Source organism: Mucilaginibacter gossypii (assembly GCF_900100945.1).
GTDB lineage: Bacteria > Bacteroidota > Bacteroidia > Sphingobacteriales > Sphingobacteriaceae > Mucilaginibacter > Mucilaginibacter gossypii.
The window spans coordinates 56,737-101,575 of record NZ_FNCG01000007.1; the positions used below are offsets into that span (position 1 = coordinate 56,737).

At 45.8% G+C, this 44,839-nt stretch carries 35 protein-coding genes and 1 pseudogene (1 of these 36 cut by a window edge); 11 read left to right on the forward strand and 25 right to left on the reverse strand.

Annotated features, from left to right (window positions below):
* The 11 genes from BLS28_RS14745 to BLS28_RS14795 all read right to left on the reverse strand — a co-directional run.
* Window positions 1-800, reverse strand: partial view of a zinc-dependent alcohol dehydrogenase gene (locus BLS28_RS14745; RefSeq protein WP_091168526.1) — the 5' portion only. Its footprint begins 358 nt before the window's first position; only the first 800 of its 1,158 coding nucleotides appear in the window; the start codon lies at window positions 798-800; its stop codon lies beyond the left edge, outside the window.
* Between the two features lie 119 nt (window positions 801-919).
* Complete coding sequence (locus BLS28_RS14750) at window positions 920-1,414, reverse strand: ankyrin repeat domain-containing protein (RefSeq protein WP_091168529.1); 495 nt, start codon at window positions 1,412-1,414, stop codon at window positions 920-922.
* A 1-nt stretch (window position 1,415) separates the two neighbouring features.
* On the reverse strand, window positions 1,416-3,629 hold the full coding sequence (gene katE / locus BLS28_RS14755; protein ID WP_091168531.1) for a catalase HPII: 2,214 nt from the start codon (window positions 3,627-3,629) through the stop codon (window positions 1,416-1,418).
* A 10-nt stretch (window positions 3,630-3,639) separates the two neighbouring features.
* On the reverse strand, window positions 3,640-4,188 hold the full coding sequence (locus BLS28_RS14760; protein WP_091168534.1) for a YciE/YciF ferroxidase family protein: 549 nt from the start codon (window positions 4,186-4,188) through the stop codon (window positions 3,640-3,642).
* Window positions 4,189-4,419: 231 nt separating this feature from the next.
* Window positions 4,420-4,821: a DUF5655 domain-containing protein gene (locus BLS28_RS14765; RefSeq protein WP_091168537.1), complete on the reverse strand. Its 402-nt coding sequence runs from the start codon at window positions 4,819-4,821 to the stop codon at window positions 4,420-4,422.
* 4 nt (window positions 4,822-4,825) lie between these two features.
* Window positions 4,826-5,329: a 2'-5' RNA ligase family protein gene (locus tag BLS28_RS14770; protein WP_091168540.1), complete on the reverse strand. Its 504-nt coding sequence runs from the start codon at window positions 5,327-5,329 to the stop codon at window positions 4,826-4,828.
* Window positions 5,305-5,448: a DUF2256 domain-containing protein gene (locus BLS28_RS14775; protein ID WP_091168542.1), complete on the reverse strand. Its 144-nt coding sequence runs from the start codon at window positions 5,446-5,448 to the stop codon at window positions 5,305-5,307. The genes BLS28_RS14770 and BLS28_RS14775 overlap by 25 nt, the downstream gene beginning before the upstream one ends.
* Window positions 5,435-5,932 carry a DUF4385 domain-containing protein gene (locus BLS28_RS14780; protein WP_091168545.1) on the reverse strand — a complete coding sequence of 166 codons (498 nt, stop codon included), beginning with the start codon at window positions 5,930-5,932 and terminating at the stop codon, window positions 5,435-5,437. The genes BLS28_RS14775 and BLS28_RS14780 overlap by 14 nt, the downstream gene beginning before the upstream one ends.
* A 575-nt stretch (window positions 5,933-6,507) precedes the next feature.
* Window positions 6,508-7,113: a DUF1579 family protein gene (locus tag BLS28_RS14785; protein ID WP_091168549.1), complete on the reverse strand. Its 606-nt coding sequence runs from the start codon at window positions 7,111-7,113 to the stop codon at window positions 6,508-6,510.
* A 32-nt stretch (window positions 7,114-7,145) separates the two neighbouring features.
* Entirely contained in the window at window positions 7,146-8,096 is a 951-nt protein-coding gene (locus tag BLS28_RS14790) for a cytochrome-c peroxidase (protein WP_091168552.1), read from the reverse strand.
* Window positions 8,097-8,101: 5 nt separating this feature from the next.
* Window positions 8,102-8,497 carry a hypothetical protein gene (locus tag BLS28_RS14795; protein WP_091168556.1) on the reverse strand — a complete coding sequence of 132 codons (396 nt, stop codon included), beginning with the start codon at window positions 8,495-8,497 and terminating at the stop codon, window positions 8,102-8,104.
* Window positions 8,498-8,774: 277 nt separating this feature from the next.
* Between BLS28_RS14795 and BLS28_RS30540 the strand changes: the two genes are divergently transcribed.
* Window positions 8,775-9,194: a hypothetical protein gene (locus tag BLS28_RS30540; protein WP_143020771.1), complete on the forward strand. Its 420-nt coding sequence runs from the start codon at window positions 8,775-8,777 to the stop codon at window positions 9,192-9,194.
* Window positions 9,195-9,391: 197 nt separating this feature from the next.
* Here the strand turns inward: BLS28_RS30540 and BLS28_RS14805 are convergent, their stop codons facing one another.
* The 4 genes from BLS28_RS14805 to BLS28_RS14820 all read right to left on the reverse strand — a co-directional run bounded on the left by BLS28_RS14805 (window position 9,392) and on the right by BLS28_RS14820 (window position 19,015).
* Window positions 9,392-11,830, reverse strand: a complete 2,439-nt coding sequence (locus BLS28_RS14805) for a TIM-barrel domain-containing protein (RefSeq protein ID WP_218134420.1) — start codon at window positions 11,828-11,830, stop codon at window positions 9,392-9,394.
* A gap of 491 nt (window positions 11,831-12,321) precedes the next feature.
* The gene (locus BLS28_RS14810; RefSeq protein ID WP_091168568.1) at window positions 12,322-14,190 is read right to left on the reverse strand and encodes a RagB/SusD family nutrient uptake outer membrane protein; all 1,869 of its coding nucleotides are present in this window, start codon (window positions 14,188-14,190) and stop codon (window positions 12,322-12,324) included.
* Window positions 14,191-14,200: 10 nt separating this feature from the next.
* Window positions 14,201-17,569: a TonB-dependent receptor gene (locus BLS28_RS14815; protein WP_176844467.1), complete on the reverse strand. Its 3,369-nt coding sequence runs from the start codon at window positions 17,567-17,569 to the stop codon at window positions 14,201-14,203.
* Window positions 17,570-17,869: 300 nt separating this feature from the next.
* The gene (locus BLS28_RS14820) at window positions 17,870-19,015 is read right to left on the reverse strand and encodes a FecR family protein (protein WP_091168573.1); all 1,146 of its coding nucleotides are present in this window, start codon (window positions 19,013-19,015) and stop codon (window positions 17,870-17,872) included.
* A gap of 167 nt (window positions 19,016-19,182) precedes the next feature.
* On the opposite strand from BLS28_RS14820, the gene BLS28_RS14825 reads away from it, so the two are divergent.
* The gene (locus BLS28_RS14825) at window positions 19,183-19,791 is read left to right on the forward strand and encodes an RNA polymerase sigma factor (RefSeq protein ID WP_091168578.1); all 609 of its coding nucleotides are present in this window, start codon (window positions 19,183-19,185) and stop codon (window positions 19,789-19,791) included.
* Window positions 19,792-20,130: 339 nt separating this feature from the next.
* Here BLS28_RS14825 and BLS28_RS14830 read toward each other — a convergent pair whose 3' ends face one another.
* The gene (locus BLS28_RS14830; RefSeq protein ID WP_091168582.1) at window positions 20,131-21,693 is read right to left on the reverse strand and encodes a DHA2 family efflux MFS transporter permease subunit; all 1,563 of its coding nucleotides are present in this window, start codon (window positions 21,691-21,693) and stop codon (window positions 20,131-20,133) included.
* Between the two features lie 141 nt (window positions 21,694-21,834).
* On the opposite strand from BLS28_RS14830, the gene BLS28_RS14835 reads away from it, so the two are divergent.
* Window positions 21,835-22,740 carry a helix-turn-helix domain-containing protein gene (locus tag BLS28_RS14835; protein ID WP_091168586.1) on the forward strand — a complete coding sequence of 302 codons (906 nt, stop codon included), beginning with the start codon at window positions 21,835-21,837 and terminating at the stop codon, window positions 22,738-22,740.
* 711 nt (window positions 22,741-23,451) lie between these two features.
* Here the strand turns inward: BLS28_RS14835 and BLS28_RS14840 are convergent.
* Window positions 23,452-23,682: a helix-turn-helix domain-containing protein gene (locus BLS28_RS14840; protein ID WP_091168589.1), complete on the reverse strand. Its 231-nt coding sequence runs from the start codon at window positions 23,680-23,682 to the stop codon at window positions 23,452-23,454.
* Window positions 23,683-23,779: 97 nt separating this feature from the next.
* On the opposite strand from BLS28_RS14840, the gene BLS28_RS14845 reads away from it, so the two are divergent.
* Complete coding sequence (locus BLS28_RS14845) at window positions 23,780-24,028, forward strand: hypothetical protein (RefSeq protein WP_091168592.1); 249 nt, start codon at window positions 23,780-23,782, stop codon at window positions 24,026-24,028.
* Here the strand turns inward: BLS28_RS14845 and BLS28_RS14850 are convergent.
* Both BLS28_RS14850 and BLS28_RS30840 read right to left on the reverse strand, forming a co-directional pair.
* Window positions 24,003-25,115, reverse strand: coding sequence for a hypothetical protein (locus tag BLS28_RS14850; protein ID WP_091168595.1), 1,113 nt, complete (start codon window positions 25,113-25,115; stop codon window positions 24,003-24,005). The genes BLS28_RS14845 and BLS28_RS14850 overlap by 26 nt on opposite strands.
* Window positions 25,116-25,123: 8 nt before the next feature.
* Complete coding sequence (locus tag BLS28_RS30840) at window positions 25,124-25,282, reverse strand: hypothetical protein (RefSeq protein ID WP_176844468.1); 159 nt, start codon at window positions 25,280-25,282, stop codon at window positions 25,124-25,126.
* 383 nt (window positions 25,283-25,665) lie between these two features.
* Between BLS28_RS30840 and BLS28_RS14855 the strand changes: the two genes are divergently transcribed.
* Together BLS28_RS14855 and BLS28_RS14860 are read left to right on the forward strand one after the other, a co-directional pair.
* Window positions 25,666-26,463: a sensor histidine kinase gene (locus BLS28_RS14855; protein WP_176844469.1), complete on the forward strand. Its 798-nt coding sequence runs from the start codon at window positions 25,666-25,668 to the stop codon at window positions 26,461-26,463.
* The gene (locus BLS28_RS14860; protein ID WP_091168601.1) at window positions 26,444-27,151 is read left to right on the forward strand and encodes a LytR/AlgR family response regulator transcription factor; all 708 of its coding nucleotides are present in this window, start codon (window positions 26,444-26,446) and stop codon (window positions 27,149-27,151) included. The genes BLS28_RS14855 and BLS28_RS14860 overlap by 20 nt, the downstream gene beginning before the upstream one ends.
* Here BLS28_RS14860 and BLS28_RS14865 read toward each other — a convergent pair whose 3' ends face one another.
* The gene (locus tag BLS28_RS14865) at window positions 27,152-30,088 is read right to left on the reverse strand and encodes a lantibiotic dehydratase (RefSeq protein ID WP_091168605.1); all 2,937 of its coding nucleotides are present in this window, start codon (window positions 30,086-30,088) and stop codon (window positions 27,152-27,154) included.
* A 110-nt stretch (window positions 30,089-30,198) separates the two neighbouring features.
* On the opposite strand from BLS28_RS14865, the gene BLS28_RS14870 reads away from it, so the two are divergent.
* Window positions 30,199-30,612 (forward strand): MauE/DoxX family redox-associated membrane protein, encoded by a 414-nt coding sequence (locus BLS28_RS14870; protein ID WP_218134421.1) that lies wholly within the window; start codon window positions 30,199-30,201, stop codon window positions 30,610-30,612.
* 102 nt (window positions 30,613-30,714) lie between these two features.
* Window positions 30,715-30,963, forward strand: a complete 249-nt coding sequence (locus BLS28_RS14875) for a DUF6520 family protein (RefSeq protein ID WP_091168610.1) — start codon at window positions 30,715-30,717, stop codon at window positions 30,961-30,963.
* A 51-nt stretch (window positions 30,964-31,014) separates the two neighbouring features.
* On the opposite strand, the gene BLS28_RS14880 is transcribed toward BLS28_RS14875, so the two are convergent.
* The 4 genes from BLS28_RS14880 to BLS28_RS14895 all read right to left on the reverse strand — a co-directional run bounded on the left by BLS28_RS14880 (window position 31,015) and on the right by BLS28_RS14895 (window position 37,399).
* Window positions 31,015-32,391 (reverse strand): RagB/SusD family nutrient uptake outer membrane protein, encoded by a 1,377-nt coding sequence (locus tag BLS28_RS14880; protein WP_176844470.1) that lies wholly within the window; start codon window positions 32,389-32,391, stop codon window positions 31,015-31,017.
* A 34-nt stretch (window positions 32,392-32,425) separates the two neighbouring features.
* Entirely contained in the window at window positions 32,426-35,641 is a 3,216-nt protein-coding gene (locus BLS28_RS14885) for a SusC/RagA family TonB-linked outer membrane protein (protein ID WP_176844471.1), read from the reverse strand.
* 28 nt (window positions 35,642-35,669) lie between these two features.
* Window positions 35,670-36,995, reverse strand: coding sequence for a TlpA family protein disulfide reductase (locus tag BLS28_RS14890; RefSeq protein WP_091168621.1), 1,326 nt, complete (start codon window positions 36,993-36,995; stop codon window positions 35,670-35,672).
* Between the two features lie 116 nt (window positions 36,996-37,111).
* A complete protein-coding gene (locus tag BLS28_RS14895) occupies window positions 37,112-37,399 on the reverse strand; it encodes a hypothetical protein (RefSeq protein ID WP_091168624.1) in 288 nt (95 codons plus the stop codon).
* A 750-nt stretch (window positions 37,400-38,149) separates the two neighbouring features.
* On the opposite strand from BLS28_RS14895, the gene BLS28_RS14900 reads away from it, so the two are divergent.
* Complete coding sequence (locus BLS28_RS14900; RefSeq protein ID WP_091168627.1) at window positions 38,150-38,557, forward strand: helix-turn-helix domain-containing protein; 408 nt, start codon at window positions 38,150-38,152, stop codon at window positions 38,555-38,557.
* 141 nt (window positions 38,558-38,698) lie between these two features.
* Here the strand turns inward: BLS28_RS14900 and cas9 are convergent.
* Window positions 38,699-42,889: pseudogene (gene cas9, locus BLS28_RS31580) on the reverse strand (type II CRISPR RNA-guided endonuclease Cas9).
* A 518-nt stretch (window positions 42,890-43,407) separates the two neighbouring features.
* Between cas9 and cas1 the strand changes: the two are divergent.
* Complete coding sequence (gene cas1 / locus BLS28_RS14910; RefSeq protein WP_091168631.1) at window positions 43,408-44,418, forward strand: type II CRISPR-associated endonuclease Cas1; 1,011 nt, start codon at window positions 43,408-43,410, stop codon at window positions 44,416-44,418.
* A gap of 40 nt (window positions 44,419-44,458) precedes the next feature.
* Window positions 44,459-44,764 carry a CRISPR-associated endonuclease Cas2 gene (gene cas2 / locus BLS28_RS14915; protein ID WP_256337437.1) on the forward strand — a complete coding sequence of 102 codons (306 nt, stop codon included), beginning with the start codon at window positions 44,459-44,461 and terminating at the stop codon, window positions 44,762-44,764.
* Window positions 44,765-44,839 lie beyond the last annotated feature (75 nt).

Here is a 44,839-nt window from a genome sequence, read left to right on the forward strand (position 1 = left end):
TCGGGTTCAAAACCAACGGCATCTACGCACACATCGGCACCACGGCCACCGGTCATTTCGCGGATGGCTTCTACAACATCCACTTCATGGGGGTTAAGGGTATCCACACGATTTACAGCTTTGGCCTTTTCCAAACGGTAATTAAGCGGGTCGATAGCGATAACACGGCTGGCACCGTTTATCCAGGCAGCTTTTTGTGCCATCAGGCCCACAGGCCCCGAGCCGAAAATGGCTACAACCTCCCCACCCTTCAATTGTGCCCAGTCAATAGCCGACCAACCTGTGGGAAAAATATCGGTAAGAAATAATACCTGCTCATCGCTCAGGTTATCGGGAACTACGCGCGGACTGATATCGCCGTAAGGCACACGTACATATTCGGCTTGCCCGCCTGAATAGCCGCCATACAGATCGGTATAGCCAAACAGCCCAGCTCCTTTGCTGTCCATCAGATCGCCATCGGGGCCGTAATGTTTATAATTAGAGTTTTCGCATGATGGCGAAGCGTTATGCTGGCAGAAAAAGCAGTGCCCGCAGGCTATAGGGAAGGGCACAACTACGCGGTCACCCTTTTTCAGGTTTTTAACTTCGGCACCAACTTCTTCCACAATGCCCATAAATTCATGTCCCATAATCATGGGTTCTTTTTGCGGAACAGCACCGCTCAGGATATGAAGATCAGAACCGCAGATAGCGGTTGAGGTCACGCGAAGAATAACATCGGTAGCCAGTTCAATTTTTGGATCGGGCACCGTATCGTAACGGATATCGCCTGGTTTGTGGAATACTGCAGCTTTCATAGGTAGTGTTATAGATTAGTTTTTGTGGTTGTTTCTGTTGTTGAGTCTCTACGACTTTTTTGAATGCAACATGCAGGCTTCAACAACTTGTGTTATTTAATTTAGTCTTCGCAAGAATTTCATCTTCCCGCTTGCTCAACGTTTTCCTCAAGAAGCCTGATCGCTGTTTCGTTTCCCTGCTGCGCTGCCAGGTCAAAAACAGTAAGCCCCCGGCTGTCCCGGATAGTGATGTCTGCATCGTGAGCCAGCAAGATTCGCAGTAAATCATTGCGCCCAAACATCGCGGCAAACATTAGCGCCGTACCGCCATTGCCATGCTGGCGGTTAAGGTCCGCACCGCAGGCAATCAGCAATTCCGCAATTTCAGGATAGCCTTTAAAACAAACGCCCATAAGCGCCGTATTACCTCCAAAGTCTGCCGAGTTCACATCTGCTCCGGCTTCCAGTAAAAAGCGGGCAGCATCCAAACGGTTGTTATAGCAGGCAATAATGAGCGGCGTGTAACCTTTTTCGTCGCTGGCGTTCAAATCAGTACTATCGTTAATCATTTCGCGCAGTAAATTAACGTCGCCCTGCCGGGCGGCGTTAATTATTGATTGATTATTTGCATCCATCTTAAGCAGGGATTAGTCTTGGTTTCTCACGCTCCCAAAACCGGTGCTGTGCAATGGCTTTGATCAGCAATGCGGCGAACTTATCGTTGACCTCAGCAATCAGGATCCCCTCCCGCAAAACATTTTCCTCCGAGTAATCGGCAGGTAGCTTCTTGCTGAAATAAGTCGCTTCGATCACCTGCAGAGCGTCGCCCGATGCACCGATAGCTTTGCAATGTTTAAAAGCCTCATTCAAAAAATGAACAGCGTTGGACTCAGCTTCCAGCGTGGCTACGCAATTGGTTCCACCTGCCACATATACCGCATCGAACAGCACGGAGGCTGCACCCAGGAAACTTTGATCTACTTTGATCTGCTCATCGTTCTCTGCCACTATAAATCCTAATTTTGGCGCGACCACTTCTACCACGGCACCTTCAGCTTCCAAGGCAGCCTTAACGGTATTGAGCGATTCCGCATTTACGCCATCGGCGGCCAGGATCGCTATTTTGCGGCTTACGATACTATCTTTAATGGTGTTGGCCATGCTCAAAGCCGGAGAGGCAGCCAGCGAGCCATCTACCTGTACCGATTGGTAATCAACTGGATTGCCATCCGCTGGCACATTCAGGTTACCCGGAATAACTTCAGGAATATGCAGCCCCAGGTTAAAGGCAACCTGCGCGGCAAGCCCTTTATCAATCTGCGACAATACACCGAGCATACGCTCGCGTACAGCTACCGTTTTAACCTTGCCCAACTCGAAGCTCAGGGCATCAACAATGTGATTTTTCTCCGGCTCCGACTGGCTGTTGAAGAACAATCGTGACTGGCTGAAATGATCAAAGAAACTTTTACTTCGCGCACGCACCTTGCGGGCCTCCATGCGCTCCTGGTAAGATACAAAACCTCCATCGCGCTCTTTTACCTGCTGCGGATCATTGTTACCAAGCGAATTGGGACCGTAACTGGTTTTACCGCGGTTAATGGTTTGCCGCATAAAGCCGTCGCGCTGGTTGTTATGTACCGGCACAACCGGGCGATTAATCGGAATCTCCTGGAAGTTTGGCCCGCCCAAACGGGTGAGTTGCGTATCGGTATAAGAAAATAAACGCCCCTGTAATAAAGGATCGTTTGTAAAATCTATACCAGGTACAATATGCCCCAGGTGAAAAGCGACCTGCTCTGTCTCCGCGAAAAAATTATCCGGGTTACGGTTTAACGTCAGTTTGCCCACGCGCTGCACGGGTACCAGTTCTTCCGGTACCAGTTTGGTAGGGTCAAGCAAATCAAATTCAAATTTAAATTCATCTTCTTCCGGGATGACCTGTAATCCTAATTCATATTCAGGAAAGGCACCGCTTTCAATGGCATCCCACAAATCGCGCCTGTGAAAATCCGGATCTTTACCTGAAATGTTTTGCGCTTCATCCCAGGCAACCGAATGCACGCCTAGCAACGGCTTCCAGTGAAATTTCACAAAGCTGGATTTCCCTTCCGCATTTATTAACCTGAACGTATGTACCCCGAAACCTTCCATCATGCGGTAACTGCGTGGAATAGCGCGGTCGCTCATGGCCCACATAATCATGTGGGCAGATTCTGGTGTCAGTGATATAAAATCCCAGAAAGTGTCATGTGCAGATGCCGCCTGCGGAATTTCGTTATCCGGCTCGGGTTTCACGGCATGAACCAGGTCAGGAAATTTGATCGCATCCTGGATAAAAAACACCGGCATATTATTGCCTACAAGGTCAAAGTTTCCTTCCTGCGTATAAAAGCGCACGGCGAAACCGCGCACATCGCGCGCCAGATCAGTCGATCCGCGAGAGCCAGCTACGGTAGAGAAGCGGACAAATACCGGCGTTTCAATTTCCGTATCGTTCAAAAAGCCGGCTTTGGTTACTTCCGCAAGCGGTTTGTACAATTTAAAAACCCCATGCGCTCCCGAACCGCGGGCATGCACTACCCGTTCAGGGATGCGCTCATGGTCAAAGTGTGTGATCTTTTCACGCAGAATAAAATCTTCCAGTAATGATGGTCCCCGGTCTCCTGCTTTCAACGAGTTTTGGTCGTCGTTAATCGGCAAGCCTGTATTGGTGGTCATCTTTTCGCCGGCACTGTCGGCGGTATGCGGTGCCAGACTATCGGTTTTGGCATTTTCGGGTTGCGGCGCTAATTTTTTATCAATCGCAGCTTCGGTGCCTGATTTGGGTGATGGTTTTTTCTTTTCCATAAATTTAAAATCAAGCTTCTTCAGCCGCGCTGTAATTGATATCGGCTTCTGCCACTGCTGTTAATTTTTCATCAGCTGCCTTTTCTTCGGCGAGGGTCTGCCCAAGGACCTCAGCCACATCTTCCAGCCCTAATGTAATTGCCAGCTGGCACAGACCGCCATAAGTAGCGATCTCATAATGTTCAACTTTTTGCGAGGCGAGGATTATACCTACATCGCGGGTAGCCGTACCGGCTTCTGTACTTTCAATGATGCTTTCTCCTTCTTTAGCCAGGCCCTCCATGGCATCGCATTTTTGCGCCTGCGATTTTTCGCCAAGCAGGTCAAAAACCTGTTCCAGGCGGGTTACATGAACTTGTGTTTCAGTTAAATGATCTTCAATGGCAGCGGCAAGTGTTTTTGATGTTGCCGCATTGATCATTTTTGGCAGGGTTTTAACCAGGTGGTTCTCCGCCCAGTAAATATCCTTGATGCCATCAGTAAATAATTCGAGTAACGCCGGTTGCTGTTTGGGCGTAGTTTTGGTGCTGAATTTCGGTTCCCCGGATTCGTTTTTCATAGGTAGATTTTTAAAAAGTAGTAATTAAGGTAATTGCTCGGAAAAGAGGTATGGATAGCTTCGGCTGTGAGTATTATTAACATACCCAAAAGGAAATTGTTTAACTAATACGATAATAAACCATACCTGTTTGCTACTTAGCCGGACAAGACTTCAAATAACCTGAGATTAGATGTGTCCTTCGAGTGAGTTAGGATGCTTTAACAATCCCACTGTACCCTTTTTAAACCATCAAAGTAGATCATAAGACTCCCGGAGGTAAACAAATAAACCAGGACGGATATCATCTACTGAGGATATGCGGATGTGATTTTCAAACTTTTTACCTGAGGCTACACTTTTAATCACCGGCCTTTCCGGATGGGCCATCGCCGAATAAAACTTAATGTCCAATTCCTTTTTCATCGGGCGGATGATGAGGAACCCCACACGCCTGGTAAAAACGATACAATTAGGCGTTACGCCTACCAGTACCTTAGGCCAATCAGCCACTTCCGCCAAAATTTTATCAAAAGCAAGCACTAGTTCGGGGGAACGCCCCTCAAATAAACTGTCCAGGTCCACCCGCGCGCAATAATGCCGGTAGTCTTTCCACGGCAATTCACGATCACAATTGGGGCAGGTCCAGCTCATTTAATTATTCTACAAAGTTATAGCCAAAATAATGCCGCCATGGCCCGCCCAGGTACTCCCATAGATCCAACCCGACAGCTTTTACAGGAAATGGTACAAATTCAGAACGTAATTCGGCGAGTAACCATTTTGAAGCTTCCGGCGTCACCTTGTTTTGAATAGTAATATGAGGTTTAAACGCTTGCATATCCTGCGGGATCAATACTTGCTGAAAATGGCGTTTCAGTTTTGCATGGAACTGCTGTAATTCCATAGAGTCGATCAGGTAGGCAACACCGGCACCTAAATGGCGCAAACCAGCAACATTCATTTCAAAATAATGAACTTTAATAGTATCTAAATAGTTTAAAGTATCTTGTTTATTCGGCAATTGATGAAACAAAGTCAGGTGCGCCCTCAAAAAATTGAGTTCCGGAGGAAAGTGTCGCCTACGCAAACTATCAAAGTAGGTTTGACTTTCTGCATCTAACCGGAGTGTCAATATCAATGGCTTTTGTTCCGCCTGCATCTTTCTGAACAGTATTTAATTTCCCCCCAAACTTTATCCCATTTTTTTCGCCAGGTGAATGGTTTGCCGCAAATCAAACAGATCTTCTGCGGCAAATCCTGTTTTTTAACCCCTCGCATTTTTCCAGACCTTTTTCATAGCCGAGTAAACCGGATCAGATTCGGCTTCCTTCCAGCGCCTATAAAATATCTTCGCCGATTCAGCCTTTTCCGGATCACCCGTTCCGCGCTCCAGCAAAGCATAATCCCGTTGCGCATTATACTTTTTCCCGCCCTTGTAGTTCGCATAGCGCCTGGCCCGCGTATAACCCATTTGCAGATACTTCCGCGCCATATCCGCACCAGCAAAATCCCCCGACTTCAGGTAACCCTCAAACAAACCAAAAATCGTCGCACTGCTTTGCTCAGCTATTTCTTTGCTCTTAAAGCGCCAGTACCGGCCGATCTCAGATTTATAAGGCTCACAGATCAGTACGCCCTGCTCACCCTTCCCCACACGATATTTTTCCGGCTGCTGCCGGTAATCGATGTCAGGTTTCCAGGAATAGCTATCGTTATCAAATTTAAGGTAACCCGGCTGCCGCGACGCTAATTCTTTTTGCATAGTACCAGAACAAGCCAAACTGCCTGCTGTTTCAGCGAAGAACCCGTTGGAATAAAATTTATTAATCCCTGAGAAATGGCAAAGCAGTTGACTATGAGGACAACAGTACCAGATGCATTTCAAATTTGTTGTGGGCGAACATGGGTAACCAGGGCCAATAAACATATCTTATGAATCCTTACATTTTCAAACAGGTTGCGTACCTTCTATCTCATAGCGTTGGAACTTTCTATTCCAGATGGGAAACAATGGCACAGGTCTCTAAATGATAAAAACCGGGCATACCGAGCTGGTGGCCTGGAGAACGGTTTTAAACAAAGTTCAATCATTGTTCTGTCGCAATGAAAAAGTTCAGGTCGTGAATCCTGGCATAATAATGTGATCGATCACAAATCCAAATCCGCCAATAAACGCAAATCAAACAGGAAATAGTTCGAAATTTGTAAAGTAGGGGTCACTTTTTTAGGCAAGTTGTCAAATCTTTTGCGACATTTTATGGAGGAAATTCTGTTAACGCTGATATCATCGTTCTTGACGATAATTACTCATTATTTTTCAGGCCATTTACTTAACACTTAATCTCCCGTTTTCTCGTTGTCAAGTTCCCTCACTTTTTCGGATTTACCGTCATTGATTTCGTAGTAGGTTTCACTGTAATGCGTTGCGTCGATGATTTTCAGGATACGCTTATCTTTTTTAACCTCGCCTCTGATCAACTCACTTTCCCCATAAAAGGTAAATTCTTGAGTCCTGGGATCATAAGTACCTGTTTGGAATTGAATATCACTCCCTATATGATTGTTAATAGAAGTCATCACAAATTTTTGCCTGACATTGTCGTAACCTTCAATTTGTTGACTGCTATAAAATTCCTCTATCATTTTTCCATCCGCAACCGGGACACTCAGCTTACCACCTTTAATTTGAATAGCATAAAAGCGGCCATTGTATATGGGCTTACGCGTGAGCGTACCCTTGACGAACGGACGCTGCACATCATGGAATTTCCAAGTGCCGGTTATTCGTCGCAGCAGTTCGTGATTTGCTCCCGGCCGGGAGTAATCGAGCATTTGTGTATAGGCGTCCGGCTTTTTTGTATCTGCCTGGGCAAAAGAGAACTGAGGAGACGCAGCAAACACGGTCATAACAGCCAGAATTAAGGTTGTTTTTTTGATATTCATAAGTAATTTACTTTTTAAAAGATTGGGATTTTTTAATTTTTTGATGCAAAACGCTTGTCTGTCAAAGAAACCAGGAAACTTTCCAAATCAATTTTCTCCTGTTCGCTCAGGCCCATTGGAGTATTGAGTAAGGTGTCCCGATTAATCGAGTGAGGAACTATTTTATCCGGATCATTATAGTAGTCAATTACCTGTCGCAAAGTCTTAAACATGCCGTTGTGCATATAAGGGGCGGTAATTGCAATATTTCGCAAGGCACCTATTTTAAACCGGCCAAGGTCTGTTTTTTTCTTCGTAACGCAGGCCCGGCCGCTGTCTTGTAATGTTTTAGCATCATACAGGCCGATGGAACGAAATTCAACATCATTGAAGTCCGGTCCGAAATGGCACTGGATGCAACGTCCTTTGCCATTGAAAATGGCAAAGCCCCGTTTTGCAGATTCGCTTACGGCATCTTCATTATCGTTCATGCGCCAATCGTCAAATGGTGAATCGCTGGTTTCAAGGGTCCGTTCAAATGAAGCTATTGCTTTAGCTAAATTATTTGCATTTGGTACTGAATGAAAAACAGATTGGAAAGCCTTTTTATAGTAAGCATTGTTTTGGAGACGAGATATCGCCGTAGCTAAAGCAAGATCCATTTCAATCGGGTTTTGGAGCGGGATCAAAGCCTGTTGTTCCAGCGTAGTGGCCCTCCCGTCCCAAAAGAAAGCTACCTGCAATCTCATATTCATGGCTGATGGTGTGTTTCTCACGCCTTTTCTGTTATGTACGCCTAAGCTAATGGGAGAAGTATCTGAAAAGGCGAATTCCTCTTTATGGCAGGATGCGCAGCTGATCTTACCATTACGTGAAAGTATAGGATCAAAAAAAAGTTTCCGTCCTAACATGACAGCAGTTATTGAATCAGGTTCTTTGAATGCGCCTTGCGAGATGATCAGGGAGATACCCAATGTTAAAAGTATGATCCAAAACTTCTTCATTAAAATTATTTCTTAACTGCCTGGCGAACTCTTTTAAATAAGAATCCATTTGTTCCTTCTACACGTCCTTTACAGGTATCCTGGATGACATGAAATTTCAGGGAATCAAGTTGCCCGAAAAATTCAACTTTGTACTTGCCTTCGTATTTCGCGTTACAGGTAGGGTCCGACATATAAAGTGTATCGTGGTTCATATGATACGTCCCGCTTACGAATTCCTTGTTATTCATAAAACCATCAAAGGATCCGTTTGCCCTGAAAATGGCAAGAAACTTGTAAGGATCGCCTTTGAACACTCCGGAATTTTCCCATTTCCCAACCAGCGGATTGGTTTGGCTAGTAAATGAAACGGCAGCAAATAAAACAATACTGAAAATGGTTAACAGATATTTTGTTCTCATTGAGTTGATTTTAAGGCCTTTGACTATCGCAAATAAAAGTCATACCTCATAAAGATACTTTAGAGCATGTTACAATTACTTTCGAATTTGTTGCATAGCTTATGAAGTTTGTGCAAAAAGACTTTATAAATTCGAGAGCAGTTAAGTCATCAACGAACTAAATACACGCCTGATGAATAAGACAATTGCAGTAATACTAACTCTTGAGGTGTAAATACCAAACCGGGACAGGCACCGAAAAGTCATGGAGCATGTAATGAATACGTAAATACCTCATATGATGAAAATACTGTTCATACTCATGATTGTGTTCCGCGTCATCGGAGGGTTTTCAATCAAGGGAGAATGGAGCTTCTTATATCAGTTGGCGTTTGTGGACTTTCCTGGGCTCCTGAAGGCGGGGCAAGTGCTTGTCCGGGGGCGACTGGTCATTTTGCACCGTCATCAAATAATCATTCCTATGACAGAAGAAAAATCAATTCAGGGCCAGGGTGCCAGGACAATAAAAACCAAGTACGACTTCATTATTGTAGGTGCTGGTTCTGCAGGTTGTGTTATCACACGCCGTTTGGCAGACAACGGAGCTTCGGTAAGCATAAAAATAATCATGAGGGGCACCAATGTTGTTTACCCATTGCATTGGATCTGTAATGCTGTCAATGTCTGCATCTGTGCCACCGGCTTCCAGCAGCAATAAGCGGATTACATAAGAAAAAAAAACGGAATTAGAACTAAAATTAGAACTAACTCCGGCTCGGTACCCAAACCTGTCGGCTACACGAACCGGTTTTTCGATGACCTAAAGCGGTTTGCCGCGTTATTGGATCAATAACATAGATTTGAAATATCTAACCCGCCTTAATCGAACCGCAGCCATATGTGCATATCCGTTAATTATTGAACGGGCGGGAGTAATTTTATAAGATTCTTCCTCTCCTGCTCACTAACCTGCTTAAGCAACTGAATTTCCTCTGGTATAAGTTTATAACAACGCTCAAAATTCTCAATATAGTTTGCGAAATTCATTGGATGATAACTTAGTAAGCGATTAGTTTCCTCCGCAATACCAAGATTTTTCGGAATATAAATACCATCATTACCGTTATCACTATTTTTTAATACCGCAGTAATCATCGACAAGCGTTTGAACTTCTCTACAAGCCCTGCAGTTGTCAACATTCCTGGTGCCTCGTTATAGGTTATGCGTAATTGCCTTGCAACCTTGCAGCTTTGTTCAGGAAGCAAAATATTTAAACATAGATTGCCGCCATCATAATTCCAGCTGCCATCCTGGTTATCCGGATTAAATTGCAGAGGTTTGCCGTTTACCGATACCTTTAACGGCGGCTGGGTACCAAATAGCTTTATTTTAATTTTTTTCCGTTCGGCTATGCCCTGATAACGGCCAACAGCAGGTGCGATATTCACAATTTGCTCATTGCCGTCGATCCGCGATACTATGTTAGTTTCAGCAAATTGATTTTCATAATTTTTATTGTTTCCGTTATCCTCGTAAACCTGAAAATTGCCGCTACCTCCCGGAAATATGCCCAGGATTAGGTTATTCGGATTATTGTCCAGATTTTGAATTTGATCATTATACATAGGTATCACCGAGCCGGCTTTTACATATACCGGGTATTCGTTGATCGAAAATGAACGTTCAAGCACCTGGCCTCCTTTTAGCAGAGTCCCTGTGGACCACTCATACCAATCATTTCCTTTCGGCAACCAAACTTTAACAGCGGCGAATCCATCCTTAGATGGTGTCGTAACCGGCCTGATCAGCATATTATCGCCAAACATGTACTCTTCTTTATAGCTGTAAGCTTCCGGCTGTTTCGCATAATCATAGTACATCGGCCGGCAAAGCCCGATGCCGGTTTCAAACGTTTTCCTTGACATCGTATAAATGTAGGGCACGAGCGCGTAACGCAGCCTGATGGCATCATGTTGTGCTGTAGCATACTCCGGAGCAAAATTCCAGATCTCTTTTTTGATAGCTGCGTTTTTAGTAGAATGCGTTCGCATGATCGGGCTGAAACCACCGTATTGCAGCCAGCGTGTATAAAGTTCAGGCTCTACCCCTTTTTCGTTTCCTTTGAGGATGTGCCCGCCAATATCGTGGCTCCAGTAGGAATATAAAACATTTGAAGCCGTGCTTGTGAAATAAGGCTCATAGGCCAATGACTCCCAGGACATGAAAGTGTCTCCCGAAAAACCGATCTGGTAACGGTGGTTACCTAAACCGCCCCAACGGTGGTACAGCAAAGGCCTGTTTTGGCTGTGCATTGCTTTATCGGTAAAAAATGTATAATTAAGCCACCACGTATTACTTAACCGGGGGATTTTGTTGTCGTTTGTCCATTGTTGCCAGTCCAGCCACCAAAAATCGACACCGGCTTTCTCAATCGGCCTTAATACAATGTCGAATAAGCCGCGCATAAATGTTTTGTTGGATACCTCAAACGGGATAACTTTCTTTTGTGCGGAATCGGCCTTTATATAGGCTGCAAAATCATGGTAACGTTCTTCTGTGGGTTGGATACCATCTGCGGGATGGAGATTTAATGTGGTTTTCAAATGATTGTCCTTTGTCCATTTCAGAAAATTGGCCGGATCAGGAAAAAGGTTCTTGTTCCAGGTGTAACCCGTCCAGCCTTTGGTATGCCAGTCCATATCTATTACCAAAACATCTGTAGGTACATCAAAGCGTTTGAGGTTTTGTACCAGTTCCCGAAGTTCGTTATCCGAATAACTCCAATACCGCGACCACCAGTAACCAAACACATAACGCGGCAACATAGGCACCTGACCTGCAATTTTGCTAAAATCCAAAAGGGCTGATTTATAGTCATCGCCATAAGCCATAAAGTACCAGTCCAATTTCGGAGTGCCGGGCGCGGTTACCCATGGCCAATCAGAATGATCCAATCTTAGGGATTGCGAATCATCCAGAAAAAACCAGCCGTCCCGCGAAAGGATGCCATCTTCCAGTTGAAGTTTTTGATTACTGTACAGGTTCATTTCACCGTCTTGCCCGTCTAGCGTGCGGGCTGTTCCTTTTAAATTGAATTTTTGTTTTTGTCCCGGCTTCCACGATACCGTATCGGCATTCAAAAAACGGATCTTTAGATTGGTGCTGTCAAATACTCCTGAATTGATTTTGTAGGCAAGCTCAATCTTCCTGGTTTTTAGGTAAAACCATTCATTTTCCGTCCGCGTGCTGAATGCCGGAACGGGCAGTTTACGGTTAACCACAACCAGCGAGGCCCTGTTATCATAACTTGCGGACTGTCCCCATTGTAATCTTACCAGTTGATCTGTAAGCACGGTAAACCGCGCGTTCCCGGATTGCACAACGGCTTTTGGGTCGGGTGTTAATTGATTCCTATTTTGACCATATGCGTTACCTGCAAAAAAAATCAGGTTGCAGACTAACAGCTTAAAAAATGTTATTGTTTTATGTTTGTAGGTGACGAGCATATAAGTGAACTTTAAAACTGCGATCAGGAATAATCATAAGAGCTGAACGGGCGTATCCGGCCAGATTATGTATTTATATAGCTGACGAGCAGTGATGAACGGGCATACAATAGCTTTCCGGTTTAAAGAATCCGGTTTAGTTTGATATAAAAAAACAAGGGTGAGCTAAAATTAATAGCAGGTATCCTGTCGTTTACCTTTCGTTTATCAACGGCCAGGCTAAAGCGATTGTCTTATTCAAAACAACCGCTTTAGTTAGCCGTCCCGGGTTGATCTTTTACACTGCTGTTATTTTAAAACCGAAGGTAAAAGCAGGTCAGCCGGTATAAGGGTTTAGGTTACCATCCATAATTTTGTACCAGTGCCGGGTCGATATTGATCTCGGTCTGAGGTATTGGCATCAGGTAATGCCTGTCGGCAAAAACACGGGTTTGATCTACCACTGTTTTATAAAACACGGCAACACCCGCAGCTTCACTATTAGGATCCAAGCCGGTAGCGTTCAACTCTCCAGGTGTAGGCCTCGCATTCATGCCGTGCATATTGCCGTTGTCTACCGTTTTAGCTATCAACCAGCGACGAACATCCCAAAAACGCTGATTTTCAAAGGCAAACTCCACACGTTTTTCATTTTGGATCCTTTTCCGCATACCTTCTTTGGTATTATCAGCCGCGATGATGGGTAAGCCCGGCATAGATACCCGGCTGCGCACGGCGTTTACAGCGTTATACACATCGCTGTTTGGCGCAGCTAAATATTCATTCATAGCCTCAGCATAAATCAAATAGATCTCGGCCAGACGGATAATCGGAAAATTACGGTTGGCATCGCCGCCACCTTTTAAATTAACATTAGGATCGGCCCATTTACGCCAGTTGTAACCGGTTTCGCAGTTGGTGCCAGGTTTCGGCCAGCCGTCGCAACCACCGCCGTTATTGCCAAACCAAGCAAATTTTAAGGGCCTCGCATTGTTCGTATAATTCCACACGTCGTACTGAAAAAATATAGTAGCGTAAAAACGGGGATCCCTGTTTTTATACATGTTTGATATATTGGATACAGGCGTATTCCTTACACCGTCCCATAACTCGCCATTCCAAAAGCCCGTAGCCTGATAACCCGATTGAGGGTCTGTTATTGGCCTGCCGTTATTCATTTCGTACGAATCAACCAACTCCTGGAACACGCTCATTTTACCGTTGCCGTTAACGGCATTGGCATCCCGGCCGTTAGGCAAATAATTACCTTCGAAATTCCTGTTGTTCCCCATAATATACGGCAATATGATCTCATCATAATTCCTGGTAAAAAACAACTGCGCATAGTTATCAACAGGGTTTGACGGGTTGGGATTGGATAGTGAATAAACATTCAGGTTTAGCACCGCTTTGGCTGCGTTGGCCGCCAGCAGCCATTTATTGTTATCATAGGACTGAGGGAACAACTGCGTTCCATCGGCATTTTTAATACCGGCATACATCGTGTTCCCGTTAAATAAAGGGCTGGCTGCATAAAGTAAAGTACGCGCCTTTAATGCTAACGCTGCACCCTTGGTTATCCGCCCATAATCTGCCGAGCCAATGGCATAATTTACCGGTAGAATTTCGGCAATGGCGTCACATTCCGAGGTGATAAATTTAACCACATCATCAACGGTGTTCCTTGTTGTGGTGGTGGCCGCCGGATCTGTTGTGGCTAAAACTGTATTGATTAAAGGGACGGCGCCGTATCTTCTGAATAATTCGAAATATTGATTGGCACGCAGAAATCTTGCTTCCGCCTTGTACAGCGGAATGCGGGGCGCGTAATAATCATTCCTTGAGGCTGGGATAGGTGTTTTATCAATACTTGCCAGGAAAATATTAGCCGACCGGATATACTGGTAAGCCCGGCCCCAGATATCGAGGGAGTTGTTGGTAGCGTTCCAGGCACCCGAGTTAAACGGCAATTCGGGCACATTTTCCCAATGGTTTTTACATTCATCAGTACAGGCCCCTAAAACCGTTCCACCTCCGTAAATGAACTGTATATCATTATTGTTCAGCGAGGCGTATAAATGGTTCCATGCACCTTCGGCATTTTGGATATTATTAAAAACCGCATCCTGCGTAACCAGCTCTGTCGGTACCACGTTAAGATATTTTTTGCAGGAAACCACAGAAATGCAGGCCATTAAAAACAGGTATATGAGTTTGTTGCTTTTCATGTTGAATATTTTAAAATGTAAATCTTAAACCCGCGTTGATCACTTTTTGCTGCGGATAAGTTCCGGTACCGTTGTTACCAATTTCCGGATCGAAATTGAAATCCTTTAGCTTGCTCCATGTCAACAGGTTAATGCCGTTAACAAAGACGCGGGCATTCTCTATCCCGATCCTTTTCATCCATGTTGCGGGTAAGGTATAGCCCAGTTCAACAGTTTTTAGGCGCAGGTAATTTGATGAATAGATCCAAAAGGTGGAAGCTTGCTGATTGTTCACGTTATCGGCCGATGAAATACGCGGGAACATATAATTGGCATCGGGATTTGTGGCCACCCAGTGGTTATCCACCACCTGTACCAGCGAACTGGCAAAGCGCGAAAAGGCATAAACCCCTGATCCCGAGAGTAAAGTAGAGCCGCCTAAACCACCCTGAAACAGGACACTTATATCAAAATTGGCATAATGATAGCCCAGCGCTACGCCAAACTGCGATTTGGGATTGGCTACTTTTCCGGGAAGAAAACCGGCATCTAAACTGTTGATCACATGGTCTCCATTCAGGTCTTTATACTTAATATCACCCGGTTTGGTAACACCAAGGCTTGCCTGCGAAGGGCTGTTATCAATATCCTGCTGGCTTTTAAACAATCCGAGGGCGGTGTAACCGTAAATTTGGTTGATACTCGTACCTTTTAAAGCCTGCCATTCGCGACCGGGATAATCGGGCTGGGCATAAAACAGGATCTTATTGGTGGCATAGGCATAATTAACGGTGATACTATATCCCTGTTTTTTACCAAACTCGTGCCTGTGGCTTAGCGAAATCTCATACCCCCGGTTATCGGTTATGCCCGCGTTAACCGCCGGTATTTGCGGCAAACCTATAAAAGACGGGATCAGCTGCGAGGTGGCCAGGATATTATTGCGGCGTTCTTTAAAAACATCCGCCGAAAGTGAGAACATCCCTTTCCATAAACTCAGGTCCAGTCCCAGGTTTATTTTTTTTGACCGTTCCCAGGTTAATAAGGTATTGCCGGCCTGGCCCTCCAAGTAACCGGTATAGCCATTTCCATTGCTGTTAAAACCCAATCTATAGGAGTCGCCGGTTACCCATGAACTCAGGTAAAGGAACCTGCTCGAGCCTATTTTATCATTACCAACAATACCGTATGATCCGCGCAATTTAATTTGATCGATAAAGCTAAGCGAAGGGTTATCTTTAATAAAATGCTCGTTTGATGCTATCCAGCCTGCCGAAACAGCCGGGAAGAAACCAAACCTGTGCCCTTCGGCAAAGTTTTCAGACCCGTTATAGCCGAAATTAAATTCAGCCAGATAACGGTCGTCATAAGCATATGCCGCGCGGCCTAAAACACCCTGGTATTTATAGGGCAGCCCTGCCCTCGCGTTTCCTACGCCACCACCCACAGCATCAAAAAAACTCGACTGGTTGTAAATAGCCATCGCTTTTACCGAATGCTTCCCAAAATCACGGTCGTAGTTTATATAAGCCTCCAATACAGTGCGTCGTGATCCGTTGGCGTTCACCACGTAATCAAGCGTACCGGTACCATTATTTACAATCACGTAATGGCCATTAGCTGCCAGGTCGGTCTCCGTATCGGCAACGCCCTGGTTCAGTAAATACTGGTAAGTGATATTGGATAACGGTCTGTTTACATTCCGGAAGTTATCATTATCAAATGATAACCGGACACGTGTACTCAAACCTTTGGTCAGCCAGCCCAGGTCCCATTTAAAACCAGCGGTAGATTGCAGGGCGGTTTCAAAGTTCCGTTGGTAACCTGACTGGGTCAGATCAACATAAGGTGACTGGTTAGTATTGGGCGCGGCACCCGGCGATCCATCAGGATTGGTTATAGGGTAATACCAAGCGGGTGTTTGTTTGATATCATTAAATATTTGCGAGGCATTCGCGCCCGGATAATTCCTGTCATAAACGATCGCCCCGAGGTTCAACTCCATCGACAGGCTTTTGGTAAGGTTCAGGTCGATGTTAGAGCGGAAATTATATTTATGGGTGATGGCCTGGATATCGTACTGGCTTACCGCATCTTCATAATTATAAAGGCCGTTTTGCTGCAGATAGGATAACGAGATAAAATATCTTGTTTTTTCGGTGCCGCCAGTGACGTTCAAATTACCTTGCGAGAGGTAGGAAAACGGCTTCAGCATCGTTTTTGTCCAGTTCACATTAGGATATAAATATTGATAGGCCGGATAACTGCGGTCCCGGTATTTATTCAGCAAAACATCGGTATAAGCGCTGGTATCTGCAAAAAGACCATCATTTATCAAACCTTCTTTATAGAGCTTGCGGCCGGTATATGAATCAACATACTGCGGTAAAGAGGTTGGAGACTGCCAGCCATTTTGAGCGGTCGCCGAAATACGCGATGTGCCGATCTTTCCGCGTTTGGTAGTAACCAGTACAACGCCGTTAGCGCCTTGTATGCCATATATAGCGGTTGAAGCCGCATCTTTAAGGATGCTTACATTTTCAACCTCATTGGCATCTATACCGCTAAAGTCCCTTTGGATACCATCAACCAAAACCAGTGGAGCCGAATTGTTAGTCGTACCGAAGCCCCTGATGTTCAGAGAGGAACCATCGGCACCCGGCTCACCGCTGTTTTGAACGGTTAACAAACCGGGTAAACGACCGGCAAGCGCGTTGCTTAAATTGGCGACCGGGCTTTGTTGCAACTCCTTAGTACCGACAGATACGATCGATCCCGTAACCCGTTCTTTCCGCTGAGTTCCGTAACCTACCACAACAATTTCCTGAAGGCCATTACCTGGAACAAGGGCGATAATGCCAAGATCCTTCGCGGCCTGAACTTCTTTGGTAGTATAGCCTATGAAAGAGATGACGAGCGTACTATTTTCCGGTATATTCTTAAACACAAACTCGCCCTTTTCATTGGTGGTCATCCCCTGCCCTGTTCCTTTAATTTTTACCGAAGCACCGGGTAAAGGCCGGCCGGCCTCATCAACCACGGTTCCTTTAACCTCAATATCAGCTATGACCGCTTTATTTTTATTGACATCAGGTTCAATGCTTTCGCCATTGCCCTTAATGACAATGGTTTTTTCGGCAAAACTGTAGGAAAGCGGCTGACCTTTTAATAAAATATCAAGTACCTCTTTAATGTCGGCATCTTTAACATTGATGGATACTGATGGCGAATTTTGCAGCAGCTTATTTTTATAAAAGAAAGTATAGCCGCTTTGCTTATTGATATCTTTTAATACTTTTTCGAGCGATACCCCGTTTTCGGACAGGGTGATTTTTTGGGCGAACACATCCGCTTTAACCTGTAAAGTAAAAGCGATAGTTAACAAAATAATTAGCTTCATCACTAAAAATGTTCTTCGACTTAAAAACAGAAATTCGCAGTTTTTTAAACTACGTAGATTAATTTTCATAGTTTCGTTAAGTTTTTGGTTTGATTAAAATTGAACTGTGCTGGTTTTCTATTAATCTCGGATCCAGAAACTACCGCGCGAGCGGAACCTGCCGGCAGTGTTGGAAGCACTTCCGGCATTTTTTATGGATGAGAATTTTTAAAGGGAGCTTTTAAGTATCTGTTTTCTTCATCTTAAATTGGGTTTTGAGGTTAATAATTGGTATTGGTTCTTATAGGATGATGCAGGGGGCTATGGAGAGACGATAAGCTTTCGCCCGTTTTGTTTTACATTGATATCATCAAGTTTCAGGATTTTCAGCACCTCGGAAAAAGCTGCGTTACGGGGGATCTCACCGTTGTAGGTATCATTACCCAACTGGCCCTGATATTCCACTTCGACATTATACCACCTGGAAATTTTGCGCATTACATCATGAATGTCCGCATTTTTAAACAAGATCCTCCCCTCTTTCCAGGCCACAAACGCTTCTGCATCAACAGTTATCTTTGATAACCGGTTATTTTTGAAAACAGCTTGTTCATTGGGTTTTATGATGACTTCAGGAACGCCCGGAGTTTGATTTTTTCCGTAAACTTTAACGCTCCCCTGCAGCAGCGTGGTTTTAACTGCATTTTCGTCCTGGTAGGCGTTGATATTAAAATGAGTACCCAACACCTGTACCAACTGGCCTGCAGCGGTCACCTTAAAAGGCCTGCTGCTATCATGGGCCACCTCAAAATACGCTTCGCCAGATAGCTCAACCACTCTTTCCCTGCCTGTGAAGTTTATCGGAAACTTAATGGTACTACCGGCATTTAGCCAGACCTTCGTACCATCGGCCAGTGTAAGCTGGTATTTTCCACCCAGGGGCGTTGATAATACATGGTACGGCGGTGATGAACGGGAGATTCCGGCAGTGGTTTTCTGATAAGTCACGCTGCTATCGATATCGTTATTGACAGCAACATCATTAAGGGTAAACAAGTGCCCTTTGTGCAAACCATTAAGGACAATTTGCTTTCCTTCCGCGAGCGTTAATGTGGCCTTATTACTGCCCGGTTTGACAATATTGCCGCCGGATGCCATTTCCTGAGGTTTAGTATTTCCGTCGAAATACTTATGGACAACAAGTAATCCACCAAGAGCAAAAATAACAGCCGCTGCTGCCCACCATCGGATCCTGATAAGCGGTTTTATCTGGTTTTTAGATAACCGCTTGTGCAGATCTGTTTTCAGGCGTTTCTCAATTTCAGCTCTGTCACCAAAATCCGCAATCCAGGGCATATCCGATAAATCGAAGTTATCGCGATATGCTTCAAATAATTCTTGCTCTTCAGGCGTACAGTTACCCGACGTGCAACGTTCGTATAATTCTTTAAATTCCTGGTACAACATGGCTATAACGGTTATTAGTACAGACAACTCCCGCGGCAATAACTCACACACCTTTTTTATTTTTTTTAACTTTTTTGCAAACGATCCAAAATCAGACCAGGCTATCCCTTAACAATAAAACTTTGTTATTACCTTGCAAAGTTCAAGCTTAGCCCGGATTCTTTTACATGAACCACACTCAACAATCAGATGAAGATTTATTTGCCGCAGTGAAACGTCATGATAAAAAGGCGTTTACCCTGCTTTATGATCGTTACTGGGAGCTGGTTTATAAAAAAGCTTTTTCCTATTTGCATGATACCGACACCTGCATGGGCATTGTAAACGACATATTTGTTAATATTTGGGAAAAGCGGGATGCGCTCAAAATCATTACATTTAAAAACTACCTGGCCTCGTCCGCACGGTACCGTGTATACAACGCTATAAAAGCAAGTCATACCTCGCCGGTAAAATATGTCCCAGATTACGAAAAGCTGGATGACTTACGTGTTGAATACAATCGCGCCGAAACCAGTTTTGAAGTTATCGAACTCAGCACTGACCTGGATAAATTGCTCGATAAACTACCTCCGAGATGTAAAGAAATATTCCTTTTAAGCAGGGTAAATCAATTAAGTAACACCGAGATTGCCGAACGACTATCCATTTCAAAAAGAGCGGTTGAGAATCAGATCTCGCTGGCAGTCAAACACCTTAAGCCTCATTTCAAACACTATCCAACGGTTATACTTGTTGCAAAATTGATCCTTTTACACAACCAACTTGGGTTATAGGTAAAAATAGGCTCCAGATTTAAAAAAGCGGACACTTTATGGAAAGCGTAACATTTTTACCGAAACTCCCTGCTTCAAATTACCGCGCCTGCGAGGCCGCAAATAACGCTGCAACCGATATTGATTTTGCCCGCTATCTGCGATAACGATCACCGGGCATTTACTTGCAAAAACTTTAACGAACAAGGTTCACTAAAGTTAGTAGTCAAACCGCAATACGAAAAGCCCGAATCACTTTGGATCATTGCCCCTAACGAAAACAGCTACGTCAAAAATAATTTCAAAAACAAGCGAGTGAAAGGAAGAATTCAACCTCACTTTTCAAAGACTGACTGGAAATCAATGGTCTGAAACGACCACCTGCTTTTGCGGCGCAGCGCCGGCTTTACGCTTTTTGATCGTTAGGATCACCAGCGGTATACAAAACGCGTTCATCAAAGCCAGCAGCAAAAAAGCGTCCATATAACTCAATAAGAAGGTTTGCCGAACCACGGTATTTTCCAGTCCTCCGATCGCTTGCTGCATCGCCCGCAAATAAGTCGCACCATGCGCCATTAAATTTCCCACAAAGCCCTGCAGCCGCATTTGCGTCGCCGGATCAGCAGCGGTAACATGTGCGACCAGTGCCGTCCGGTTAACCGCAGCCCGATTGGAGATATAGGTATTGATCAGCGCAATACCGAACGAGCCACCCATCTGACGCATCATATTGTTAAGTGCTGCCCCCTGCGGGATGTCTTGCGGTTTCAATTCGGACACTGCCAATGCGGTTAACGGTACGATAAGCAAGGCTGCACCCAGCCCCCGGAATATAAGCGGGATAAAAAAATATGCACTTCCGGTGGCCAGGTTCGATTTTGACATGAAAAATCCAAAAATGGCTGAAAACAAAAATCCCGTAATGATCAGATACTGCGGACGTAAACCGCTTTGAAGCATACGCCCTAAAAACGGCGAGATCATCGCTGCCATCAGTGTACCGGGCAATAACATCGTGCCCGTCTGGAACGCCGAATAACCGATAATACGCTGCGCATATAGCGGGAATACGAAAACCGCACTGAACAGACCAAAGCCCAGAACGAAAGTCATCACCGCCGAGATCGACAGCGTGGCACTTTTAAGCACCCGGAAATTGATCACCGGATATGCTGTGGTTAACTCCCACCAAACCAATAGTATCAAAGCGATCGCTGACACCACGCTGAGTACGATGATATATGTTGCCGCGAACCAGTCATCAGTTTCACCGCGTTCTAAAACGACCTGCAAAGCACCCACACCAACGGCCAGCAAAAAGATGCCGCGCCAATCGATGCGCCGGCCATCTGCAGCACCTTTGGTCGGGCGCAGGTATATAAACGAAAGTAAGGCGGCCATCAGGCCTATTGGAATATTCACATAGAAGATCCACTGCCAGCTTAAATTGTCTACAATATAACCACCCATAACAGGGCCTATAGAGGGGCCGATAATAATGCCCAGACTGAAAATCCCGCTTGCCATACCACGCTCTTTCGGCGGGAAAGTCTCAAACAAAATGGCCTGGGAGGTTGACAATAAAGCCCCGCCCCCAACCCCCTGGATAAAACGAAAGGCCACTAATTCCCATAGGTTCGTGGAAAAGCCGCACATTGCCGAGGCCAGCGTAAATAATAAGATAGAACCAATATAGTATTGCTTCCGTCCAATTTTCTCTGCCAAAAAACTGGTCATGGGGATAATGATCACATTTGCGATGGCATAAGAAGTAATAACCCAGGCCGTATCTTCCAATGAAGCTCCCAGGTTGCCACTCATCGTATTAATCGATACGTTAACGATGGTGGTGTCGATAAGTTCTATGATAGTCGAGGTGATGATCGTAATAACGATGATCCATTTTCTGAATCCGGTTTCCATGCCGCAAAATTAATCCGGACCAACGAACGGCGACTTATAACTATCAAACAACAACTTATAACCATCAAACACAAAGGGTAATTTAAATCATTTATTTGTCATATTGAATTATAATAATCAAATAGTATTTATCTTTGAATCATGGAACCGATCGAAACCCTCGCTGATTTCTACCGCCGGCACCCGGTTGGCGATAAAACCGAATTTCCGGAAAATAATACCGGCCAGGGGCATTTTAATGTTTTTCTGCGGGAGCCGTGCTTAAACCGCTCACCTTTTGGCCGCCGCGATTTTTACAAGGTAGCGCTGGTTATCGGCAAGGGTAAAATGATCTATGCGGATAAGCAGGTTGTCATCGACCGCCAGGCTTTGGTGTTCTCGAGCCCGGCAGTGCCCTCGGCCTGGGAATCAGGCGGCGGTCCGCAAAGCGGATACTTTTGCTTATTTACGCAGGCCTTTATCGAATCTGTCGATTACAAGGGGCGTTTACCGGAGTTTCCGCTATTCCAGGCAGATAAGGGGCATGTACTGGAACTTGACGAGCCGCAATTAGCGCTGGTCTCCGGCCTGTTGAACCGTATGCGTGCCGTAATGGCTTCCGATTACCGGGCTAAATATGATATGCTGCGCAGTTATCTGCGCATACTCATGCACGAATCACTCAACATGCTTCCGGTTGTTCCGGTAGACAGCCATGCCGGGGCCGCGGCACGTATCACTGCGCAGTTCCTGGCCTTACTGGAGCGGCAGTTCCCCATCGATTCGCCCGGACAGTCGATGGCCTTACGCACCCCGGCAGCGTTTGCCCAGGGCTTGGCTGTTCATACCAATCATTTGAACCGTTCAGTTAAAATGATCACCGGGCGCACCACCAGCCGCGTGATCTCGGACCGTATGATCAAAGAAGCCCAGGCGCTGCTACAGCATACCGATTGGAGCATTGCACAAATTGCCGGTGGACTTGGTTTCGAAGAACCGGCATACTTTACCAATTTCTTTAAAAAATACACCGGAACAGCGCCTGCACGCACCCGGGTTTCCGCCTGACCACAATAGGAGCGAACCTTTCATCTTAGAACGCTTTTTTAATGGCGTACATTCTGCACAAAACAGGTTCTTAAAGTTTAAAAAGAAAGCCTGCAATAACTTCAGGATAAACTCGTCCCGATATAATCCTTCCTGAATCACCTGCCGTATATTTTTTTTCATCAGCAGATAAATAACCTGATGAGTATAATTTGTGATTTGATTATACGCGTTCGGATAGTACTTTTTAAGGCCGGGTAAAAGTACAGGGCCAATTTTACGAAATATATAACCAACATGATTTATATGGTTATGTCGACGGTGACGACAACGCCGTCATCAATGCTGAGCAGATCTGTTCAATTTCTTATGTCGACCTTGGAGGCGGCGAAATCATCGCCCTTTCCCCCGATACCATTAAGCCCTGGCGTTTTGGAAATGATCGAAAATGCTATCAGTGATTACCCGCTGCCCTATAAAGGAGATAATTAAGTTTCCGAAGGAAAGGTTTTCGTTAAAACACCAAAGCAGTAAATCTGTATAAAAAAAGGAGAGTCAACCAACTCTCCTTTTTATTTGGCAATCATTATCTGTTAACTGCCTCATCCTATAAAGAACTCCGGGTTGCTTAATTTAATACCAGGCAATTCAAACCAGATCCCTGCCGCACATCCGCTCTGATGCAATTTTGTTGTTGTCCTGTAAACATTGACCGAACGTTAGCGCTGAAAATTAAAGATCCGGCGGTATGAGCTTATGGACCGAAATCTCCATGGCCCGGGCAAGCTGCAATAAAGTATTCATGGTTGGATTGCCAACACCTCTTTCAATCCTGGTAATCTGTGCGTGTCCAATATTTGCTAAATCAGCAAGCCTTGGTTGAGTCAGTTGCTTTTTCTCGCGCTCCTCTCTCAGCCTCATGCCAATTGCTTGAATTGATTTTGCATTTAGACTTTTGTTCACAAAATCTAAATTCAGAGATAAAATCTACCGGAAACTAATCATATATGATCATTTTTCATTATCTTTAACCTTAAGCAACCTACATTAAGCTTTGAAAATGAATGCTTTCGATCAGGACATACTTTTAAACCAGCCATTCGCTGCGCTTTCTTTCAGCGAGGAATTCAGGCAAAAAAGTAAAAAGATGGGATTTTCAACGATAGGAGACATCATTTCCATAGGCCCCCAGGTACTTGTCAGGATGGAACATTTTGATTACATCTGGCTTGGGGAACTTACAGCATTTCTCACCAAACATGGGGTATTGAATTTATTGCAGCCTAGCCAGGGAAATAGCAGGATCTGAGCACACGGGATGCGCTGTCAAAGATCCCAATTGTTTTTGCTGCGGATGACTGATCAACACTGTAGTAAGCATTGCTAAGGCTATCCGCGGAAATCTGATCCTGTTTTTTTGTGACAAAAACAGCGGCCGAATGGTCAAAGATCGCCGACAACGAAACGCTACCGTAAAAGCCTGACGAATATAATGCCCGGATCATACAAGCCAGATGTTTGACGGAGATATTGAGCGGTAATTTCGCAAACGGTAATCCGGGGGGAACTGTCGTCCGGCCTCCCAAATTACAGAGTGCACGGTACCCGTTCAACCATTCTTTATACATTGCTCCGATAGACGGCCAGTTGCTATCGAATGACAGTGTATTTGAGCTATCATGGGCAGGTATGGCCAGGCTGAGCTCCAGCAAACGCTTTTCCCGTTCTGCAAGAGGCAAGCCGTAAAGTGCTGCCATGACTCTTTCCCGCAGAAAATCCATAAAATGAAGATGGTTGAAATTGAGCGCGATCAGCAGGGCGATCAGATTTTCGTCTGTCAACAATGCGGGGACCCGGCAAATGCAGTCAAGCTCAGAAACCAGCCGCTCACGATAAAAAAGGGCGCCTATAGTAAGATCATCGGCCGGTAGTTCAAGATAAAGGGGGGAAAGACATTTTGCGAGACATGTTTTGAAAGCAAGACTAATCGACATTTTTTGCAATCGCTCCAGCATATCCCTGTTTCCAGGTTCGTTCAACCGCAACCGATAAGCACAATACTGTCGGGGCGCTGATTGCAACTGGTCAATATAAACGCGATAGAAGTGCAGCAAATAGTCCATCAGCTTGTAAAGTTCATCTGAAAGCTCCCCGAGCACATCGCAGTCATTCTCCATGATCAGCCCGGAAAGAAACTTAAAATGAAAATCAAAGTAGCGGCGGATCGATGTATCGCTTTCAGCCGAAAAAGCCGCGGCCGTCCAGGCATCCCTGACACGGTCGCAGCTTGCTTTAAGGTGTTCGCTAAAACCTGAACTGAGATCAGCAGCAATTTGCCCAGCAATAACCTGCCGGTTTTGAATTGTCGTCAATATTTCCAGCTCATTCTTCAGCATTTCCCTATCTAAGCATTGTAAATGTGGGTTGTTGAAATACTTGTTGTGCAAGTTGTCGTCGGATCGGTACCGGTAGACGTTTCAAACATTTTTACCGCGCTGGGCTTACTGTACCCATAAAGTTTTGCGGTTTTCGGTGCAGTTAATTTTAATTTTTCTGTTTTCATAATTATTTATTTTTAATATTAATAAGTATTAGATAAATTGAATATAAAAAAACGAAAATGACGTATTTGGCGGTGTAAACGACATAAATGCAATGGTATCTCCCACTAGGCGCACGAAGCGGATTATAATTTTTCATGTCATATGCTGGTTATTTTATATCAGTTATGAATTGTTGTTTTTGATTTTTTTATATCATATAAAAAGCCCGTTCAGTAATTACGCTTTCTTCTATGGCTGTAACATCATGCTTTTTTACTGGCACTTTCATACCTTAAACTGTTACCTTAACCGGACACCATCACGTTATTGGCTGATGAGCCTGATGATTTTGACGGAAATGGCGGTTATCATGATAATTAAAATATCGAGGGATTATTTTTTCATGTTAAATACCCTACCGGATAAGCAGTTTTGGGTTCAGCTAAAACAAACCTCGGGGCTTGATTTCAACCGGACTATACAATACCTGTTCTTTTCGACGGTGATCTGGTCTGCAGTCAATTTCGGCAGGTTTCGTCGTCATACGGCAGAGGCTTTACTAAAGAGCGCGCTTACCGATAAAGCGAATACTGAACTGAAATACCAGTTTGCTGAGGCCCAGAATGCTTTCCTGAAACAACAGATCAATCCGCATTTGCTGTTTAATACCTTAAATGCCATTTACAGCACGGTTTACCAGCACTCCCCCGAAGATTCAAGATCGGTACTGTTGCTGTCCGATATCATGCGGTACAGTTTTAAAGACCCCGGACCGGGGGGCCGTGTTCCGCTTGCAGAAGAGATCAGGCAGGTGGAGAATCTGATCGATTTAAACTCATTTCGCTATCATCATATGATCCGTCCGGATTTCCGTGTAACAGGCGAAGCTGGCGCGCATACAATCATCCCGCTAGTACTGATCACATTGACGGAGAATATGTTCAAACACGGCGATCTTCGGTTATCGCCACATGCTGTTGAAATCACCATCAGCAAAGGCGGACAACTACGGTATGTCACCCAAAACGTACCCAAAGTGCTAAGACCGGCTGAGCCGGGCAGCCATGTCGGGTTAAAAAACACTAGGCTCAGACTGGATTACGCTTACCCGGACAATTACCGGCTTGAGCTGACAGAGACAACCGAATTATTTACCCTTGAACTCCATATCAATTTAGCTTATGACGGTAGCAATCATTGACGACGAACCACCTGCAGTAAATCTACTTACTGCATATATTCAAAGAACAAAGTCGCTGGTACTCCAACACACCTTCACCGATCCGATGGACGCCCTCGGCGAATATAATCGTCCGGTCCCTCCCCAGCTAACCCTGCTTGATATCGATATGCCCGGCATGAACGGAATCGACTTTGCCAGGATCATCGGTTCAAAAACTAAAATCATCCTGACCACCTCCTTCAGGGAATACGGGCCGGAGGCGTTCGACCTCGCGGTATCCGATTACCTGCTGAAGCCTTTTTCGTTCGAGCGTTTCGTTGAAGCGGTGCAAAAAGTGTCGCCAGTTTTCCCCGCTGTTTCCCCGCTGGCCGACTTTTTCTTCGTCCGTACGGAAAGCCGTGGCAAATATCTCCGGGTAACGATAGCGGATATTATCTTCGTCGAAAGTCAGGATAACCTGGTTTATATATCCGGGACCGGCGGGATCATTACCGGCATGCATAAACTTGGTGATGTCCAGTCCTGGTTGCCTGCCCGGCAGTTTTGCAGGGTCCATCACTCCTTTATTGTTAATCTTGCCGAGGTTTATGCTGTAGATCACGGGCAGATACACCTGAAGAACGGCAGCATCATCCCGGTTGGCCGGCAATACAAGGACCGGTTTATGGAGCGGCTCCAACAACTGCTTATCGGCAGTCATACTTAATCATCGGCAATCGGGCATTTGCTGCTTTAAAGCAGTCATACCGAGCTTGAGCAGGCAGTGCCATATAAAGGCTTCGTGCCGGCGCTGACCGGACGAAAAAATACGGTTGACCTGCATGTGCACCATGTCGGCAATCAACTGCTGCCTTACGGGAAACGGTAATCCGGCGGAAGCCGCCGATAACCGGCGTAATGCTGACTCAAGCAGGCCCGAGAGGGCCTCCCCGCCGCCTTTTCCGATCAGTGCGGTCAATCCTGGCCGTAAGTCCCGAAAACGTCCATCCATTGATGTTTTCAATTTCTTTTCTCCGCCGTGCTCTGCGAGGAATGCTGCTGAGACCCATTTGCACAGTCCGACTATCTGTTCCCGGTTCCCGTCGAAGAAAACAGTGACCATCCCGTAACAATGCAGGACTGGCCACAAGGGATCGGTCCTACCCTTCCCTGCCCGGTTAAGCTCCAAATACCGGACTACATCTTCACTGCCCCTGAAAAACACATCTTCGACTTTTTCAATGAGTCCTGCCGTATAACGACCCGTCTCAGGCCGGTAGGTATCAAAGTATATTTTTTGGACAAGGCCTGTTTGACGTATGTCTCCGGTGAGGCATTGCAATTCATATTGTATGTTTTCGACATCAGCACTACCGACCCGGAAGCGAACGCGGAGATGGCTATCCGGATCATAATACCGTACAAAAAACCATTGACTAATCCGGGCTTTGTTTTGTTCAATCCATGGGATCAGTGTGTCCAGTAAAATAATTTCGCCGCTTTGATCGGTTGTGTAAATTTTTATATAAATCCAGTCCGTGCGCTTTGGAGCATCAGGGACGGCGGAATACCGGGAAAGGTCCCGGCCTGGCGGAAAATAAACCGGATCCGGGTTAACCAGTGAAACGATAAACTGTGAACAAAAATTATCGCCCCCTCTCTTTAAGCCACTTGTGTCGTTTCCGATAAACTCGGTAATTACTGAATTTGCGGGATCCTGCAGCACCTCCAGGAAGAAATGGGCCTCCTGGTCATCTGAAAGATCAAATACCATTTGCTGGTCGCCCCTGCCTGCCATAATCCTTACCGGAATCCCCCGCTTCCGACAGAATAAATGTAACCGGCTTATCGATAAGGGCTGGACGGTCAGTTCATCTATTTCCGGTTGCGATACATGCCAGCGCGCCAGGCTCAGCACACTTTGCGCGTATTGAATCCTTGGATAAAAGTTCATACCGGGAAATAGTTTTTGAGGATCAAAATCCAGGTTCGCCCGTACGGACTTATATTGCAGGGCGCACAAGAACCGGAACAGCGGCATGTCGTTATGATGGTAGTTAAAAGCAGTCGGCAGGCGGGCGATCACCCTTTTGCCGGTGACCCGGTGAAGAAGCAGAATCTCTCCCGCCTGTATGCATACCTCCAGGTCCGCGGGTAAAATGCTGTGTGGGGCGGGGAAGCAATTCAGCGGGATCACAAATTTATAAACCGGGCTGCGCCGGTTAATATTATCGGTTTTCAGGTGGCTGAACTGCAAAATCTCCGCAAATAAAACATCCGGGTTCGCAACAGTTTCCGCCGCTGCGACAGTGCTGCAAAAACTACCGAAATCACTGCTGAAAGCTGAAAACCGACCGGTTAACGCAGTTGCTGTCGCCCCGCCGGTATTGTGCAATATCAGCTTTCCGTCGCCGGTTGAACAAAAAACACTCAGGGAGGGAGGCAACGGCAGCCCGGACGGAGGCAGGCCGGCCAGGTCATGATCAGTAAGGATAACGGGGTCCCAATCCCCCCGTTTTCTGTCTTGCAGCCAAATCCTCATAAAAAGTTGATGAACCGGCGTCCATAGCACCTGCTCCGCTTGCTGATACGCTTCCCGGAATTCCAGGCCTTTTAAAAGCTCATGATCCCCGGCATGCTGAAAGCCATCAAAAGCGATCCCGAGATCAGGATCGAGCGCCTGCAGCAAAGGGACTTTCTCATCGCCAAATTTAAGCAGGAAATCTGCGCTGAATTTATCCAGGGCGTTTTTCGGCGGAACTGGTGCCAGCAGGTCAAGTATTCGGATCGTTGCCCGTATCTCCTGCTGCCAGTGTTCCTCCAGACCAGTCAAACCATCAGTTTCCAGCCCCGCGTATAAGGACGGTTGCGCAAAATCACCTTTTGAACCGGTCTGTTTATCCCCCAGGGCAGCCGGCAAAACCAGGCCCTCGGTATAATCCAGGGTGAGCTTTTTGTAGTTGCCAACTTCCAACAGTAAAGATACCTTGCTATCGGCCAGTAATACCTGCTCCTTTAAAAGATAATCCAGGTGAGCGCTTGCTTCCTCAGGGGTGCAGTCCGTAAGGTCCACCAGGTACCGGATCAGTTCGTCCGCCGCTGCGGTCCTGCCTGTAATACATGCCAGCAACAGCTCATCAGTCTCGTTGTGCTCCAGCATATAAATAAAAAACAGCAACTTTCCGGAATCAGCCAATTCATAACGGCTGTAACGCCAGCCCGTGTTCATTTTATATAATGTAGGATTAACTGAGATCAGCGCACCGGCTTTCATTGGAGAACCATCCCGGAGATCCAGCTCTCTTTTCACCGATGGCAGCAGATGGAGCCAAGATTTCCGGTTCATTCCGTGTTTGGCCGGTTTGCCCTGAAGCCACGTAGCCAGCCCGAAGCCGGCAAAGGCGCCGAACGGCGTTGACCGAAAACTCATCCGGTTGAAGAACTTCAGGGCAGTCAGCCGTTCTTTTTTGTTCAACAGATCAAAGTCAAAACCCTTCTTGTCAAGTTCTCTGTAGAATTCGGGCGAGGCCAGCCAAAGGGCATTTTTAAAGACATTCAACCCTAGCGCAGCGCGCAGCGCCTCCACCCGGTATGCCGATGAGCTAAAAACAGGCTGCCTGACGAACACCTGGTCCAAAAACACAATTCGCTTGCTATCAATCATATCACTAACAAAAAGACAGTTTACCACCCATTTACCACTGTTTTACGGTTTTCTTCCCACCGTACTTTGTTCCAGACAATCACCGGAACATGAAAACAACCATTCAATCCTTGCTTATTTCACTACTGATCATGCTGTTTATCTACGCAGCCTTAAGTAAACTGCTAACCTTTTCAGACTTCAGGCAGCAGTTATACAATCAGAACTTTTCACACGATTTCGCCGCATTACTAACTTACTGCCTGCCTGTCGCCGAGATCGTAACCGCGGGCTTTCTTTCCTTTAAGCGGACGGTACTGACCGGGCTAATTCTCTCGGCAATATTGCTTGTCGCTTTCACGGGTTACATTTCCCTGGTCATGCTGCATTACTGGGACCGCGTACCATGCTCCTGCGGCGGCATCCTCAGCCATATGTCCTGGACAGCGCACCTCATTTTCAACTGGTTCTTCCTGATTTTGAACCTGATCGCCATATACCTGCACCTTTCTGAACGAAAGCAACAGCCTCTATTAACTGACTGATCCAAACAGGGGAAAGCCGAAAACCTGCGAAAAGAGTAGGCAACCATTCATTAACCAAAGTTTTTCCGAATGCTTTTTGATCCAATAAAGCGTTCCCACATCATGAAAGGCATGAAATTGAACCTCGCCGCCATCGCGGTATTATTAGGCACTGGTGCCGCATTCGCCACATCTGCTAAACCGGCTAATGTGAAATGGGGCCTGAGCGGCAGCACTTACATCCAGGTGACAGGTGCTTACAGCTGTGACCCGGGATCAACGGTTTGTACCCGCACCTATCCTGCCGGCCAAAACCCGAACACCAACCCGAGTGGTTACATTTCACAGGAAACCGGGGTATTTGCCCAATAACCCCCGCCTGATCCGTTCTGCAACCGGCCTCGCGCCGGTTGTTTTTTGTTTTTATCTTTCGTTCTGCTCGATATCATTCGCCAGCAGCTCCTGCTGCGGGATCGGGAACAGATATCGTTTGTCCCCCGGTGCCAGTGTATAGGATTTACCCGCTACTGTCCGGCTGAGCGTCGTGGCGAACGCGGGATCTTTGTTGAGCCGCCGGAGATCGCTCCAGCGTATGCCGCGAAACACGAGCTCCTTTCGCCGTTCGAGGAGTACTTTTTTTAAAAGTTCGTCCTTGCTGCTCACGGTAAAATCCTGATAGGTTCCTGTGCGCCACCTGGATTTCAGCAGAGTGTTCAGGTCTGCCAGGGCATCACCCGTTTTCCCCTGCCTTGCCAGGCATTCGGCACGGATCAGGAAAAGCTCGTCGACCGCGAGCCCGCCGAACAGCTGCAGCCGAAACCCGGTATAGCGCCCTTTGAAATAGGTATTTGGTCCGCTACCGGCGAAAAAGACCGGTCTGCGCAGGTCGTCTGCGGCATAAAGGCTGAATAAGTCGGGGGCTACCGTTGTCCTTGTCGAGGAGCTGAACCCATAGCTGATCAGTTTATCATAAAAGATCACTTCCGGGTTATCAGCCGCGGGGATATAAGGAAAAGGATTGGCCGCGAGCGTATCTAGTCCGTTATAGTCGGTCAGGTTATGATTTCGGCTGAGCGCCGCTGTCGCGTAGGTTGCGGCCCGGGTGTAATCCCCCATGCTGAGCAAGACCCTGGCCAGCAGGGCCTCGGCCGCTGTTTTGGAGGGGCGGTTTTTGTAAGCGACCTGGCCGGGCAGGAGCTGATCAGCTTCGGTCAGGTCATGGATCACCTGGTCGTACACCTGCTTCAGGTTGCCCCGGCCGGCCTTTACGTTGACATCGGCCGTCAGCCTGAGCGGAATACCGGGAAGGGTTCCGGCTGAAGCCGGATCGTAAGCAGCAGCAAAGAGCTGCGCCAGGTTATAAAACGCAAAGGCCCGGTGAAACAGCGCGCTTCCCCTTGCCGTATTCCAGCTTTCCTGTTCTGCGGCTGCGGGTTTCAGGGCAGCGAGGCCATCCAGCACGATATTCGCATAGAATACCTGCTGGTAGGGCATATTCCAGTCCGGGCAGGGCTGTCCTTCATAGATATCTGCCGCCCATATATAGCTGTTTTTTTGTAATTCGGAGGTCAGCGCGGTAAAGCCTGCGTCTCCGGTCCGGTAATCGTCCGAGCCGATCTCCTGCAGGGCGGGGCTGTTATTGAACACCGTCATATTGTCCATCAGTGCTGTAAAATCGGCGTATGTCTCCGGTACGAGGACGGATTTATCGGGTGCTTTCTTCAAGTAACCGTTCTGGCAGGCGCACATCAGACAGGCTACAGCCAGTAAGGCGATCTGTAAAATGGGATGTATTTTCATATACTTGCTGTTAATCAGTTTAATTTTCCTTGCTTTAAAAATCTCCCCGCAGCCCCAGGGCGACCGTGCGCACCGGCGGATAATCGGCCGATGGGTAATCCGGGTCGAACCTGGTTTTGGTGGCCTTCCAGATGATACCGATGTTGTTGGCATACAGGTAGACCTGCAACCTGCTGAAAGGCAGTCCCCGGTTGGCGGAACGCTTGAATTCATACGCCAGGCTAATATCCTGCAGGCGGATGTTACCCGCTTTTTCCACGGTTGCCGAGGAGTAGTTGTAAAAACTGTCCCGGGCATTATCGATCGATGCGGGCAGTGAAGGGACCGTCGTATGGTGCTCATCACCGGGCTGCTGCCAGCGCTCGGCATACCGCCCCTCGTAATACCCGGTACTGTTCAGTACACTGGCGTAGTAAATACCACGCTGGCGGAAGTAATAACCGAAACGGTAACTGATGTTGGCGGACAGGGAAAAGTTTTTGTAGGTAAATGTGTTCCGGAACGCGCCGAAAACAACGGGCCTCGCAGGTCCGTTATAAAGCAGGCTGTCGGGCCTGGCCGCCGCCAGTATACCGCTGTAATCTTTACTGGGCTGGCCGTTCAGGTCCCCCCGCGGATCCCCGGTTTGGGGGTCCAGGCCCGCAAAACGGTAGCTGTATACGGCGTAGAATGGCCTTCCCGCCAGTGGGAATACCTCATTGTCTGCCAAGCTGGAGTAGGAGCCGGCATCCTGCTTCAGCGCGTAATCAATTACTTTGTCGGTTACGTAGCTTAACAGTAAACTGCTCTGCCATTGGAAGGCCCCGGTCAGGTTCCTGGAATTGAGGGTGATATCGATGCCGTGCCCCCGGGTGTTCGCGGTGTTGCCCCTGAAGGTCGTGATACCGGCCGAAGGGGCGTAGGGAATATCGCCGATCAGGTCGAGGCCGCGTTTGAAATAGGCCTCGATGGTTCCGCTCAGGCGGTTGCCCAAACCGACAAAATCAATGCCTGCATTGATCACCCTGACCCGCTCCCAGCGCAGTTCCGGGTTGGGCGGGTTGATCACTTCAGCGTAGGTCGTATTGATGGGGTTCCCGGTCAGGTATTGTGCCGTGGTATAGGCGGATATCGATTTATTGACATTGCCGTTATAGCCATAAGTCAGGCGTAATTTGAGGCTGGGCAGCCATCCGACCTGGTAGAAGGCTTCCTTACTGATGTTCCAGCTGAGCCCGGCGGAATACAGCGGAACGCCCTGCTGGTTCGCTTTCACGCCGAAGAGGTTGCTCCGGTCAAGCCTGCCGCTGCCCGAAACCGTATAACGGTCAAGAAACGTGTAGGCGGCATTCGCATAATAGGACAGGTTGCGGTCAGTCAGGTCCGCAAAACTGTTATCGTAAGGCACGGTGCTGAGGTAACCGGGTATTGCATATTGGGGATAATAGCCGGTATAATCCACCGGGAGGGCGGTCGCGTGGGTATCGTCATAACCGTAGGAGCGGTTGCTGCCGGAAAGGGTATGAAATTGCCGGAGCTCATATCCGCCGATCGCGGTCAGGCTGTGTTTCTCCCCCCACTGCCTGTTGAAGCTGAGCTGAGCACGAAAGTCCTCGGTTGTGGCGCTGATGTTCCCGACGTCGAAGATCCCGCCCACCGGGATGGCGTAGGTAAGCCCGCCGGAACCGTCCGCCTGCGTAAAATTATTGATCAGGTTACGGGTATAATAACTGGCGAGGCTTTGCAATTGTCTTTTGTCGGTGATGGACCTGCCGTACTGGTATAATACCGCAGCGGTTAAATACGGCCTGATCTTGTACGAGAGGGCGATGTTGATCCGGTAGTCTGCCGCTGTGTTCCGGTTATCCCCTGTCCGCATTTCCTCCAGCGGGCTGTAGCTCCAGTCGAGCAGGCCCTGCTGCCGGGCGCCGGCTATAAAGCTTTCCCGGTAATCGTGCGTGATGGCCAGGGGATTGCCCGAAGCGTCGGCAAGCCGGGCGTAGGGATACAGGGAGGCACCGTTCCCGCTGTTCAGGCCGATCAGGCCGGTGCCCGGATTGTCCAGTACGGTTTTGGATTGTGTGTAATAAAAGGCGGTGCTGATCTCCAGCTTCTTTTTCAGCAGCGCCAGCGTCTGCCCTGCATTGAAAGTGTACCGCTCATAACCGTTCCGGACAAGATTATCACAGTTATGGTCGTAACCCGCGGAAAGATTGAAACGCTGTATATCCGTCCCTCTGGTCAGGTTCAGTGCGTATTGCTGGCTGATGCTCTTCCGGTAAAAGTATTGATTAAAATCGTCGCGCACATCGTGCGTGGTCAGCTCCCGGATCTGCCGGTCGGCTTCCAATGCGGAGATCTGGCCGTCCCGGCCTGCGATCAGTATTTCGGCTACAGGTGTGATGGCCGGGTTGTTGTACCCGTTTTCTGCCTGCTCATAAAAGCCGGCGGCAAACAATTGCTTTTCCATGGCGGCAAAATCAGCTGAGGACATCCGGGGCTGGTAAAACAAATCGGGCTTCTCCCCCACTGTGGCGGCTGCATTGAACCCGATCTTCAGGGCCTGGTTATACTTTCCTTTTTTAGTGGTGATCACGATGACGCCGTTCCCGGCGCGGGAACCCCAGATCGAAGCTGCCGCGGCGTCTTTGAGTACGGAGATGCTTTCGACGTCGTTCGGGTTAATGTCATTGATGTCGCCGTCGAAAGGAAAATTATCCAGCACGACCAGCGGGTTCGCATTCCCGTAAATGGTATTCTGCCCGCGGATACTGATCAGGTTGGCGCCTGCGGACTTTCCTTTGTTGAACAGCAGCCCGGGGGTTACATCTTCCAGCCTGTCGAGGATACCGGTACTGATCCTGCGGTTCAGCAGCTTGTTGTCCAGCTGTACAAAGGAGCCTGTTGCCCGTTCGGCGGGTACCTGCTGGTAACCGGTGGATACGACCACCTCCGGGATGGCTTCGGCTGCGGGTTCCAGGAAAACTTCGATGGGCTCCGCGTTCAGGGGGACCGGTATTTCCCGGCTGCGAAATCCGATAAAGGAGATTGTTAATACACTTTGTCCTTTAGGGACTGCCAGCCTAAACCGGCCGAGGCTGTCGGTCAGGACCCCCCCGCTGCTTTCTTTGAGATGTACCGTCGCACCGTGCAGGGGCAGGCGGGTTTCCGCCGAGCGGACGGTCCCGGTGACCGGGTTGTCCTGGGCTTGTGCAACTATGGCCGGGACCAGGCAAAGCAAGAATAAATATGTTCGTATCAATGGCTTCATGAGGAATGGTTTTACTGGTAAAAAGCGGTTAATGCCCCGGGGATCCGGCATCACGGATGATGAGCATGTTAATCTCTGCGGGTTTCTTTTCAAATCGCAGACCGTAGGCCGCCAGGGCCCGGTTCACCTCGTTCAGGTCGTTCATCCTGGCGCTGAGCCTGATATCCGCCATCTCCTGATAACCGGTCTGGTCGACCAGGGGATAGGGATAGCCCTGCATGGCGATCTTCATCCGGCTCAGGAAAACGTAGAGGTAGCAGCTTTCAAAATCGCAGCTGAACCCGTCGATGGCTGCCGATGGGGGGCCGCCTGCGGTATGCAGCCGGTCCCGGTTGTCTGTGCGTACCAGTACGAGGCACTCGACTTTCCTTTGCTCGATATGGGCGTCATAAGCATTGAAACAGCTTTGCAGCTGGGCCCGCATGAGGCGGTAGGCTTCTTTTTTTTCTTTTTCGGGCAGCAGCAGTTCATAGCAATAGCCATGGCCCGCTTTCAGCCAGTCGAGGTATGCCCTGCCCCGGATGGCCGGTGGCAGCAGGGCGGTGGTATCCGCTACCTCCACCAGCGTTTCTTTCTGTTCCTTCTGGTAGGCCAGCCGGAACAGGTCGGTGACCGTCTGGTTGCGCGCAGTGATCCTCCTGGCGGGCTCACCGGAATCGAGGTCTACATCCTTGTAGATGCCTGAACCGATACCTTCGATGTAAGGGGAGAGACTGGCCTGCATCAGGGTGTTTGCGGCAGGTGCGCCGGAGCCGAACAGAGGCCGGGTATGGTCATAAACGGTTATGCTATCCCGCTTTAAAGGCATCGGCGCCGCCTGCGGGCCCAGCATGGCGCTGATATGGGCGGCTGTTACTTCGCGGTCATCTGTAATGGCTTTGACGATGCCGTCGGTACCGATCCATACAAAGTGCGGCAGGCTCTGGTGCGGAAAGAGCGCAGCGAGAGTTTTGTCACCGGTTATAATGGGGCCGTGCGCCTCGCGCCCTGTGGCCGCCCGGCGCTTGTCCAGGAAAACCCGTACCGCTGCTTCGCCCTCATAGGCCACCGGCAAAATCTGCAGTTTTCCCCCAAACCTTTCCTGCAGCGAGTCCATCCTCGGCATAACAGCAACGCAGGGCGCGCACCAGGTCGCCCAGAAATCCAGTATCAGCAGTTTACCTTTAAAGACCGACAGATCTTTCCCCGATAAACCGGCACCATTGATTAAACCCGACAGTACCACCGGCGGTACCCTGTCCCCTATCTTTAGCGGAACTATCGTACCTGCACCCGCCTTTATGTCCGTATTTTCCTGTGCCCCCGCTCCGAAAAAAAAGCAAAGCAAGGCCAGGAAGCAAAAAAATCGCTTCATTTTAAATCACATTAAAGAATAAATTATTGAACCAGAACAACCCGGCAGCTGCCGGGAATACTAACCCGCGGTAACCAGGCCGTCATCATTGTTGCCGCCTGTCCCCCGCTCCTGCTTCAACCAGCATCGCTTCTTCCGCAGATGACACAGCGGCCGCTTGTTTTAATTTGCAGATCGTTGATGCCGTTGACCAGGCTGACCAGGCCGTCGAAAAGAATGGCTACATCCTGGATGTCGGGCAGTGCCTTGTCCGTTGTGTTCACGTTTGCCAGGGCAAACCCGCGAAAAGCCTCCCACAGCCTTACCCTCACTTCTTCAGGATCGAAACTTTCAAAAAATACTCGGACCGCCTGCTCGGGCGTTCTGACACCCTGATCTTTCAGGTCTACTACTATTGCACTCATATATGACCAGGAAATAAACGGTAATTAACGACATAGCACAGCCCTTCCGGTGAAAAATTAGTGGTTTCACGGTCAGGCAACAGAAAGAAAACGGCAGCCGGTTTTAATTAACTATTAACGGGGCTGCCGTTTTCAGTATTTATGTAGGGCTTTTTATTACGTTCTTGATGGGGTTTTGGAGGGAGTGGGAAATAACTGTGTTTGAACCAGCATCAATGTGCTTTATATTTTGGAGCGAATTTATAGAATAAAATGGGAATGCAATGCTAAATTCGCCTAAACTAGCCAAAGAATGATAGCAAAATAATAAGGGCAATTTTCTAGTATGCATTTCGAAAGTAATTTTAAACTAACGCAAAACGAAAATGCCGATAAATAACACATTGGGGGCAATGTTTCGTCTTGCCGCGAATGGGGCACCGCTAAGAGCCTTGAGCGTAGCAAGCTGATAGAAACAAAGCCCCCAATGCATAAAAATATGAATGGGGACAATGTCTTACTCTATCATCTCACGCTCTTGGAAAATTAGCGGTTTTCATCTCGCGAGAATCTTGTAAAACTTTGTCTAAATGACTATGAAGTTTCCAAATTTAATAATATTTTAATTATCGAACAGAAGCCAATAGCTGGCTATGCTTCAAACTAAATTTTTATATTTGTTTTTGTCTTCTTCAAAAATACATATTCGTGGATATTAAATAAATAACTTAGGGTTATATTCGTATAACCTTAAGTTATAAATTACTTGCAATGACAACAGGAACAAAGATTAGATTACTTAGAGAACAAAAAGGCTGGGATCAAGGCTTTATTGCTGCAAAATTAGATGTTACGCAACCTGCGATTTCCAAACTAGAGTCTGATCAAACAAAACTTTCGTGGGATAATGCCGTTAAGCTCGGAGAACTTTTTGGTGTTGATCCGGAATACTTTTTCGACTCAGCGGTTAATAATTACGTTTATAATAACCAAAAAGTAAATCAATTATTTAATTCGGAATATACCGAAGTAGATATTGAACACTTCAAACAATCTTACGAAAGCCAGATAAAATTAAAAGATGATTTGTTGTCGGCAAACAATAAAATAATTAGCACCTTAGAAGAACATATCAGAGACCTAAAGCAACAAATAATAGAACTAAAGCAAAAAAAGTAGTTTTTTTACAACTCTTACATTTCGCTTTGGCCATGTTAATTAATGCTTCTTTTCATACCTATCTACCAATGGATCTTACTCTTGGATGCTATTCAGAATAATCTATTTCGTTTTAATCCACCCTTAATGACTTGAACTCTTTTAATACTCACCAACCTTTATAATTTGACCTATATGGTTAATTCTTACTTTGATGATATTTTCAAGATATGGTAGGCTCTTTATTGATTTATAGGTTATGTCTTTCAACTCCTTCTTATCTTCAATAACCGTTTCTAAATGATGCCTAAATACATAATCTCTCACTGCCGAATTACCATACATTACTTTCGAAAATTTTTGAACCCTAAATAATTGCGGACTGATCAACTTATTGTTAACAGGATCAAGGAGGTCTATTTCCAGCGGATCGAAATCAGTCGATGGAAATATAAAATATTCGTTTTGTTTCATGGTAAATAGGAACTGCCATCCTAAATGCTGATTATAAGTTTTATCGACCACTGGTAGTCCTTGATTTATGCGTTCCGTTATTACTTTGTACAATGAAACTACTTCGTCCTGCAGATTGCCATTTTCATCCCTGTAAATTGCTACGTGATGATTATTGCCAGTACTTACAAAATCAACAGGAATGGGCCTGCCGCTCTTATCTAATACTTCCCGGCCATGATGGTCTTTTTTAAAATGAAGCGACTCTGCATTTTTCACACCGCTTATCGTCACCCGTTTAATAGCAATCTTGGCGGCTTCATTCAGCCAGATGGGATTTTTATCAAGATTAGAAAATGCCTCTTTTTCCTTTCCACCAAATTCTTTTAGACGTTTGTATAATATTCCTTGTATCCCTTTATCTATTACCTTTTCAATTTTTAAATCGGGAGAAATATCCTTGCGTATGGCATAGTCTTCTTCGAGCCAGGAAAGTTTTAGCACTTCAGGTAGTAAAACTGTGTTTTTTGCATCCAAATAAATAGGGTTTTTACTAAGTGCATTTTTCCCTGTGAATGCTTTTACAGGATCGTTATTATTTTCCTGCAATCGTTTTAAAAGCGCTTCCCTGTATTTCGGCTTCGTGACTTTAGCGATAGTCGCTTCATCAAATTTCCCGCTTACCTTTTCCTCTTTTACAATATATTGCTGTATTCTCCCGTACACAGTTTCTTTATGCAGTTGACCGCGTGGTGTTAGTGTTTTTTGAGGCTCCCTTTCTTTACCGCTTTTAATTTTATTTTTATTTTTTGTCACCACCTTGTTTTTGGCTTTGCACGATACCAATACATTTTCAAGGTGTTTTTTAGCCTCTTCTCTGAAATTCGTTAATGGAGATTTAAATCGCCTTTTTTTGTTCCCACTATCATCTATATGAAAATATGTTTCTTTTTTTTCAATACCAGCTATCGCGTGCCCTAATTTATCGTCATTCTTTCGGGCATTTAGATTATTTAAGTATTGAATGTGGTTATGCTTGGTGAAAGCGATAGTAAGCGCGTCCATCGCGTGGTGCCGGTGGTCATTTCGTTTTGTCCAGTCAACAATGCGTTCTTTAAAGTTACCATCTTTTTTCTCCACCATTTCTGTAAGCAGTTGTTTGCGGTATTTTTCTAAATTTATTTCCTGCATCACATTAACCAAATCCCAATCTTCCCGCAAACGTTGTGTAACACTACCGGTAGTAGATACAATGGTCCTGCAAACCTCATGCAGCATGGTCTTAGCTTTCTTTGCGATGTATTGGCTATCCCGTAGATCCCGGTCTATAAAACCCTCGCCAATCGCATCGCCCTTCATGAGTAGTTTTTTATATTTTGCCTTTCTTTCAGGATACTCTTTTAAATAAGCTTCTACCCTTAATCTGTATTCGCTTAATCTTTCCGCCCCTTTAGTATCAATATAATCGTAAGCTGTAGCATTGTCTTTTGCTTGATTTATCCTCTTTTCTACAATGGTTTTATTGGAAAAGCTATCGTCAAACACCCTTGACTGCGGGATAATGTGCTCTATATCATATTTTTTTGAAAATAGTTCTTCACGGGAAATATATTCATTGGTATATAAATCTTTATATCCATTAAATTTCAATTCATCATAAAGCTTATATCTAACAATATCATTGCGGGTTGGATTTTTGATACCGAACTCCCTTATGAGTAAAAGCCTTATTTCATCATGTTCAACGGTAGCCTTATTAATTTGAGCCGTTGCTTCTTCCCGCTCCTTAAGACTCTTTTTTAATTCCCGGGCCAGTTCAATGCGAATTTCATCGGGCTTACCAAGATTAGGGTCGGCAATGATTGCGTTAACGACATTAACCATTTGATTTAATATTTTTTCTACCACCGGATTTCGCAAGCTGTTTTTTGGAAGCAGATCCAAATAATCCTTTAGAATACGGTTCTCATTCTCCTCCTTTCTTAATTACGAAGAATGATTGTAGCCCGCTAATGCCGTTGCACTGGCAATTTTTTCATCTTTATCCTTTTTTGCAAAAGGATGACCCGCTTTCAGGAATGGCAAAATATTACGGATAGCTTTCGCGCTTAAATTCGCATAATCCAGCCCAAGGTCTGCCTTAGCAAGTATTTGGGCGTGTTCCTTTTTAATTCCAAACTTTGTCTTTAACAATTCAAAAAGTTTGTCGTTGCCTGTGGGAGAATTATCACCTTCATACGAGTACAACAGATGCCACAATTGATAAGCGGGTTGTTTTTCAAAGGCGCTACCCTCTAAATTGCTGTCAAAATCAAGAATGGTTATGTCGATCGAATGGATTTCAAAAAATGACAGTACCGCTGACTTTATTTCGGCAGCGGTTAATACCTCTATATCTATATCATCGTGCCCTTCGTATACCATCATTTTCAAGTAAGCTTCATATAAAAGCTGATTGGGTCGGTTTCCTTCAACAGCTGGAAAATTCAAGTCCCATTCATTGGGTTTATAGCCGAGCAGTTTGAATACCTGTTCTTTTTTTAAATTGCCTTTAATATTCAATTCGTTAAACAGGAATCGTTTAGCATCCAAATCAAATGATAAAACCTCCTTGCTCTTTTTGTTCTGAATTAGAAGGTTATTCAGGTTTTGCCAAATCTTAAACTCTTGAAAAAGAGGAGATGATTTGGGTATAACCTTTGCGCCTATGGTATAACTTACCTTTTTGCCATCCTTTATAATTTCAACCAATTTGCTTTCAAACTCGCAGAAACTAACTAATCCTTTTTGTGATCTTAACTTACGCTGGTAAAAAATAACGATGTCCCTTATTTCTTCTTTAAGAGCTTTCGTAAGTTCAGGATGATACTTTGCTTGTGTTTCCCAAATGGTTTCAAACTCATCAAAATAATCCTGCCGATAAAATACCTGGCCTTTAGTGCGCGTATGAGGATTGTCCTTCAATTGATGATAAAGATACTGGCCGATGGTTTGCCTGTTAAAATATAGTTCTTTACTACGGTCGCTGATTGCACCTAAATACCCGCTCGAATTATTGATATTACCATTAATATCGGCTATAACAAAAGCGGCTTCTTCAATTGATAGTTGTGTATGAATGGCCATACTTCGCCATTTATAGGCTTGCAATTTTTTATCTTCCCTTGTACCTTTATTTTCAGCAGTGTTAAAATTATATTTAGTCCAAAAAATGGCCGAAGTTGCCTTTTGTCCTTTACCTTCAATTGTTCTTTTCAAATCATCATCAAAGACATCCGGGTAATATATAGATTGCAGATCCCATACCTTATTGAACTCAGCGTTCAAATCGGATCTGTAAAAATCAGGCAATGTCTTTTTCCCTTCCTTTAAAAGCTGATAGCACAATTGCCCGGGGGTAAGCTTTTGCTCATAAAGCCTTTTAGCGATGGCCATGCCATCAATTAGCTGGCCTTCATCTTCACTATTGGCTTTACGGCTGCTTTTATAACCCCGCTTTTTGTTGATCATTAATAATACGCGTGCAAATTCGTCCTTCCCTATTTTTCCAACTGCAGCTTTAGCCCTCAACGCATACGTTGAATGGGTAGTGTTTTTATCATTTTCTGCCAACAATGCATGCTCATCAACAATACCTGATTTTTTCAATACATTAATAAGATTTTGACGGCGTTGTTTGTACCGTTGCAAACTTCGCCTGGCACCACGTGCCAATGTGCGACCTGCTGTTACTGAGAATTTCTTGCCTTTTTCAAAGTTGGTTTGCTCATCCGTCGTGAGCGGATTAACACGTACCCCTATTTTTATAATGGATGAGTTTTCATTATCGCTTTCAGCTTCCTTTACGAAAGCCCAACCGATAGAAGTAGTACCGAGATCGAGGCCAAGAATTTTCTTCATGATATGCAATTAGGTTGTGTCTTTGTTTTTCTAAAAATATGTATATATTTACGTCGAAAGCAAATCGCAATAAGGATTATTCCGTTGTGTAAACATTAAGCGCCTCGTCTTACAATACGGGGCTTTTTTATGTCAAATTGTTTCGCGCGCATTCTCAATCAGAAAGACAGCACATCGCTACTGCGAAAATGGAACTATTTTGGACTGCCGAATGCTTATTTGTTCAGGTTCCACCGACTCAGCCAAAACGATTAATTTCCATTTTCAAATATTTCGCCGCCATTATCCTTCATCAATCCAAATGATGTAAATCTAAACCCAATAAAAATTATTTGGTTACGGGTTTCCGCAAACAGGGTGTTACTAAGTACGCTATTTTTATTCGTCACAATATTAAAAAAGCAATTCAAACCATATCACATTCCGGCACTACAGCAGATAGGAAAAATAAGATCATCTATTGCTACCAACTGTAAATGAAATAAACGAACCCGGGACCAAAATTAAAATGGGAAAATATGATCAAACGTACACTTCACTTCAGTAATCCGGCGTATCTAAGTTTAACACAAGGTCAGTTAATTATCGATCTTCCACACTTGAAAATTTTAGGCGAACAGGAATCTAGAAAATCCGTACCTATTGAAGATATCGGAATTCTTGTGCTGGATCACCAACAGATTACCATTACGCACGGATGTATTGCAGCATTATTAGATAACAACGCTGCAATCATCACTTGCAACGATACACACCATCCAACAGGAATGATGTTGCCGATTGATGGGCATGACACACAAAGTGAACGGTTCCGGCATCAGATTGACGCTTCACAACCGTTGAAGAAACAGCTTTGGCAACAAACAATTCAAACCAAAATTTTAAATCAAGCTGCGGTATTAGCAGACCGGGGAATTGCACATGACAACATGTTGTATTGGGCGAAGTCTGTACGTTCAGGCGACCCGGATAATTATGAAGGGCGGGCTGCCGCTTACTACTGGAAAAATGTCTTTCCCAAGAAAGTTGAATTCTTCCGCGGTCGTGAGGGCGATCCTCCCAATAATTTGCTGAATTACGGTTACGCAATTTTAAGAGCCATTGTAGCGCGCGGACTGGTATGTTCAGGCCTAATACCAACATTAGGAATCCATCACCGGAATAAATATAATGCCTATTGCCTTGCTGATGATATTATGGAACCTTACCGCCCGTATGTCGATTTGATAGTTTTAAAGATTATTGATAATGGTGAGAACTTTTTAGAGCTGGGCAATTCCATTAAATCCCAATTATTAGCTATTGCATCTGTTGACGTACGGTTTGAAAAAAGCAGAAGTCCTTTAATGGTTGGCGTACAAAACACAACGGCGTCTTTAGCCAGATGTTACGAAGGAAAGAACAGGAAAATAAACTACCCTGTTATGAAAAATTTTAACCCCAAAAAGGGCGTAACCTCCAACGTTGATGAGGATTTCAAATATGAGGATACAGGAAGTACGATTGAATACAACTTAGAAAACGAATAATATCTCCATTTGATGAATGCGTTTAAATGAATACCGAATTTTGTGGATATTAGTTTTTTTTGATCTACCTACAGAAACTAAAAAGGACAGGCAGATCTACACCAGGTTTCGTAAGGATATTATGAAAGATGGTTTTGGCATGTTTCAATTTTCCATTTACTTGCGGCATTGCAGCAGTCGTGAAAATGCTGACGTTCACATAAAACGTGTAAAAAAAATACTTCCGCCTAAAGGCCATGTAGGTATAATGACCATTACAGATAAGCAGTTCGGAATGATAGAATTGTTTTATGGCAAAGAAGAAAAAGAGCTTCCAGATACCCCGCAGCAATTAGAATTGTTTTAGAATTTCAAATCCGGAAGCCCAAGCAACCGGATTTTCAAATCCTAAATTAGAACACAAGTAACTGATTTTTAAATA

Excerpts from the sequence above, each read along its gene's own strand:
- BLS28_RS14785 (WP_091168549.1), bottom strand. The coding sequence starts at position 7,113 with ATGAATATCAAAAAAACAACCTTAATTCTGGCTGTTATGACCGTGTTT.
- BLS28_RS14770 (WP_091168540.1), bottom strand. The coding sequence starts at position 5,329 with ATGCAGGCGGAACAAAAGCCATTGATATTGACACTCCGGTTAGATGCA.
- BLS28_RS30840 (WP_176844468.1), bottom strand. The coding sequence starts at position 25,282 with ATGAAAACAGAAAAATTAAAATTAACTGCACCGAAAACCGCAAAACTT.
- BLS28_RS14775 (WP_091168542.1), bottom strand. The coding sequence starts at position 5,448 with ATGCGAGGGGTTAAAAAACAGGATTTGCCGCAGAAGATCTGTTTGATT.
- BLS28_RS14830 (WP_091168582.1), bottom strand. The coding sequence starts at position 21,693 with ATGGAAACCGGATTCAGAAAATGGATCATCGTTATTACGATCATCACC.
- BLS28_RS30540 (WP_143020771.1), top strand. The coding sequence starts at position 8,775 with ATGATGAAAATACTGTTCATACTCATGATTGTGTTCCGCGTCATCGGA.
- BLS28_RS14765 (WP_091168537.1), bottom strand. The coding sequence starts at position 4,821 with ATGAGCTGGACCTGCCCCAATTGTGATCGTGAATTGCCGTGGAAAGAC.
- BLS28_RS14850 (WP_091168595.1), bottom strand. The coding sequence starts at position 25,115 with ATGCTGAAGAATGAGCTGGAAATATTGACGACAATTCAAAACCGGCAG.
- BLS28_RS14855 (WP_176844469.1), top strand. The coding sequence starts at position 25,666 with ATGTTAAATACCCTACCGGATAAGCAGTTTTGGGTTCAGCTAAAACAA.
- BLS28_RS14860 (WP_091168601.1), top strand. The coding sequence starts at position 26,444 with ATGACGGTAGCAATCATTGACGACGAACCACCTGCAGTAAATCTACTT.
- BLS28_RS14880 (WP_176844470.1), bottom strand. The coding sequence starts at position 32,391 with ATGAAAATACATCCCATTTTACAGATCGCCTTACTGGCTGTAGCCTGT.
- BLS28_RS14760 (WP_091168534.1), bottom strand. The coding sequence starts at position 4,188 with ATGAAAAACGAATCCGGGGAACCGAAATTCAGCACCAAAACTACGCCC.
- BLS28_RS14810 (WP_091168568.1), bottom strand. The coding sequence starts at position 14,190 with ATGAAAAGCAACAAACTCATATACCTGTTTTTAATGGCCTGCATTTCT.
- BLS28_RS14865 (WP_091168605.1), bottom strand. The coding sequence starts at position 30,088 with ATGATTGATAGCAAGCGAATTGTGTTTTTGGACCAGGTGTTCGTCAGG.
- BLS28_RS14835 (WP_091168586.1), top strand. The coding sequence starts at position 21,835 with ATGGAACCGATCGAAACCCTCGCTGATTTCTACCGCCGGCACCCGGTT.
- BLS28_RS14815 (WP_176844467.1), bottom strand. The coding sequence starts at position 17,569 with ATGAAGCTAATTATTTTGTTAACTATCGCTTTTACTTTACAGGTTAAA.
- BLS28_RS14895 (WP_091168624.1), bottom strand. The coding sequence starts at position 37,399 with ATGAGTGCAATAGTAGTAGACCTGAAAGATCAGGGTGTCAGAACGCCC.
- BLS28_RS14885 (WP_176844471.1), bottom strand. The coding sequence starts at position 35,641 with ATGAAGCCATTGATACGAACATATTTATTCTTGCTTTGCCTGGTCCCG.
- BLS28_RS14795 (WP_091168556.1), bottom strand. The coding sequence starts at position 8,497 with ATGAGAACAAAATATCTGTTAACCATTTTCAGTATTGTTTTATTTGCT.
- cas1 (WP_091168631.1), top strand. The coding sequence starts at position 43,408 with ATGATCAAACGTACACTTCACTTCAGTAATCCGGCGTATCTAAGTTTA.
- BLS28_RS14845 (WP_091168592.1), top strand. The coding sequence starts at position 23,780 with ATGAATGCTTTCGATCAGGACATACTTTTAAACCAGCCATTCGCTGCG.
- BLS28_RS14825 (WP_091168578.1), top strand. The coding sequence starts at position 19,183 with ATGAACCACACTCAACAATCAGATGAAGATTTATTTGCCGCAGTGAAA.
- BLS28_RS14875 (WP_091168610.1), top strand. The coding sequence starts at position 30,715 with ATGAAAGGCATGAAATTGAACCTCGCCGCCATCGCGGTATTATTAGGC.
- BLS28_RS14820 (WP_091168573.1), bottom strand. The coding sequence starts at position 19,015 with ATGTTGTACCAGGAATTTAAAGAATTATACGAACGTTGCACGTCGGGT.
- katE (WP_091168531.1), bottom strand. The coding sequence starts at position 3,629 with ATGGAAAAGAAAAAACCATCACCCAAATCAGGCACCGAAGCTGCGATT.
- BLS28_RS14780 (WP_091168545.1), bottom strand. The coding sequence starts at position 5,932 with ATGCAAAAAGAATTAGCGTCGCGGCAGCCGGGTTACCTTAAATTTGAT.
- BLS28_RS14890 (WP_091168621.1), bottom strand. The coding sequence starts at position 36,995 with ATGAAGCGATTTTTTTGCTTCCTGGCCTTGCTTTGCTTTTTTTTCGGA.
- BLS28_RS14900 (WP_091168627.1), top strand. The coding sequence starts at position 38,150 with ATGACAACAGGAACAAAGATTAGATTACTTAGAGAACAAAAAGGCTGG.
- BLS28_RS14750 (WP_091168529.1), bottom strand. The coding sequence starts at position 1,414 with ATGGATGCAAATAATCAATCAATAATTAACGCCGCCCGGCAGGGCGAC.
- BLS28_RS14790 (WP_091168552.1), bottom strand. The coding sequence starts at position 8,096 with ATGAAGAAGTTTTGGATCATACTTTTAACATTGGGTATCTCCCTGATC.